49 protein-coding genes (1 of these 49 running past the window's edge) are annotated in these 57,671 nt (G+C 65.8%); 36 read left to right on the top strand and 13 right to left on the bottom strand.

Annotated elements, in window-relative coordinates; translation table 11 throughout:
• The 5 genes from AC1D34_RS08065 to AC1D34_RS08085 all read right to left on the bottom strand — a co-directional run.
• Nucleotides 1–455, bottom strand: a 455-nt coding sequence (locus AC1D34_RS08065; RefSeq protein ID WP_476823959.1) for a DeoR/GlpR family DNA-binding transcription regulator, incomplete at its 3' end; no start/stop codon positions are given.
• A gap of 111 nt (nt 456–566) precedes the next feature.
• On the bottom strand, nt 567–2,060 hold the full coding sequence (locus AC1D34_RS08070; RefSeq protein WP_476823960.1) for a carboxypeptidase M32: 1,494 nt from the start codon (nt 2,058–2,060) through the stop codon (nt 567–569).
• A gap of 123 nt (nt 2,061–2,183) precedes the next feature.
• A complete protein-coding gene (gene glpD, locus AC1D34_RS08075; protein ID WP_476823961.1) occupies nt 2,184–3,611 on the bottom strand; it encodes a glycerol-3-phosphate dehydrogenase in 1,428 nt (475 codons plus the stop codon).
• Between the two features lie 145 nt (nt 3,612–3,756).
• Complete coding sequence (locus tag AC1D34_RS08080; RefSeq protein WP_441507082.1) at nt 3,757–4,533, bottom strand: DeoR/GlpR family DNA-binding transcription regulator; 777 nt, start codon at nt 4,531–4,533, stop codon at nt 3,757–3,759.
• A gap of 247 nt (nt 4,534–4,780) precedes the next feature.
• The gene (locus tag AC1D34_RS08085; RefSeq protein ID WP_476823962.1) at nt 4,781–6,046 is read right to left on the bottom strand and encodes an NAD(P)/FAD-dependent oxidoreductase; all 1,266 of its coding nucleotides are present in this window, start codon (nt 6,044–6,046) and stop codon (nt 4,781–4,783) included.
• 153 nt (nt 6,047–6,199) lie between these two features.
• On the opposite strand from AC1D34_RS08085, the gene AC1D34_RS08090 reads away from it, so the two are divergent.
• From AC1D34_RS08090 to eutC, 17 genes are all read left to right on the top strand, one after another.
• Entirely contained in the window at nt 6,200–7,078 is an 879-nt protein-coding gene (locus AC1D34_RS08090) for a MurR/RpiR family transcriptional regulator (RefSeq protein WP_113519031.1), read from the top strand.
• A gap of 41 nt (nt 7,079–7,119) precedes the next feature.
• Nucleotides 7,120–8,703, top strand: coding sequence for an ABC transporter substrate-binding protein (locus AC1D34_RS08095; RefSeq protein WP_476823963.1), 1,584 nt, complete (start codon nt 7,120–7,122; stop codon nt 8,701–8,703).
• Nucleotides 8,704–8,739: 36 nt separating this feature from the next.
• The gene (locus AC1D34_RS08100; RefSeq protein WP_441490864.1) at nt 8,740–9,672 is read left to right on the top strand and encodes an ABC transporter permease; all 933 of its coding nucleotides are present in this window, start codon (nt 8,740–8,742) and stop codon (nt 9,670–9,672) included.
• Nucleotides 9,669–10,514 carry an ABC transporter permease gene (locus AC1D34_RS08105; RefSeq protein WP_476823964.1) on the top strand — a complete coding sequence of 282 codons (846 nt, stop codon included), beginning with the start codon at nt 9,669–9,671 and terminating at the stop codon, nt 10,512–10,514. The genes AC1D34_RS08100 and AC1D34_RS08105 overlap by 4 nt, the downstream gene beginning before the upstream one ends.
• A 64-nt stretch (nt 10,515–10,578) precedes the next feature.
• On the top strand, nt 10,579–12,078 hold the full coding sequence (locus AC1D34_RS08110; protein ID WP_476823965.1) for a M81 family metallopeptidase: 1,500 nt from the start codon (nt 10,579–10,581) through the stop codon (nt 12,076–12,078).
• Nucleotides 12,079–12,293: 215 nt separating this feature from the next.
• Entirely contained in the window at nt 12,294–12,905 is a 612-nt protein-coding gene (locus AC1D34_RS08115) for a LysR family transcriptional regulator (RefSeq protein ID WP_476823966.1), read from the top strand.
• 144 nt (nt 12,906–13,049) lie between these two features.
• Nucleotides 13,050–13,856 carry a carbon-nitrogen hydrolase family protein gene (locus tag AC1D34_RS08120; protein ID WP_441490860.1) on the top strand — a complete coding sequence of 269 codons (807 nt, stop codon included), beginning with the start codon at nt 13,050–13,052 and terminating at the stop codon, nt 13,854–13,856.
• Nucleotides 13,857–13,868: 12 nt separating this feature from the next.
• Nucleotides 13,869–14,537, top strand: coding sequence for an RraA family protein (locus AC1D34_RS08125; protein ID WP_441490859.1), 669 nt, complete (start codon nt 13,869–13,871; stop codon nt 14,535–14,537).
• 132 nt (nt 14,538–14,669) lie between these two features.
• Complete coding sequence (locus AC1D34_RS08130) at nt 14,670–15,650, top strand: ABC transporter substrate-binding protein (RefSeq protein WP_069882768.1); 981 nt, start codon at nt 14,670–14,672, stop codon at nt 15,648–15,650.
• A gap of 20 nt (nt 15,651–15,670) precedes the next feature.
• Nucleotides 15,671–16,753, top strand: coding sequence for an ABC transporter ATP-binding protein (locus AC1D34_RS08135; protein WP_476823967.1), 1,083 nt, complete (start codon nt 15,671–15,673; stop codon nt 16,751–16,753).
• Nucleotides 16,750–17,640, top strand: coding sequence for an ABC transporter permease (locus AC1D34_RS08140; protein ID WP_476823968.1), 891 nt, complete (start codon nt 16,750–16,752; stop codon nt 17,638–17,640). Before AC1D34_RS08135 ends, AC1D34_RS08140 begins: the two co-directional genes overlap by 4 nt.
• Before the next feature lie 12 nt (nt 17,641–17,652).
• A complete protein-coding gene (locus tag AC1D34_RS08145; protein ID WP_441490856.1) occupies nt 17,653–18,447 on the top strand; it encodes an ABC transporter permease in 795 nt (264 codons plus the stop codon).
• Nucleotides 18,448–18,631: 184 nt separating this feature from the next.
• Nucleotides 18,632–20,680 (top strand): hydantoinase/oxoprolinase family protein, encoded by a 2,049-nt coding sequence (locus AC1D34_RS08150; RefSeq protein WP_476823969.1) that lies wholly within the window; start codon nt 18,632–18,634, stop codon nt 20,678–20,680.
• A gap of 11 nt (nt 20,681–20,691) precedes the next feature.
• A complete protein-coding gene (locus AC1D34_RS08155) occupies nt 20,692–22,392 on the top strand; it encodes a hydantoinase B/oxoprolinase family protein (protein ID WP_476823970.1) in 1,701 nt (566 codons plus the stop codon).
• Complete coding sequence (locus tag AC1D34_RS08160) at nt 22,389–23,420, top strand: Ldh family oxidoreductase (RefSeq protein ID WP_441490853.1); 1,032 nt, start codon at nt 22,389–22,391, stop codon at nt 23,418–23,420. Before AC1D34_RS08155 ends, AC1D34_RS08160 begins: the two co-directional genes overlap by 4 nt.
• Before the next feature lie 81 nt (nt 23,421–23,501).
• On the top strand, nt 23,502–24,890 hold the full coding sequence (locus AC1D34_RS08165; RefSeq protein WP_476823971.1) for an ethanolamine ammonia-lyase subunit EutB: 1,389 nt from the start codon (nt 23,502–23,504) through the stop codon (nt 24,888–24,890).
• Between the two features lie 11 nt (nt 24,891–24,901).
• Nucleotides 24,902–25,684, top strand: coding sequence for an ethanolamine ammonia-lyase subunit EutC (eutC, locus tag AC1D34_RS08170; protein WP_441491067.1), 783 nt, complete (start codon nt 24,902–24,904; stop codon nt 25,682–25,684).
• 102 nt (nt 25,685–25,786) lie between these two features.
• On the opposite strand, the gene AC1D34_RS08175 is transcribed toward eutC, so the two are convergent.
• Together AC1D34_RS08175 and AC1D34_RS08180 are read right to left on the bottom strand one after the other, a co-directional pair.
• Nucleotides 25,787–27,415 (bottom strand): GMC family oxidoreductase, encoded by a 1,629-nt coding sequence (locus AC1D34_RS08175; protein WP_476823972.1) that lies wholly within the window; start codon nt 27,413–27,415, stop codon nt 25,787–25,789.
• A gap of 116 nt (nt 27,416–27,531) precedes the next feature.
• The gene (locus AC1D34_RS08180) at nt 27,532–28,599 is read right to left on the bottom strand and encodes a GntR family transcriptional regulator (protein WP_476823973.1); all 1,068 of its coding nucleotides are present in this window, start codon (nt 28,597–28,599) and stop codon (nt 27,532–27,534) included.
• Between AC1D34_RS08180 and AC1D34_RS08185 the strand changes: the two genes are divergently transcribed.
• Nucleotides 28,582–29,661: a C45 family autoproteolytic acyltransferase/hydolase gene (locus tag AC1D34_RS08185; RefSeq protein ID WP_476823974.1), complete on the top strand. Its 1,080-nt coding sequence runs from the start codon at nt 28,582–28,584 to the stop codon at nt 29,659–29,661. The genes AC1D34_RS08180 and AC1D34_RS08185 overlap by 18 nt on opposite strands.
• Before the next feature lie 25 nt (nt 29,662–29,686).
• Nucleotides 29,687–31,240 carry an ABC transporter substrate-binding protein gene (locus AC1D34_RS08190; RefSeq protein ID WP_441490848.1) on the top strand — a complete coding sequence of 518 codons (1,554 nt, stop codon included), beginning with the start codon at nt 29,687–29,689 and terminating at the stop codon, nt 31,238–31,240.
• 12 nt (nt 31,241–31,252) lie between these two features.
• Here the strand turns inward: AC1D34_RS08190 and aptA are convergent, their stop codons facing one another.
• Together aptA and AC1D34_RS08200 are read right to left on the bottom strand one after the other, a co-directional pair.
• Nucleotides 31,253–32,590, bottom strand: coding sequence for an omega-aminotransferase AptA (aptA, locus tag AC1D34_RS08195; protein ID WP_476823975.1), 1,338 nt, complete (start codon nt 32,588–32,590; stop codon nt 31,253–31,255).
• A gap of 104 nt (nt 32,591–32,694) precedes the next feature.
• The gene (locus AC1D34_RS08200; RefSeq protein WP_476823976.1) at nt 32,695–33,591 is read right to left on the bottom strand and encodes a GntR family transcriptional regulator; all 897 of its coding nucleotides are present in this window, start codon (nt 33,589–33,591) and stop codon (nt 32,695–32,697) included.
• An 83-nt stretch (nt 33,592–33,674) separates the two neighbouring features.
• On the opposite strand from AC1D34_RS08200, the gene AC1D34_RS08205 reads away from it, so the two are divergent.
• Both AC1D34_RS08205 and AC1D34_RS08210 read left to right on the top strand, forming a co-directional pair.
• Entirely contained in the window at nt 33,675–34,817 is a 1,143-nt protein-coding gene (locus tag AC1D34_RS08205; RefSeq protein WP_441490845.1) for a C45 family autoproteolytic acyltransferase/hydolase, read from the top strand.
• A 74-nt stretch (nt 34,818–34,891) separates the two neighbouring features.
• Entirely contained in the window at nt 34,892–36,463 is a 1,572-nt protein-coding gene (locus AC1D34_RS08210; protein WP_476823977.1) for an ABC transporter substrate-binding protein, read from the top strand.
• On the opposite strand, the gene AC1D34_RS08215 is transcribed toward AC1D34_RS08210, so the two are convergent.
• Nucleotides 36,460–37,116 carry a GntR family transcriptional regulator gene (locus AC1D34_RS08215; protein WP_069880967.1) on the bottom strand — a complete coding sequence of 219 codons (657 nt, stop codon included), beginning with the start codon at nt 37,114–37,116 and terminating at the stop codon, nt 36,460–36,462. The two genes, AC1D34_RS08210 and AC1D34_RS08215, sit on opposite strands and share 4 nt — an antisense overlap.
• 128 nt (nt 37,117–37,244) lie before the next feature.
• On the opposite strand from AC1D34_RS08215, the gene AC1D34_RS08220 reads away from it, so the two are divergent.
• The 15 genes from AC1D34_RS08220 to cysN all read left to right on the top strand — a co-directional run bounded on the left by AC1D34_RS08220 (nt 37,245) and on the right by cysN (nt 54,431).
• Nucleotides 37,245–38,138 (top strand): alpha/beta hydrolase family protein, encoded by an 894-nt coding sequence (locus AC1D34_RS08220; RefSeq protein ID WP_441491066.1) that lies wholly within the window; start codon nt 37,245–37,247, stop codon nt 38,136–38,138.
• A gap of 1 nt (nt 38,139) precedes the next feature.
• On the top strand, nt 38,140–39,690 hold the full coding sequence (locus tag AC1D34_RS08225; protein ID WP_476823978.1) for an ABC transporter substrate-binding protein: 1,551 nt from the start codon (nt 38,140–38,142) through the stop codon (nt 39,688–39,690).
• A gap of 79 nt (nt 39,691–39,769) precedes the next feature.
• The gene (locus AC1D34_RS08230; protein ID WP_476823979.1) at nt 39,770–41,320 is read left to right on the top strand and encodes an ABC transporter substrate-binding protein; all 1,551 of its coding nucleotides are present in this window, start codon (nt 39,770–39,772) and stop codon (nt 41,318–41,320) included.
• Nucleotides 41,321–41,351: 31 nt separating this feature from the next.
• The gene (locus tag AC1D34_RS08235; protein ID WP_069880964.1) at nt 41,352–42,296 is read left to right on the top strand and encodes an ABC transporter permease; all 945 of its coding nucleotides are present in this window, start codon (nt 41,352–41,354) and stop codon (nt 42,294–42,296) included.
• Nucleotides 42,293–43,108: an ABC transporter permease gene (locus AC1D34_RS08240; protein WP_069880963.1), complete on the top strand. Its 816-nt coding sequence runs from the start codon at nt 42,293–42,295 to the stop codon at nt 43,106–43,108. Before AC1D34_RS08235 ends, AC1D34_RS08240 begins: the two co-directional genes overlap by 4 nt.
• Nucleotides 43,108–44,769 carry an ABC transporter ATP-binding protein gene (locus AC1D34_RS08245; RefSeq protein WP_476823980.1) on the top strand — a complete coding sequence of 554 codons (1,662 nt, stop codon included), beginning with the start codon at nt 43,108–43,110 and terminating at the stop codon, nt 44,767–44,769. Before AC1D34_RS08240 ends, AC1D34_RS08245 begins: the two co-directional genes overlap by 1 nt.
• A gap of 148 nt (nt 44,770–44,917) precedes the next feature.
• Complete coding sequence (locus AC1D34_RS08250; RefSeq protein ID WP_441507127.1) at nt 44,918–46,405, top strand: xylulokinase; 1,488 nt, start codon at nt 44,918–44,920, stop codon at nt 46,403–46,405.
• A gap of 262 nt (nt 46,406–46,667) precedes the next feature.
• Nucleotides 46,668–47,609, top strand: coding sequence for an ABC transporter permease (locus tag AC1D34_RS08255; protein WP_441478038.1), 942 nt, complete (start codon nt 46,668–46,670; stop codon nt 47,607–47,609).
• A gap of 47 nt (nt 47,610–47,656) precedes the next feature.
• Nucleotides 47,657–48,598 (top strand): sugar ABC transporter substrate-binding protein, encoded by a 942-nt coding sequence (locus AC1D34_RS08260; RefSeq protein ID WP_476823981.1) that lies wholly within the window; start codon nt 47,657–47,659, stop codon nt 48,596–48,598.
• Nucleotides 48,599–48,663: 65 nt separating this feature from the next.
• Complete coding sequence (locus AC1D34_RS08265) at nt 48,664–49,437, top strand: ATP-binding cassette domain-containing protein (RefSeq protein WP_441507104.1); 774 nt, start codon at nt 48,664–48,666, stop codon at nt 49,435–49,437.
• 1 nt (nt 49,438) lies between these two features.
• Nucleotides 49,439–50,365: a nucleoside hydrolase gene (locus AC1D34_RS08270; protein WP_476823982.1), complete on the top strand. Its 927-nt coding sequence runs from the start codon at nt 49,439–49,441 to the stop codon at nt 50,363–50,365.
• Between the two features lie 13 nt (nt 50,366–50,378).
• Complete coding sequence (locus AC1D34_RS08275) at nt 50,379–50,897, top strand: hypothetical protein (RefSeq protein ID WP_441490838.1); 519 nt, start codon at nt 50,379–50,381, stop codon at nt 50,895–50,897.
• 179 nt (nt 50,898–51,076) lie between these two features.
• Entirely contained in the window at nt 51,077–51,898 is an 822-nt protein-coding gene (locus tag AC1D34_RS08280) for a phosphoadenylyl-sulfate reductase (RefSeq protein WP_476823983.1), read from the top strand.
• Nucleotides 51,895–52,797, top strand: coding sequence for a sulfate adenylyltransferase subunit CysD (gene cysD / locus AC1D34_RS08285; RefSeq protein WP_476823984.1), 903 nt, complete (start codon nt 51,895–51,897; stop codon nt 52,795–52,797). Before AC1D34_RS08280 ends, cysD begins: the two co-directional genes overlap by 4 nt.
• Nucleotides 52,797–54,431, top strand: a complete 1,635-nt coding sequence (gene cysN, locus AC1D34_RS08290) for a sulfate adenylyltransferase subunit CysN (RefSeq protein WP_476823985.1) — start codon at nt 52,797–52,799, stop codon at nt 54,429–54,431. Before cysD ends, cysN begins: the two co-directional genes overlap by 1 nt.
• A 50-nt stretch (nt 54,432–54,481) precedes the next feature.
• Here the strand turns inward: cysN and AC1D34_RS08295 are convergent, their stop codons facing one another.
• The 3 genes in view from AC1D34_RS08295 to AC1D34_RS08305 are tightly spaced (at most 45 nt apart) and all read right to left on the bottom strand, a layout consistent with a single transcriptional unit that may run on beyond the window.
• Nucleotides 54,482–54,889, bottom strand: a complete 408-nt coding sequence (locus tag AC1D34_RS08295; RefSeq protein ID WP_441490834.1) for a RidA family protein — start codon at nt 54,887–54,889, stop codon at nt 54,482–54,484.
• Between the two features lie 45 nt (nt 54,890–54,934).
• On the bottom strand, nt 54,935–56,578 hold the full coding sequence (locus tag AC1D34_RS08300) for a benzoate-CoA ligase family protein (protein ID WP_441507110.1): 1,644 nt from the start codon (nt 56,576–56,578) through the stop codon (nt 54,935–54,937).
• A gap of 1 nt (nt 56,579) precedes the next feature.
• Nucleotides 56,580–57,671, bottom strand: partial view of an acyl-CoA dehydrogenase family protein gene (locus AC1D34_RS08305; protein ID WP_441507111.1) — the 3' portion only. Its footprint extends 99 nt past the window's final position; the window shows 1,092 of its 1,191 coding nt (coding positions 100–1,191); its start codon lies beyond the right edge, outside the window — the gene reads right to left on this strand; its stop codon occupies nt 56,580–56,582.

The following is a 57,671-nucleotide window of genomic DNA, read 5'->3' on the forward strand; positions in this document are numbered from 1 at the left end:
CCCGTCACGAACACGTCGAACTTGCCGTGGGAGCAGAAGATCATCGCGACGGAGACGCTGCAGGTGATGATCCGCAGAGTCATCTTGCTCAAAAGCGCCCGCGCGACGGCTTCGACCGTCGTTCCGACATCGAGATAGACCGATGCGCCGTCGGGAATCATCTCCGCCACCGCTCTGCCGATCCGCTCCTTGCCGGCGGGGGCCGTCGTCAGCTTCTGCGCGTAGCCGGGGCGGAACGTGCCGTCCGTCAGGCCGGCGCCGCCGTGGAAGCGGTGCAGGTAGTTGGCCTGCTGCAGCTTGATGATGTCGCGCCGGATCGTCTGACTCGACACTTCGAATTCCCTTGCCAGCCCGTCGATCGTGACGAACCCGAGCTCCTGGACCGCCGCGAGCACGCTGCGCTGGCGGCGCGTCAGGGCAGCGGGTTTCGGGGAGGCTGCGCCGCGCGCTGACATGTCGACCTCTTGCACCTGGACGAAGAGAGCCGGGCGCGGGAGCGCCGCGCGCGGCCTGTTCGCGATTGTGGAAGATATCTTACATTTCTGCCAGCTCTATTGCGGGCGATGTCACCCTTCTCCGACATAGCGTCGGCGCAGATGCGCCTTGAACACTCCGGCGTCGAGCGGGCGGCCGGTAGCGCGGGTCAGCAACTCGTCCGTCTCGTAGAGCGAGCCCTGGCTGTGGATGTTGGTCCGCAACCAGTCGAGGAGCGGGGAGAAGTCGCCGCGCCCGATGGCGGGCAGGATCTCCGGCTGGGTCCGGCAGGCTGCGTCGAAGATCTGCGCGGCCGTCATCGCACCGAGCGTATAGGTCGGGAAATAGCCCCAGCCGCCGCTCGGCCAGTGCACGTCCTGCAAGCAGCCGAGACGGTCGTCCGGCGGCGTGATACCGAGCAGCTGCCGCATCTGCTCGTTCCAGGCCGAGGGCAGCTCCGAGAGCGGCATGGCGTCCGCGATCAGGGCCTGCTCCAGTCGATAGCGCAGGATGACATGGGCGGGGTAGGTGACCTCGTCGGCATCGACGCGAATGAAGCCGGGCTGGACCCGCGTCGCATTGCGCCACAGAGCCTCGGCGTCCCAGGCCGCACCGCTCGCGCCAAAGGCCTCGCGCATCAGCGGTGCCGCGAAGCTCATGAATTCATGGCTCCGGCAGGCCTGCATCTCGATCAGCAGCGACTGGCTCTCGTGCAGACTCATGCCGCGCGCATGGCTGACCGGCTGGCTCAACCAGGCTTGCGGGCGGCCCTGCTCGTAGAGGGCATGACCGGTCTCGTGCAACACGCCCATCAGGGCCTTGGTGAAGTCGGCCTCGTCATAGCGGGTGGTGATACGCACATCATTGTCGGCGCCCCCGCAGAAGGGATGTGTCGAGATGTCGAGCCGGCCACGCTCGAAATCATAGCCGAGCGCCGCCATCATCTTCAGGCCGAGCCGGCGCTGCGCCTCGATCGGAAAGGGCCCTTCCAGCCTTGGGGCGGCAGGCCGCCTGGCCTGCGCTGCCAGCGCCTCCTGCGTGAACCCCGGCAGGAAGGCTGCGAGATCGTCGAACAGCCCGTCGATCCGCTGCGCGCGGCCGCCGGGCTCGTAATCATTCAGCAGCGCATCATAGGGCGAGAGCCCGAGCCGCTCGCCCTTGGCCCGCCCGATCTCGCGCTGAAGCTTGAGCACCTCGGCCAGAAAGGGCAGCAGGCCGGCAAAATCCGAATCGGCCCGGGCCTGGCGCCAGCGCATCTCACAGGCCGAAACTGCCTTGCTCGAGGCTTCGACCAGATCGCTGGGCAACGCGGTCTCGACCGTCCAGCTGCGCCGGATCTCGCGCAGATTCGCCCGCTCCCAGGCGCCAAGCGTCGTATCGGCCTCGGCTTCTGACAGCCAGCCGCCGATACGCAGTTCGGTCACCATGCCGTGGCGCAGCACATGCAGCAACGCCATGCTCTCGGCCCGGGTATCGGCCGCTCCCTTCGGCATCATCGCGTCATTGTCCCATTGCAGGATGCCAATGGCATTGGACAGGGCGGCGACGCGGCCGAAATGGGCGGAAAGCTCGGCATAGGCAGTCATGGCGGAAACTCGCAATCCGGTAGCCGTAGGGCAGGGCGCAAAGTGGTGCGTCATTCCCAGGGCTTGATCAAGCGCACGGGAGCAGGCGAGCGCCTCACATGCCCATGGATGAGCTGCAGGAGATCAGCCTCGCGTCGCAGGGGCGAGGCGGGCTTCCGCGGTCGCGGTCATGAAGGCGTCGAGTGTCCGGGCGCCGGCCTCCGACAGCCTCAACCCGAGCTTGCTCCGGCGCCAGAGTACATCCTCGGCCCTCTCGGCCCATTCCACGCGCATGAGGTAGCGGACTTCGCGCTCGTAGAGATCGGCGCCGAAATGCTGACCAAGATCGGCGAGCGAGTCTGCGCCATCGAGAATATCGCGGGCCCGGGTGCCGTAGGCACGCGCGAGCCGGGTGACCGTCTCGCGCTGCAGCCACGGATATGCGGCACTTGCAGCCTCCGCCAGCCGGCGATAGGTGGTGATCTTCCCGCCAAAGACCGACAATAGCGGCGCCTCCCTCTCGGGTGCGTCGAGTGTCAGGACATAATCGCGCGTTGCTTCCTGAGCCATGGAGGCGCCGTCGTCATAGAGCGGCCGGACGCCGGAATAGGTCCAGACGACGCCCTCACGCGTCACCGGCTGCTTGAAATACTCGCTTGCCGCCGCGCAGAGATAGTCGATTTCCTCGGCCGTGGCCGAAGCGGTCGCGGGATCGCCGTGGTAGTCGCGATCAGTCGTGCCGATCAGCGTGAAGTCGCGCTCATAGGGAATGGCGAAGACGATCCGGCCGTCGGAATTCTGGAAGATATAGCAGCGGTCATGCTCGTAGAGCTTGCGCACCACGATATGGCTGCCCTGGACCATGCGCACGGTGGCCTGCGTGTTCGAGCGGACGATCCCGTTCAGCACCTGCCCGACCCAGGGCCCGGCCGCATTCACCAGGGCCTTGGCGCGGACGCTGTTGCGCACGCCATCGCGCACGGTCGTGATTCGCCAGGCGTTACCCTCGCGCTCGGCATGGAGCACCTTCGTGCGGGTGTGGATGTCCGCGCCGCGCGCTGCCGCGTCGGCTGCGTTCAGCACGACGAGCCGCGAATCCTCGACCCAGCAATCCGAGTATTCGAAGGCCTTCACCAGCTCCGGCTTCAGCGGCTCGCCCTGCGGGGCGTGCCGGAGGTCGATAGTGCTGGTCGGCGGCAGGAGCTTTCTGCCGCCGATATGATCATAGAGGAAGAGACCAAGCCGCAGCAGCCAGGCCGGGCGCAGGCCCTTGTGATGCGGCAGCACGAACCGCAGCGGCCGGATGATGTGCGGCGCAAGCWGCCAGAGCACCTCCCGCTCCATCAGCGCCTCGCGCACCAGCCGGAACTCGTAATGCTCGAGATAGCGCAGACCACCATGGATCAGCTTGGTCGAGGCCGAGGAGGTCGCGCTGGCGAGGTCGCTCTGTTCGAACAGGATGACGGAGGCGCCGCGGCCGGATGCGTCGCGCGCGATGCCGCAGCCATTCACACCACCGCCGATGATCGCGAGATCATATGGCTGGGCGGCAATCTCGGGAACGGCGGTCACGGCGTCTCTCCGGCTGGCGGGTGATAGTTTCGGGTTTGATTTCGTTTTGATGATGATTTTTGAATAGGTGAACCTAAAAGCGAAAGCAATGTCTCCGCCTGCACAGAGCGTTCGCCCAAATGGGGGGCGAGTGCGCCCATGCGGATCAATCCCGGCGGCCGACTTCGACGAGCTGGACGGCTTCACCTTTGCATAGGGTTCGCAACGCGGGCGAGGGCAGTTCGTCGGTGACAAAGACATCGACCTCGGACAGATGCCCGATGCGGATCGGTGCCGCCCGCTCCAGTTTCAGCCGGTCGGCAACCAGCATCACCCGCCGTGCATTGTCGATGATCGCGCGCGAGATCTTGACCTCACGGAAGTCGAAATCGAGCAGCGCACCGTCCTCGTCGATGGCAGAGGCCCCGATCACGGCATAATCGACCTTGAACTGGCTGATGAACTCGGCCGTGCTCGAGCCGATCAACCCGCCATCCGTGCGCCGGACCGGCCCGCCGGCCAACACCACGTCGATCCTAGGCTGCCGGTACAGCAGCGTCGCGACATTCAGGTTGTTGGTGATGACCATCAGGTCCTCATGCTGCATCAAGGCGCGCGCGACCTCCTCGGTCGTGGTGCCGATATTGATGAAGAGCGAGGCGTTGTTGGGAATCAGCCGGGCGGCTGCTTCGCCGATGGCGCGCTTTTCGGCCTGCGCAATGAAGCGGCGGGCCTCGTAGGCGACGTTCTCCACCCCCGAAGCGATGACGGCGCCGCCATGGATGCGGGTCATCAGCCTGCGGTCACACAGCTCGTTGAGGTCCTTGCGAATCGTCTGGGGGCTCACATCGAAGCGAGCGGCCAGCTCGTCGACGCCGACCTTTCCCTGCAATCGCGCCGTGGCCAGAATCTCGGCCTGCCGAGGGGTGCTGAGCTGATCCATGAGCCTGTCACTGCAAGTGTGATTGCGATTAACTTTCAGTTTGCAACAGAATCACTCAAAATGTGAATGCCTGATTACGCTGCGCCAGACTCGCCCTGCCGGATCAGCGACATCTTGAGGGAGCCCCGGAGCTGTCATGCATCAGGACGCCGATGCTGGCGCCGGAATAGGTGCCATTTCGCGGCCGCTCTAGGCGCTGCTGGCCGCCTCATGATCGCAGCGCAACCGAGCAGCCTCGGATCTCTGTTCAGCCACGTTGGGTGAAGCGCTCGGCGGCGTAGGGGCGCGGATCGGTGAACGGCTCTTCGCCGGTCATCATTTCTCCGAGCAGGCGACCGGTGACGGGCCCGAGCGTAAAGCCGTGATGCGCGTGGCCGAAGGTGAACCAGAGCCCCTCATGCCGTGGCGCCTTGCCGACGATCGGCTTCATGTCGGGCAGGCACGGACGTGCCCCGCGCCAGGGTGCGGGATCCACCGCCTTGCCGAGCGGGAAGATGCGCCGTGCGATCTGCTCCGCCTGCTTCATCTGCCGCGTGTCGGATGGGGCGTCACGGGCCGCGAGTTCGATGCCTGTGGTCAGGCGGATGCCGCGCATCATCGGCGACAGCACGAAACCGGCCTCGGCATCGCAGATCGGGTGGTTCAGCACAGCATTGCCCTGCGCCTCGTAATGCATGTGGTACCCGCGCTTGTAGGCGAGCGGGAAACGGTAGCCGAAACGCCGACAGAGATCGTCCGACCAGGGGCCGAGCGCGATGACGGCCGCTCCGGCGCGATACTGCGCACGCGGTGTCGTGATCGCCCAGGTCGCGCCGTTCTGTTCCAGGCCCTTCGCATCGCCGGTGACGAGCTCGCCGCCACGCGCCGTAAAGAGCTTTGCATAGGCGCGGGTCACGGCGCCGGGATCGCTGACGGTGACCGGATCGCGCCAGTGCAGTGCGCCGGCGATATCGCCCTGCAGGGCAGGCTCCCGGCGATTGAGCGCCTGCCTGTCGAGGACGTCATAGGACAGTTGGAACGGACCAAGCTCGGCCGCGCCCTCGGCTGCACGTTCGAAGCTGCGCGCTGACCGGTAATACTCGATCCAGCCTTCGCGACGCATCAGCGGCTCGACCTCGGCCGGCCCCGCGAAATACTCATGCTCGCCGATACAGCGCTCGATCAGCGGCAGCATCTCCCGGGCGGCGCGGTTCAATCGCTCGCTTGCCGAGTGCCACCAGTAGCGGGCGAGCCAGGGCAGGATCTGCGCCAGGAAATCCGGCTGATAGCGGACCGCGACCGAGCGGTTCGAGGCATAGGCCAGGATCGTGGAGAGGTCCCGCGGGAAGGCATAAGGAATGACCGAGGAACGCTCGATCAGGCCGGCATTGCCATGGCTGGTTTCGGCGCCGGGCAAGCCCTTGTCGATCAGCGTCACCGCACGACCACGCGCCTGCAGATGCAGCGCCACGCTGACTCCGACGATGCCCGCGCCCAGCACGATGACGTCGGATTGCTTGATCGTTTGGCCCATCGCTCCTCGGCGGCATCACTCGCGTCGCGCTCGCCCCAAAGGCCGGGCGACCCGTTCGAGAAGCCTCATTTTTCAGCGATATGCAAGAAAAGAAAAATCGTTTGACACTATGAAAGAAAAATTTCTTGATTGCGCCATCAACCGGGCAAACCCATGACCCAGACGCTGCGCCAGAGACTGCAGGCTTGCCTTGAGGACGGCTCCAAGGCCGACAAGGCGCTGGCGAGCTACATGCTGGCGCGCCTGAACAGCGTGCCGTTCGAAACAGCCGGGAGCCTGGCCGAAAAGGTCGAGGTCAGCGAGCCGACGGTTGGGCGCTTCTGTCGTTCGCTCGGCTACAAGAGCTTCAAGGATCTCAAGGAACAGCTCAGGCAGGATATCGGCGACCGGCCCTGGCTGATCAGCGACCGGCTGCGCGATTTCCAGCAGCGCAGCCTGGCCGGCGAGGATCAGCTCGCCCGCGGCCTGCAGCTCGAGATCTCCGGCCTGGTGGCCATCTACGAGCTGGCCCAGACGGATGAATGGAAGCGGGTCGCCAGGCGGCTTGCCGCGGCTTCGGCCGTCTATGTCACGGGCTTCCAGACGGAGCGGGGCCTCGCCCAGTATCTCGCCAACCAGCTCCAGTACCTACGCGAGGGCGTCCATCTCATCGATCTTGCAGGTGGCAATTTCGCCGAGTTGCTGCTTTCAGGCGGGCCGTCGCCCTGTCTCGTGATCTTCGAGGCCCGCCGCTACTCGCGCATGGCCAAGCTGCTGGCCCGCGAAGCCAAGCAGGCCGGCATCCGGACCACGCTCGTGACCGACGCGTTCTGCGACTGGGGCCGGGACCTCGTCGACGAGGTTCTCGTGGTTTCGACCGAGTTCAACCAGTTCTGGGACTCGACCGCGCAGATGGCGAGCCTCGGCAGTCTCCTGGTCAACAGCGTCTTCATCGAGCTCGGCCCGTCCGTCGAGGAGCGCCTGAACAGGATGGCGACGCTCTACAGCCGATTCACGGGGCATGTGGGGGATGGTTCAGGCCCCGTCGAGTGAACGAAGACCCAACATCAATCAAAAAAGAGGGGAATGGCGTCATGACGAAGATGAAGGTGAGGGGAGCCGCGTTGGCTCTCGCGCTGGCCGGGACGGCGATCTCGGGAGCGTTGTCGGCTGTCGTCGCGCAGGAAGCGACCTTCGTGCTGACGGCACGCTGGGTCGGCGCGCCGACCTACAATCCGATCAAGGCGACGAAGCTGAACACGGCGACAACGCTGATCTATGACCGGCTGGTCCTTCAGGATGCCGACCAGAGCTTCCACGGCCAGCTTGCGACGTCGTGGGAGACTTCGGCCGACGGCAAGCAATGGACCTTCAAGCTCAAGCCCGGCGTGAAATTCCACAATGGCGAGCCCTTCAACGCCAAGACGATCGAATGGTGGGTGCCGCAGTTCAAGGGCACGGAGAACGCCTTCACCGTCGAGGCGATCGAGCGCGTCGAGGTCATCGACGATCTCACCGTGCGCTTCCACATGAAGAACCCTGACCCGAACCTGCTCTCGAACCTCGCGAGCTCGTTCATGTGCATTCCCGAGCCGAAATCCTATCAGGCGCTCGGCGACAAATTCGGCGTCAGCGAGGCCGTCGGCACCGGCCCCTACAAGCTGCAGCAGTTCACGGTCGGGCAGCAGACCGTGCTGGTCCGCAATGACGACTATGCCTGGGCCTCCGACCTTTCGAAGAACCAGGGGCCGGCCAAGTTCAAGAAGCTTACCTTTCGTGAGATCGCAGAGGAATCGACTGCCTATCTCGAGCTGAAGACCGGTGGCGCCRACCTGATCGTCGCCGTCCCCACGGACTTTCTGCCGCGCATGCAGGCGGACAAGTCGATCAAGGTGGTGACCATCCCGGGCACCGAGCTGGTCTACATGCCGATCAACACCAGCGTGGAGCCCTTCACCGACATCAAGGTTCGCGAGGCGACCGCCTTCGCCGTGAACCAGGCGGAGATCATGAAGAGCCTCTATGGCGGGCTCGGCGAAGTGGCCGACACCTTCCTGATCTCCTCGCTGCAGGAGTCCAAGGWCGATCCGAAATACAAGATCAGCTACGACCCCGAGCGCTCGAAGCGGCTCTTCGACGAGGCCGGCTGGAAGCTCGGCCCCAACGGTATCCGCGTCAAGGACGGCAAGCCACTCCAGGTCAAGTTCTGGGCCCAGAATGGCACGGAATTCAAGCGACTGGCCGAGGTTCTTCAAGCCCAGCTCAAGGCGGTCGGCATGCAGGCCGACATCACGATCCTCGATTCCAGCACGATCAATTCGCAATACCGCAAGAAGACCGACCACCAGCTCGCGGTCCGCGCCTATCTCTGGACCAATGCCGATATCGTCGACTGGTTCTTCAGCGCCAAGCGCCTCGGCTATCCCAATGTCTCGATGTTCAACGATCCCGAGGCCGAGAAGCTGAACGACATCGCAATGAACAAGTCGCGCAACTGGGATGAGCGCGTAGTCAACTTCACCAAATACCACGAATACGTGTTGTCCCAGTATCCGTTCGCGCCGATCTACCAGCCGGTCCAGCTCTTTGCTCACGGCAAGCGCGTCACCATGCCGGAGAAGATCCGCGGTTCGGGTCTGTCGAGCCAGTCGATCGTCGATATCGAACCCGTCAACTGACGGGTTCGCGGACCGGTTCGAGCGGGAGAGGGCGCCTTGCTTCAATTCGCGATCAAGCGACTGCTTCTGCTCGTGCCGGTTTTCCTGGCCGTGTCGCTGGTGATCTTCCTGATCATCCATCTCGTGCCGGGCGACCCGCTCGACCACATCATCCAGGTCGGGTCGTCGCCCGAGCAGCAGGCGCAGATGATTGCGCGATACGGGCTGGATCAGCCCCTCATTGCCCAATATCTGCGCTGGCTCGGCAAGGTCGTCACCGGCGACCTTGGTGATGCGATCGTGCTGCGCCAGCCGGTGGCGAAGCTGATCGCCGAGAACCTGCCGCACAGCCTTGCTCTCGGCGGGCTCGCCTTCATGTTCTCCACGATCATCGGCATCACGGTCGGCGTGCTCGCCGCCTCCTTTCGCGACAGCCTGTTCGACCGGGCCGTGATGGGGCTGATTCTGCTCGGCTCGACCCTTCCGAGCTTCTGGCTCGGGCTGCTGATGATCCTGATGTTCGCGGTCCAGTTCGAGTGGTTCCCGGTCTCCGGTGCGCGCAGCTGGGAGGCGCTCGTCCTGCCCGTGCTGACCATCGGCATCGGCGGCACTGCGCTGATCGCCCGCGTCACCCGTGCGGCGATGATCGAGACGGCCAATCGCGACTTCGTTCGCGTGCTCTACGCCAAGGGATTGCCGTTCTGGCGCATCCAGCTCCGCCATGTCCTGCAGCATGCGTTGATGCCGGTCGCCACCATCCTTGGCCTGCGCATCGGCTGGATCCTCGGCGGCGCGGTCACGGTCGAGTTCGTCTTCGCTCGGCCGGGGCTGGGATCGCTGCTGATCACCGCGCTCGGCCAGCGCGATTATCCGCTCGTCCAGGGCTGCCTGCTGATGCTCGCCATCGCGGTGATGCTCGGCACGCTGCTCGGCGACCTTGTCCAGGCAGCCATGGATCCGCGGCTGCGCGAAGTGATGGGTGCCCGATGAGCCAGTCTTCGCTGCCCGCGCGGATCGCGCGTTCGCCACGGGGAGCGCTCAGCGCGCTCTTCCTCCTCGGGCTCGTGCTCTGCGCGCTGCTCGCCTACTGGATCGCACCCTATGACTATGCGAGCCAGAATCTGAGCCTGGCGAATTCGCCACCCTCGGCCGCCCACTGGCTCGGCACCGACGAGTTCGGACGCGACCTGCTCTCCCGCATCATCCAGGGCGCCCGCACCTCGCTCAGCGTCAGCGTGCTGTCGATCTCGCTCTCGGTCGCCGTCGGCGCATCGCTCGGCGCAGCCGCCGGTTATTTCGGCGGCGTCTTCGACCGGATCGTCACCGTCATCGTCGATCTGACCTGGTCGTTCCCGGAAATCCTGCTGGCGCTGATCCTGATCGCCATTCTCGGTCCGGGTCTGCACAGCACGGCCATCGCGATCGGCATCGCCTATCTCGCCCAGTTCACGCGCCTGACGCGGGCGCAGGTGATGACCCTGAAGAACGAAGTCTTCATCGAGGCATCGATCAATATCGGCGCCAGCCCGGCCCGCATCCTGTTCTGTCATCTGCTGCCGAATGCGATCACGCCGGTGATCGTGGCGGGAATGCTGGCGACGGGCGATGCCATCGTTCTCGAGGCTACGCTCGGCTTCTTCGGCCTGGGCGCTCAGCCGCCCCTGCCGAGCTGGGGGGCGATGATGAGCTCCGGTACGGCGCAGATCTTCATCGCACCCTGGATCATCATATTTCCCGGCCTCGTCATCGCGGCGACGGTCATCGCCATCAACCTGTTCGGCGATGCGCTGATCGAGGCGCTCGATATCCGCCGGCCGCTGCGGGACGGCTGAGACCATGCCGCTCGCCGCTCTCTGTCCGTTCCGATCCGCCAGAAGAAACGTATGAGGAAGCGCCATGTCCTTCACTGTCCTGACCGCCGAATTCTCGCATGAGAGCAATACGTTCAGCCGCAAGCCGGCCGATTACGCCGCCTTCGCGTCCCGCAATATCCAGCTTGGCGACGAGGCCGTTGCGGCCCGCAGCGAGGCGAACACGCCGATCGCCGGCTTCCTCGATATCGGCCGCCCCAATGGCTGGACGGTGATCCACACGATCAGCGCCTCGGCGCAGCCCTGCGGGCCCGTGACGCGCGATGCCTATGAGCGGATCGCCAGCGTTATCATCGAGGCCGCAAGGCAGAACAAGGACCGGCTGGACGGCATCCTGCTCGGCCTGCACGGCGCCATGGTCACCGAGTTCGACCAGGATGGCGAGGGCGAACTGCTGGAGCGTCTGCGCGCCGTGGTCGGGCCGGACCTGCCGATCGGCATCACGCTCGATCCGCATGCGAATGTCACCCCCAAGATGGCCGCGCTCGCCAACATCATCGTCGCCTACAAGACCTATCCGCATGTCGATGTGCGCGACTGCGCCAGGCAGGCCGCCGGCATTCTGCAGCGCGCCATGACCGGCGAAATCAGGCCGGTCACCATTCGCGCCCATCGCCCGATGCTCGAAGAGATCAATGGCGGGCGCACCGATATCGGGCCGATGGTCGAGCGCATCGCGCGGGCACGTGCCTACGAGCAGAAGCCCGATGTCTTCGCCGTCAGCGTCAACGGCGCCTTCGGCAATGCCGATATCGAGGAGGTCGGCCCGACCGTCCTGGTGACGGGGCAGGGGGATCTGTCCGCCCACCACGCCTTCGCCGAGGAGCTTGTCCATGACATGTGGACGCGGCGCTTCGAGAGCGTGAACACCTATCTCACGGTCGAGGAGGCGGCCCGGCAGGCCAATGCCTTCGACTCCAAGGACGGCCCGCTGGTCATTGCCGATTACGCGGATAATCCGGGCGGCGGCGGCTATGGCGACTCCACCGAATTGCTGCGCGCCATGATCGCGGCCGACGTCCAGGATGCCTGCTTCGGCCCGATCATCGATCCGGAAGCCGCCGAGGAGCTGCATCGCCACGCGGTCGGTGACCGCGTCTCGATCCGGCTCGGCGGCAAGACCGATCCGCGCGTCGGGGGCGCACCGCTTGCGCTCAAAGGCACGCTTCTCTTGTTGAGCGATGGCGACTTCGTCGGTGACGGGCCGATGCTCGGCGGGCTGAAGGGAAGCTGGGGCACGACTGCCGTGCTGCGTGTGGGCGGCATCGACATCCTCGTTGCTACCTTCCCGGCCCAGATGCTCGACCTGCAGCAGTTCCGCGCCTTCGGGATCGACCCGGTTGCGAAACGGGTGGTCGGGCTGAAATCCATGCAGCATTTCCGTGCCGCCTTCGAGCCGATCGCCGGCAAGGTCGTGGTCTGCGACAGCGGTGCACTCTGCACGCCCGACCTGACCAAGCTGCCCTACAAGCATGTCCGCCGGCCGATCTTCCCGCTCGACCGCGACATGCATCTCGCCGGCTGACCTGAGATAAGGGCGCGGCGCCTCACTGTCCCCCGGAGCGGCGACACGCAACTCCGGGGCCAGCTGGCGGCCCGCCAGCTGCATCCCTGCGTGCCATCCCGCCACCGGGTCGCTATGGTCCGGCTGTATCGGTCTTCATGTCACGCGCATCGGTTGCTTGCCGGTTGCGCTCGCATGGTCGATGGGTGACCAAGGCGGATGAGGGCTGGCCCAACGTGAATCTGAAATTCCTGGAAACCTTCGTCTGGGTTGCAAGGCTGCGCAGCTTTTCCGTCGCTGCGGACAAGCTCTGCACCACGCAGGCGTCGGTCTCCAACCGCATCGCCACCCTGGAGCGTGATCTCGGCGTCCGCCTGTTCGAGCGCGACCTGCGCAATGTCAGCCTGACACCGCACGGCCAGCGCGCCCTGGCGCAGGCGGAAGCGATCGTGCGCATGGTCAATGACCCGAAGCTGCCCCTCAAGCCCGGCAGGCTCGCGATCGCCGATCTCGTCGACTATCCGATCTTTGCCTATTCAAAGGGCTCCCAACCGCATCAGGCCGTGCTGCGGGTGATCGAAACGGCGGGAGTTGACCCCAGCGCGATCCGCATCTTCAACTCCAACTCGCTCGCCACCATCACGCGGCTGATCCGCGACGGCGTCGGCATCGCCGTGCTGCCGCGCGTCGTCGTGCAGGAGTTCCTGGAGACGGGTGATCTACGCGTTCTCGATGTCGATGCGCGCTTGCCGCCGCTGAATTTCCACGCGGTTTTCGCCGATGATCCGGGCAACACATTACCGGCGCTGATCGCGGACATGGCCGTCGAGATCGCGGCCTCCAACTGACCATACGGCGGCTGCCCAAGGAAACGGCAGGGCATGGCGCTGGCGTTCTCATAAGCAATTCTTGTCGAGGCGAACAAGAATTTCGCGTTTGCCGGGCCGGCTCGCGTTTGTTCTGCTGCGGCAACACCTGCAGGGAGAACGCCGTTGAAAGTCTCGCTCATCCAGATGAACTCGCAGGACGACAAGTCCGCGAACCTCAAGACCGCCCGGGCCATGATCGAGAAGGTCGTCGCCGAGGACCATCCCGATCTCATCGTACTGCCGGAATACTACGCCTTCCTGGACGGCAGTCCGGCGGCGATGCGCGAGAGCGCCGAGACCTTTCCGAACGGCGAGAGCTATCGCCTGATGTCGGGCCTGGCCGAGAAGCACGGCGTCACCATCCATGCCGGCAGCGTCTGCGAGCGCGACGGTGACGACTATTTCAATGCGACCCTCGTCTTCGGTCCCGATGGCAAGCAGATCGCGCATTACCGCAAGATCCACCTGTTCGATGTCGATGCTCCCGGCGGCTCGAGCTACCGTGAGTCCAACATGGTCTCGCGTGGCAAGGAGGTCGTGACCTATAAGGTCGGGGACGCCACGGTCGGCTGCGCCATCTGCTACGACATCCGGTTCCCGGAGCTCTTCCGCAAGCTGCGCGACGCCGGTTCCGATCTGATCGTGCTGCCCGCCGCCTTCACCCTGATGACCGGCAAGGACCATTGGGAACTGCTGGCCCGGGCCCGCGCGGCCGAGACGCAGACCTGGTTCCTGGCGACCGGACAGACCGGCACCCATGCGCAGGGCAAGAACGCCTGCTACGGCCATTCCATGGTCATCAACCCCTGGGGCCATATCGCCGCCCAGGCTTCCGACGGTATCGGCACGACGAGCGCCAGGCTCGATTTCGACTACACCGCCAAGGTCCGCGCTGCGGTCCCCGTCGCCAATCATCACGTCATCGGCTGACCGGAGCGCAGCATGTTCATCGTCAATCCCATGCCGGCGCAGATTCCGGCCAGCCTCGTTGCGCTGCTCGAGAAATGCGAAGTCGCGACCATCGGTCATGTCCTGCATTCAGGCTTCGTCGACCGCGAGATCCGCGCGGTGCTGCCGACCAAGCGCATCGCCGGCACGGCGGTCACCATCCGCATCCCACACGCGGATTCGACCGCGTTGCACTACCTGACCAAGCTCGTCCGTCCGGGCGATGTGGTCGTGATCGACCGCTGCGGCGACACCAAACATGCCTGCTGGGGCGGCGTCGTCACCCACGCCATGAAGAATGCCGGAGTGGCTGCCGGTGTCATCGACGGCCCGGCCACGGATTTCTCCGAGATCGTCAAGACCGACATGCCGATGTGGTGCCGCGGTCCGTCGCCGATCACGACCAAGATCCTCGGCACCGAGGGCGCGATCAACGTTCCGGTCAGCGTCGGCGGCCAGACGATCGAGCCGGGGGATGCCGTGCTCTGCGACGAGAGCGGCATTGTCGTCCTCAAGGCCGCGACGGCCGAAGCCTATGCCCGCCGCGCCATCGAAATGCAGGAGCAGGAACTCGTCCTGCTCGAGCGCCTGCGCAAGGGCGAGAAGCTGCCCGATATCTCCGGCGCTACCGCCATGGTCGAGGGCAAGCTCGCCAGGGTCTGAATGTCCGACATATCGAAGCGGGCGGCACAAAGCCGCTCGCGCAACCATAAACAGAGGGGAAGTCGCATGAAGACATATGCCAAGATCGCGATCGGAGCCGGGCTCGCGACCGCACTCCTGTCAAGCACCGCCATGGCCCAGCAGACCGTGACGGTGATGGCCTATTCCGGTCTCTTCCAGGAGCGCTACACCAAGGCGGTGGTCGAGCCCTTCATGAAGGCCAATCCCGGCATCAAGGTCGAATATTTCCCGATGCCGAACTCGGCCCAGATGCTGGGCAACCTGCGCGCCCAGAAGGCCGCGCCGCAGGCCGATGTCGTGATCATGGACGTCTCGGTCTCGAAGGCTGCGACCGACGAGAAGCTGCTCACCAAGATCGACGAGAAGAACACCCCGAACGTCGCCGATCTCTACCCCAGCGCGCGCATTGCCGATGTCGACGGCGTCGCCGTGACCTTCGACAACCTCGTGCTGCTCTACAACACCGATACGGTGAAGGAGACGCCGAAGTCCTGGATGGACCTCGCCGACAAGAAGTTCGCCGGGAAGGTTGCGATCCCCGGCATGCCTGACATCCAGGGCCTCTCGCTCGTGCTGATCACCGACAAGGCGCGCGGTGGCACCGACTATCTCAAGAATGTAGACAAGGGCATCGCAGCGCTCGGCGAGATCGCGCCCAACGTGCAGACCTGGGAGCCGAAGCCCGAGGTCTATGTCACGATCATCTCCGGCCAGGCGACGGTCGGCGCCGGTTGGAACGCCCGTGCGCAGGTGAACATCGACACCTCGAACGGCAAGCTCGGTGCGACCCTGCCGAAGGAAGGCAGCGTCTTCCAGATCAACACCATCAACCAGGTCGCCGGCGGCCCCGGCAAGGATGCCGGCGCGAAGTTCATCAACTACGCGCTCAGCCCCGAGGCGCAGAAGGCTTTCACGGAAGCGATGTTCTACGCACCGACCAATGCCAAGGCGCAGATCTCGGACGCCGCGATCGCGCGCACGGCGGTGAAGTCGATGGACAAGGTCATCCCGGTGGACTGGATCGCACTCGCCAAGGTCCGCGAGCCGATCATGGACCAGTGGCGCCGCAAGGTGATCCCGCTGAGCCGCTGAGCCAAAGGAGGATGTCGACCATGACCAGCCGAACCGATGCACCAGAGGGCTTCCTTTCGATCCGGAGCCTGACCAAGCGCTATGGCGACTTCGTCGCGGTCGACAATCTCGATCTCGAGGTGCCGAAGGGCGAGCTCGTCGCCTTCCTCGGCCCCTCGGGCTGCGGCAAGACGACTTCGCTGAGAATGATCGCGGGCCTCGTGCCCGCGACCTCCGGACGGATCGTCGTCGGCGGCAGCGACCTGACCGAGGTCGCGACGCATCGGCGCGACATGGGTCTGGTCTTCCAGAGCTATGCGCTGTTCCCGCACATGAGCGTGGCGCGCAACGTCGCCTTCGGCCTCGAGATGCGCAACGTCGACAAGGGCGAGATCGCCAAGCGGGTGAAGGAGGCGATCGCGCTCGTCCACCTCACCGGCAAGGAGGAGCACCGGCCGGCCCAGCTCTCCGGCGGCCAGCAGCAGCGCGTGGCGCTGGCGCGTGCGCTCGTCATCCGTCCCTCGATCCTGCTCCTCGACGAGCCGCTCTCCAATCTCGATGCCAAGCTGCGCGACGAGATGCGCAACGAGATCCGCGACATCCAGAAGCGCCTCGGCATCACTGCGATCTTCGTGACGCATGATCAGGTCGAGGCGCTGACCATGTGCGACAAGGTCGTGGTGATGAATCAGGGCCGGCTCGAACAACTCGGAACCCCGGTCGAACTCTATGAGACGCCGAAGACGGCCTTCGTCGCGAGCTTCGTCGGCCGCAGCAATCGCCTGACGGCGGTCGCCCGCAATGGCGCGGCCGAGTTCGCAGGCCAGCGCATAGCCGCTCCCGCCGGCCTCGAGGGGCCGGTGCAGGTGATGATCCGCCCGCATCGCCTCGGGCTTTCGCCGGACTCTCCTGCAGCCGCGGATTCCGCGCGCCAGCACGTTTCGGGCACCGTCGCCCGCGCGATCTTCGCCGGCGACATCCTGCAATATGACGTCGATGTCGGTGGCCAGATCGTCTCGGTCGAGCTCGCGACCCGCGGCGGCGAGAGCGTGATCGAGCCGGGCCGCCCGGTGACCCTGTCCTGGCGGCCGCAGGACATCTTCGTCTACGGAGCGGCAGCATGAGCGCCGTCGCGCCAGCCGCAGCGATGGCGGCCCCGATGCCGGCCGCGGAGCGGAGCAGCGGCCTGCCGCTCGTCGTGCTGCTGCTCCTGCCGATCGCGCTCGTGAACGCCTTCGGCTTCCTCGCACCCGTCTTCAACCTCCTGCGCATGTCGTTCTACGAGTCGCAGGCGACGGGCGCGATGGTCGAGGTCTATACGCTCGCGACCTGGGCCTMGGTGCTGCGTGACAGCTTCTACGCCGAGCTCATTCTCAACAGCATCCTGGTCAGCCTCGGCATCACGCTGATGACGCTGGTCTGCTCCTATCCGATCGCGCTCTATCTTCATCGCTCCAGCGGCACATGGCGCACGATCCTGCTCGTGCTGGTGATCTCGCCGCTGCTGACTTCGGCGGTGGTGCGGACCTATGGCTGGGTCGCGATCCTCTCGGAGAACGGACTCGTCAACAATGCGCTCGGTGCCATCCGCATCGCGCCGCTCAAGCTGATGTTCAACAAGACCGGCGTGGTGATCGGGCTGACCGAGATCCTGATGCCCTACATGATCCTCGCGCTGCTTGCCGGCTTCGGCCGGCTCGATCCGCGTGTCGAGGAGGCCGCCTCAACGCTCGGTGCGCCGCCCTGGAAGGTGTTTCGCCATATCGTCGTGCCGCTGACCCTGCCGGGCATCGCGTTGGGCTCGCTCCTTTGCTTCGTGCTGGCCGTCTCATCCTTCATCACGCCGAAGCTCCTCGGTGGCGGCCGTGTCTTCCTGCTTGCGACCGAAATCTACGACCAGGCCATCGTGACGCTGAACTGGCCGCTCGCCGCGACGCTCTCGATCCTCGTGCTCGTCATCTTCGGCGGTGCTCTCGTGCTCTACACCCGCGCCCTGCGCGCCATCATGTGAGGGGAGGACATCATGGACGAACGCCCGATTTCTCCCGCCCTGAAGATCCTCGCCGGTGCGATGTTCATCTTTCTGCTGGCCCCGCTGATCGTCGTCGTACCGATCTCGTTCTCCGGCGACAGCTACATGATGTTCCCGCCTTCGAGCTGGAGCACCAAATGGTACCCGGCGATCTTCGCGGACGGAAAGATGGTCTCCGCTTTCTGGACGAGCCTGTTGCTCGCCTTCGTGGTGACCGTGCTCAGCCTGCTGATCGGCCTGCCCGCGGCCTATGCCCTGGTCAGGCTCAAGCCGCGCGGCGCGGAATTCCTGTCGAGCCTGTTCACCGCGCCGCTGCTGCTGCCGACGATCGTGCTCGGCCTGGCGATCCTGATCGTGTTTTCCGGATATGGCCTACTCGCGACCTTCCAGGGTCTCGTTGCAGCGCATCTGGTCGTGACCTTGCCCTACGCCATTCGCGTGCTCTCGACCGCTCTCGCCACCCTGCCGATCCCGGTCGAGGAAGCGGCCGCGACGCTCGGCGCCTCGCCGCTGACGGTGTTTCGGCGCGTCACCCTGCCGATGATGCGCTCGGGCATCGTCGGCACCACGGCGCTCTGCTTCCTCGTCTCCTTCGACGAGGTCGTGCTCTCGCTCTTCATGACCGGCCCCCGCATCTCGACGCTACCGGTTGCGATGTATCACCGCGTCGAACAGCAGGCCGATCCGCTGGTCGCGGCCTTGTCCGTGCTGCTCGTCGTGCTCACGCTCGTCGTCGTTCTCGTTGTCGACCGGACCTCCGGCCTCGCCAAGACCTTTGTCAAATGAACACCTTGGTCGCATCAGGACTGCCGGACAAAGGAAGCCGCATGGTCTCGAGCTGTCGTGAAGCAGGCCGCTAGCCCGGCCGAACACTGAAGGCGGTCGGGCAGGGCCCGCCGCCGCGCCGAAACGCCCACTCTTCGAACCTGGCCTGCTCGCGGCGCGAGCGGGAACCCTGGAGCTTTGCCTGATGGAACAGGATATCCGCATCGCCGTCGACATCGGCGGCACCTTCACCGATATCGAGATCCTCGATGCCGGTACCGGCGCGATCCACCAGATCAAGACCCCGAGTACACCGAAGGATCCGTCCGTCGGCCTCCTCACCGGCATCCGCCAAGCGTCGGAGCGCTTCGGTTTCCCGCTGGAGGCAGTGCAATACCTGCTGCACGGTACCACGATCGCGACGAACGCCGTGCTGGAACGCAAGCTGCCACTCGGGGCAGTGGTCACCACGGCGGGCTTCGAAGACGTGATGCAGATCGGCCGGCACGGCCGCAAGGACGTCTACGCGATCACCCTGGAGCAGCCGGAGCCGCTGGTCGCCCGCCGCTTCTGCTTCGGTGTCGAAGAGCGCGTCGGTGCAGACGGGCGGATCATTACTCCGCTGCATGAGGACGGCGTTCGCAGGATCGCGTCCGAAATCGCCAGTGCCGGCGTCAGGTCGGTCGCGGTCTGCCTGCTGCACGCCTATGCCAATCCGGCCCATGAGCGGCGCGTTGGAGAGATCCTGTCTGACTTGCTGCCGGGCGTCGCCATCTCACTCGCCAGCGACATCTCGCCCGAGATCCGCGAATATGAACGCATGTCGACCACGGCGCTGAACGCGCTGCTGGTGCCGATCGTCCAGAGCTATACCGACCGTCTCGCCGGGCGCCTCGCCGAGGAGGTGCCGCAGACGCAGGTCTACCTCGTCCAGTCCAATGGTGGTGTGTCCGGCCTGGCCAAGGCCGGGCGTGAGCCCGCCCGCCTGCTGCTCTCCGGCCCCAGCGGCGGTGCCGCGGCCGCCAGGCGCCTGTCGGCCGAGCTCGGCGAGCCCAATCTCGTCGCGGTCGACATGGGTGGGACCTCGTTCGACGTCTCCGTGGTCCATGACGGCGTGGTCTCGATGGTCAATGAGGGGGAGGTCGATGGCCTGCCTGTGCGGCTGCCGATGATCGAGATGCGCACCATCGGCGCCGGCGGCGGCTCGATCGCCTGGGTCGATGACGGCAATCGCCTGCGCATCGGCCCGCACAGCGCCGGAGCCGACCCTGGCCCGGCCTGTTACGGCAAGGGTGGTACCGCGCTCACCGTGACCGACGCCAATCTCCTGCTCGGTCGGCTCGACGGCAAGAGCTTCATGGGCGGGGCGATGCCGCTCGACCGTGAGGCCGCGCGGCGCGCTGCCGAAACCGTGGCGGCGCCGCTCGGGCTCTCCGTCGACAGGACCGCGGCCGGCGTCATCGACGTCGCGAATTCGGCGCTGGCCATGGCGATCCGGCTCTCGCTCTTCGAGAAGGGGCTCGACCCCGAGGATTTCGCCATGCTGTCCTTCGGCGGTGCCGGTGGTGTCCATGCCTGCGAGGTGGCGGAGGAACTCGGCATCCGCCGTGTCATCTTCCCCGCCCATGCCTCGACGCTCTCGGCCTGGGGCATCCTCTGGTCCGATATCGCCCATGATCTCGGCGCCACGCAGATCGGCCTCTTCGATGAACTCGCGCCGGGCCTGGAAGCGACCGCGTCCCGCCTTGTCACGGAGGCGGAAGMGCTGCTCGCCGAGGACGGTGTCGCGCCCGCGGCACGCCGTTTCGAATGGGCCGTCGACCTGCGCTATGCCGGTCAGGCCTTCGACCTGCGTGTGCCGCTGGACGAGGCTGATTTCTCGGCCGCAGGTGTCGCCAAGGCGAGTGCCGCCTTCCACGCCCTGCACAAGCAGCGCTTTTCCTATGACGAGCCCGAGGTCCGGGTCGAAATCGTCGCCCTGCGCCTAAAGGCAGTAGGAGCGCTGGCCAAGCCCGTGCCGGCGCGCCAGGCCGCCGGCTCCGCGAAACCGGCCGCACAGTCGCGCCCGGTCCATGGCCGGGGAGCGGCAGTCGACACCCCGGTCTGGGAGCGCGATGCGATCGGTACTACCGATCCCGTCAGCGGCCCGGCCGTCGTCGAAGAGCCCTACACCTCGATCTACCTGCCGGCCGGCTGGAACATCGTCACCCATTCCGCCGGCGCCCTGATCGCCGACCGCATCACCGCGCAGTGAGGCCCGACACCATGAGCGACATTTTGAAGGGCATCGACCCCGTCCGCCTCGAAGTCATCCGCAATGCGCTGGTCGCTGCGGCCGAGGAAATGAGCATCACGATCTGGCGCACCAGCCGCTCGACCGTGGTTCGCGAAATCCTGGATTTCTCGACCGCCGTCTTCGATGCGCAAGGCCGCAACATCGCCCAGTCCGCGCGCATCCCGGTTCACCTGAACTCGATGTCGGACTGCCTGCGCACGATCCTCGATCGCTTCATTCCACTCGACCAGTGGAACGACGGCGATGTCATCGTCACCAATGATCCCTATTCCGGCGGCCAGCATCTGCCTGACATCCAGACCTTCCGGCCGGTTTTCGTTGATGGCGAGCGGGTCGGCATCGTCGGTACGCTCTGCCACCATGTCGATGTCGGCGGCGGTGCGGCCGGCAGCTACTATGCCAATGCGACGGAGGTCTTCCAGGAAGGCATCCGCATCCCGCCGCTGCGCCTCGTCGACAGAGGCGTGCTCAACACCGGCGTCTTCGAGATGCTGCTGCACAATGTGCGCCAGCCCGACGAGACGCGCGGCGACCTCAACGCGCAGATTGCCGCACTCGGCATCGGCGAGCGGGCCGTGGCGCGCATGGCCCGCAAATACGGCTCCGCCTCGCTCGCAGCCGCAATGTCGGCCATCCTCGACGGCTCCGAGCGCATGGTGCGCGCCGCGCTGAAGGCGCTTCCCGACAGCGAATCCTCCTTCGTCGAACTGGTCGATGATGATGGCCAGTCGGAAGAGCCGATCCGCCTTGCGGTGAAGATCATCAAGCGCGGCGAGACCATCACGCTCGATTTTGAGAGGTCGAGCCCGCAGGTGAAGGGGCCGGTCAACAACACCCCCGCCATGACCTGCTCGGCCGTCTACTACGCGCTGCTGGCGGCACTCGGCGGCGAGATCCCGGCCAATTCCGGCTGCTATCGCGCCGTCACCGTGAAGCTGCCGGAAGGCAGCGTGGTCAACGCGGTCTTCCCGGCGCCCGTCGCCGGCCGCATGGTCGTCAACCATCGCATCGCGACCGCCGTCTTCGGCGCGCTGGCGCAGATCATGCCGGAGCGCATCCCGGCTGCCTATTACGCGATCTCCTATGTCTACGCGCTGCAGACGACGAACCCGAAGGGCAAGCGCCAGGTCTATTTCGACATTGAGGTTGGCGGTTGGGGCGGACATGCCAGAGGCGACGGCGCGAGCGCGCTCTCCTGTGGCCTGCACAACAATACCAATGCCCCGATCGAGATGGTCGAGGCCAAGTACCCGGTGACCTTCACCAGATACGGGCTCATTCCCGACTCCGGCGGCGCCGGTGAATTCCGTGGCGGGCTGGGCCTCGTGCGGGAATGGCGATTGGACGCGGCCGAGGGCTCGCTCTCGACCAATTTCGAGCGTTTCCGGCATGCGCCCTATGGCATTGGCGGCGGAGAGCCCGGTTCGCTCAGCCGCACCACCGTGACGCGCGCGGACGGCTCGAAACTTTCTCTCCAATCCAAGGTCTCGGGCATCCCGTTGAAGGCCGGCGACACCGTCACCATCGAGACATCCGGGGGCGGCGGGTTCGGCGATCCGGCGCGGCGCGATCCGAAGCGCCTCGCCAAGGACCTCTCCGACGGGCTGGTGACGCCGAAGGCCGCGTCCCGGTTCTACGGCGCCGAACAGGACAAGGAGGAGGCGGCATGAACACGCAGAGTTCCGCCGACGGCGTTCAGATGACGCTCGCCCAGGTCGAGGCGCTGACGCGGCGCGTGCTGCTCGCCTGCGGGGTCGATCCGCGCAACGAAGCACCGATCACGGCTTCCGTCGTCGCGGCGGAGGCCGAAGGCGTGCATAGCCACGGCCTCGCGCGCCTGCCGACCTATTGCGAACACGCCCGCGTCGGCAAGATCGACGGGAAGGCGCGCCCCGTGCTCGATAGCCCGAAGCCGGGCCTGGTCCGCATCGATGCCAAGGGCGGCTTTGCCCATCCGGCGATCGATTTCGGCCTGCCGGCTTTGTGCGAGGCGGCAAAGGCCCAGGGCATCGCCGCGCTCGCCGTCACCAACTCCTATAATTGCGGCGTGGTCGGCTATCATGTCGAACGCATCGCGCAGAATGGCTTGCTGGCCCTGGCCTTCGTCAACGCTCCGGCCTCGATCGCGCCGGCGGGCGGTGCCAGGCCGGTCTTCGGCACCAATCCGATCGCCTTTGCGGTGCCACGTGCGGGGCGCGAGCCGTTGGTGCTCGACCAATCCTCCAGCGTCGTCGCCAAGAGCGAAATCGTCGTCCACCAGCAGCGCGGCGAGGCGATCCCGCTCGGCTGGGCGTTGGACAGGGAAGGCAATCCGACGACCGATCCCAAGGCGGCGCTTGCCGGCGGTTCGATGGTCCCGTCCGGCGGCTACAAGGGCGCGGGCCTCGCCTTGATCGTCGAGATCTTCGCAGCCTGGCTGACCGGCGCCAGTCTCTCGATCGATGCGTCCTCCTTCGCGGATAATCTCGGTGGCTCCCCACGCACCGGCCAGTTTTTCATCGCGATCGACCCTGGCGAACTGGTGGGCGAGGGCGCTTCGTCCCGCCTCGAGCGCCTGTTCGATGCGGTGGCCGGTCAGCCCGGCGCCCGCCTGCCGGGCGAGCGTCGCGCCGGCGCCCGCACACGCACGGCGACCGACGGCATCATCATTTCGCGCAAGCTCTTCGACACGATCGAGGCCTACGCCAGACCGGCATAGGCTCTGCATGGGGGTGGCGCGGCTTGCGCTCCGGCACGGCCGCTCCCACACTCGTACGGGCAGGATCCGGGGGACAGCTTGATGACATACCGCGTCACGGTCGGAGGGCATGTCCACGTCTTTGCCGATCTGAAGCAGTTGATGGCGAAGGCGACGCCACTGCGTTCCGGCGACATGCTGGCCGGCATCGCCGCCGCCAGCATGGAAGAGAACATGGCGGCGAAGATCGCGCTCGCCGACCTGCCCCTGCGAACCTTTCTCAATGAGGCGCTGGTGCCTTACGAGGAGGACGAGGTCACCCGCCTGATTCTCGATACCCATGATGCGGCCGCCTTCGCGCCGATCGCGTCGCAGACGGTCGGCGAGTTCCGAGACTGGCTCTGCGCGGAGAAGGCGACGCCGGAGGTCCTGGCCGCTATCGCACCCGGCGTGACGCCCGAAATGGCAGCCGCCGTTTCCAAGCTGATGCGGAACCAGGATCTCATCCTGGTTGCCCGCAAATGCCGGGTCGTCACGCGCTTTCGCGACACGATCGGCCTGCCCGGCACGATGGCCGTGCGCCTCCAGCCGAACCACCCGACTGACGATGCCGCCGGCATCCTCGCCTCGACGATCGACGGGCTGCTCTATGGCTGTGGCGATGCCGTGATCGGCATCAACCCGGCGTCCGATTCCCTGCCGGTGCTCGGTGATCTCGTCCGCCTGCTCGACGAGTTGATCCACCGCTTCGACATTCCCACGCAAAGCTGCGTGCTGACCCATGTCACCAGTGCGATCGCGCTGATCGGGCAGGGCGCGCCGGTCGATCTCGTCTTCCAATCCGTCGCCGGCACGCAGAAGGCCAATGAATCCTTCGGTATTTCGCTGTCTGTGCTCCAGGAAGGCCTGGAGGCCGGGCGTTCGCTGAAGCGTGGCACAATCGGCGACAACGTGATGTATTTCGAGACCGGACAGGGCTCCGCGCTCTCGGCCGACGCCCATCACGGCGTCGACCAGCAGACGCTGGAAGCGCGGGCCTATGCCGTCTGCCGGCCCTTCGAGCCGCTGCTGGTGAACACCGTCGTCGGCTTCATCGGTCCGGAATACCTCTATGACGGCAAGCAGATCATCCGCGCCGGACTGGAGGATCATTTCTGCGGCAAGCTGATGGGCGTGCCGCTCGGATGCGACGTCTGCTACACCAACCATGCCGAGGCCGATCAGGACGACATGGACACGCTTCTGACCCTGCTCGGCACGGCCGGGGTCAATTTCGTCATGGGCGTGCCCGGCGCCGATGACGTCATGCTGAATTACCAGTCCACCTCCTTCCACGACCAACTCTATGTCCGCGAAGTGCTCGGGCTGCGACGCGCACCCGAGTTCGAGGCCTGGCTGCGACGCATGGACATCACGGATGAGGCCGGGCGGTTGAGCAGCGGGCGGGGTGGGCAAGCCTTGCTGGCGGCCATGCAGGGGCAGGCGGCGTGAGCGGCGACGACATGCTCCCGGCCGACGAGCGCTGGGCCGCGCTGACGCGGCTGACGCCGGCCCGCATTGCGCTCGGCCGCGCGGGTGCTTCCTTGCCGACGCGCGAGGTCCTGCGCTTCGGCCTCGCCCATGCGCAGGCACGCGACGCGGTTCATATTCCGTTCCGCTCCGACGAGGTCGCGGCCGAACTCGCAGCGCTCTCGCTGGAGACGGTGCAGGTTGAGAGCGCCGCACCCTCGCGCGATCTCTATCTGCGGCGGCCCGATCTCGGGCGGCGTCTCTCTCCCGAGGCGCAGGCGATGCTGCAGGCCCGACGCGGTGCGTTCGATTTCGCCTTCGTCGTCGCCGATGGCCTGTCCTCGACGGCAGTCCAGCAGAATGCGGCGCCGCTCATCGCAGCCATGCTGCCGTTGCTGCAGCGCCAGGGGCTGACACTCGCGCCGGTCGTGATTGCGAGCCAGGCACGCGTCGCGCTGGGCGACGAGGCGGCTGAGGCACTGGGCGCACGCCTCGTCGCGGTGCTGATCGGCGAGCGACCCGGTCTGTCTTCGCCGGACTCGCTTGGCGCCTATCTCACCTTCGCGCCGCGACGCGGCCTCAGCGATGCCACGCGCAACTGCGTCTCGAACATCCGCCCGGGTGGGCTCTCCTTCGAACACGCGGCCTTCAAGCTCGCCTGGCTCATGCGGGAAGCGCTCCGGCGTTCGCTGACAGGCGTCGAGCTCAAGGACGAGAGCGAGCCTGCATTGGAGGCGGGTGAGACGGCGACCAGGCCTTCGATCACGACGGGATGAATCCGTCTTGATGCCGACCTCATCGCGACTCTGCCGCAACCTCGAGCCGCCCCCCTGCATGCCCCAGCCAGGCTGACCGCAGATTCCTGCGCGGCGAGGACGTCAACGTCGTCGGGCATCGTCCCGGATCATCTGGGCACCCTTTTCAGCGATCATCATCGTCGGGGCGGCCGTATTGCCCGAGGTGATGCGCGGCATGGCGGAAGCGTCGATGACGCGCAAGCCCTCGACACCGCGCAGGCGCAGGCGTTCGTCGAGCACGGCGCCGGCATCGTCGTCTCGTCCCATCCTGGCGGTTCCGGCCGGGTGGAAGATCGTCGTGCCGAGCCGGCCTGCCGCCTCCAGAAGCTCCGCATCCGACGTCACCGAGGGACCAGGCACATGTTCCTGGGGCTTGAATCGTGCGAGCGGCTGCTGCGCGACGATCCGGCGCGCGAGCTTCAGCGCATCGACCGCGACCTGCTTGTCCTCATCCGTTGCGAGATAGTTCGGCGAGATCGCGGGAGCGTCGCTCGCGTCGGGGCTCTTCAGATGCACGCTGCCACGGCTCGAAGGTCTCAGGTTGCAGACACTGGCGGTGAAGGCGCCGAACGGGTGCAGCCCGTCGCCCCATTTGTCGAGCGAAAGCGGCTGGAAATGGAATTCGAGATTGGCCGTGGCGTAATCCGGCGAGGATTTGGCGAAGGCTCCGACCTGCGAGGGCGCCATGGTCAGCGGCCCGGTGCGCAGCGCCGCATATTCCAGCGCCATCAGCGGCCTGCGCCAGAGTTTGGCATAGTCGCTGTTGAGCGTGCGCACGCCTTCCACCTTGTAGACGGGCCTGATCTGCAAATGGTCCTGAAGGTTCTCGCCGACGCCCGGCAGATGGCGCCGCGTCTCGATGCCCAGAGCCTGGAGCCTTTCGCCGTCGCCAATGCCTGATCGCTCGAGAATGGCAGGTGAGCCGACTGCGCCGGCGCTCAGCACAACCTCGCCACTCACGTCCACCCGCAGCTTCTCGCCCTGATGGATGAATTCGACCGCGCGGGCGCGGCCCTTCTCGATGATGATGCGCTCGACCAGCACATGGGTTTCCAGCCGGATATTGGAGCGGCCAAGCGCCGGAACCAGGAAGGCGCGATAGGAACTCACCCGCCGGCCGCGCTTCTGGTTGACCTGAAAATAGGCCGAGCCCTCATTGTCGCCGGTGTTGAAGTCGTCGATCTTGGCGATGCCCGCCGCTTGTGCCGCATCCCGGACGGCATCGAGAATGGCCCAGCGCACGCGCGGGTTCTCGACGCGCCATTCACCGCCGGAGCGATGCAATCCGCCGGCCGGCGGCGCGATATGGTCCTCGTGCTTCAGGAAATAGGGCAGTACGTCGTCCCAGCTCCAGCCCTGCAGGCCGAGTTGCCGCCAGCCGTCGTAATCGGCCGCCTGGCCGCGCATGTAGATCATCGCATTGATCGCCGAACAGCCGCCGACGACCTTGCCGCGCGGATAGGCGAGCGCCCGCCCGCCCAGCCCCGCCTGCGGCTCGGTCTGGAACAGCCAATCGGCACGCGGATTGCCGATCGCGTAGAGATAGCCGACCGGGACGTGGAACCAGATCCAGTCGTCCATGCCACCGGCTTCCAGCACGAGCACGCGCTTGGATGGATCGGCCGAGAGCCGGTTCGCGAGCAGGCAGCCCGCCGAGCCCGCACCGATCACGACATAGTCGAAGGTGCCGATATTCCTGCGATCAGACATGGCATCCTGCTGGCAAAGGGGAGGCGTGGGCTTTGCCACCTTTCGGGAGCGGCGCCCGAACCATCGGGAAGACCGAAGGAAAAGCCAAGCCCCGGGGCAAGGGCGCGCATGCGTCTTTAGTTCTGATTGTGCCAGTCCTGTGCTGCCTGGCTCAGATGGGCCGAGAGCAGGGCGACGGCACGCGGGCGATCCCCCGCTGCCAAAGCGTCGAGGATGGCGAGATGATCCTCGCAGGACTGTTTGATCTGGTCAGGCGTCAATTGCGGGAAGTCGACGAACTGATGCATGCGCCGCAGGGCATTCTGGCGCTTGACCGCCTGCAGGAAGAAGCGGTTGCGTGACCATGAGGCGAGCGTCTCATGGAATTCCGCATTCACCTGGAACCACATGTCCGGCGCGATCTCGGAGGCGGGCTTGCGCATCAGCGCCTCATGCGCATTGCGCATCCGTTCGAGCGCGGCGCCATCGATGCGGTAGTCGGGTTGGCTGAGCGCCGCGGTCTCGACCGCCTCGCGGAAGGCATAGCTCTCGAGGATAGCCTGCGGGTTATCGAGGCTTTCCGAGAACTGCCAGCCATGGCCGCGCTGGCGCTGGACGATTCCTTCCGCGGAGAGGCGCAGCAAGGCGCGCCGCAGATCGCCGCGCGACGCGCCGAAATGCACAAGCAACGCGTTCTCCGTCACCGATAGCGGGATCAGGCCCGAGGCGCGGTCGTTCAGGATCTTCCGGTAGAGCTCCGCGCCGCCGGCAGCGTCATTGCTGCATTCCGCGACGACCGCGGCATCGATCGGGCGGTTGAGCTTGAAGCCCGAGCCGAGTTCCCGCCGCAGAATGCCGCGTTCGCTGAGATCAATCAGGGCGCGGCGCACAGGCGTTCGTGAAACACCGAGGCGAGCGGCCAGTGGCTTTTCCCCGACCGGGGCATCGACCGCCCATCCTTCGTCCCGACCGAGCCGCAGGATGTCACCAATGATTTCGCGATGCAGTCCGCTCGACACGTGGGCGTCTCCGAAGCTTCCCTTTCTTGCCATTGACAATAAGGTTTGGCGATGGTCCAGTGTATATAACTGCAATAAAAAACACAGAGCCTGTGGATGATTGCACCATTTCCCTTCGTCTCGGTATCTGGGTCGCCTTACGAGCGAGGGCGGCAACATGGTGCGGCGGTGACAGATCGCGTGCATCGCAGCGCACGGTTCTACGCAGGCCAGCTCGACAGGCTCGGATCGAAGCCAGGTGAACGTGAAGCGTTGATCGCCGAGTTCAGCCGGGGAATTGCTGCCTTCGACGAGGCCTATCTCGAGGAAATGCGCGGCATCGCCGACGGGGCCGGGCTCGACCTCTCGGCGATCATCATGATCAATGCACGGACGGAGATCGTCGCCAAGGCGCGCCTCCTTGCCTCCCGCCCCATCGATGAGGACGATGAGGAGGAGGAGGAGAAGATGGCCGATGGCTGCACCGGCGCCATCATCCTGCCGGAGCGAAGCTGGAGCGGGGGCATCATCCAGGGCCAGAACTGGGACTGGCAGCCGGAATGCGCGGAAACCGCGATCGTGTTGCGCGTGCACCGGCAGGATGGGCCCGATCTGCTCACTTTCGTCGAGGCGGGCGGCCTCGGTCGTCACGGCATGAACGAAGCCGGCATCTGCGTGACCGGCAATTATCTGCGCAGTGATCGCGACTACCGCCAGGAAGGCGTTCCGCTCGCCTTGGTGCGCCGCAAGGCACTGGAGCAGGAGCACCTGGCACTGGCGATGAAGGTAGTGGCGACCACGCCGAAGGCCTGTTCGACCAATATGATGCTGAGCCAGGACCGGGGCTTTGCCATCGACCTCGAATGCGCCCCGGACGAGGCCTTTCCGGTCTACCCGGAAGATGGGCTCATCGTGCACGCGAACCACTGGATCAGTCCGGTCGCGCTTGCCAAGCTACGCGATACCGGCTTCGGCTCACCCGACAGTCACTACCGCGACTGGCGTGTCAGGCGATTGCTGACCGAGCCGCAGCGTTTCCTGACACGGGAGGATCTGAAGGCCGCGCTCTTCGACGATTTCCTGTCGCCCTATGCCGTCTGTCGCCCGCCACGAGCCGGAGCGACCGGCGATTTGACGGCGAGCGTCGCGATGATCGTGATGGAGCCCGGGCTCGGCATCATGGAGGTGGCGCCGCTGCCCGCGCTCAACCGGCACTTCACCCGCTACAGCCTTTCCGGCGATCCGGTCGCCGTCGCGGCTGCGGCCTGACACGGGGATTGGGAGGTCCTTGCTCATGAGACGTGCTTCACGAACGCGCATTGCGACGATGGCGCTGCTCGCGGCACTGTCGAGTGCTCCGGTGGCGGCGCAAACCCTGACCATCGCCCTCAGGGCCGATATTCGCGGCACGAATCCGGGCGTCAATCGCGACGACGACAGCGACGCGGTGACCCTCCACATGGTCGAAGGGCTGGTCGCCTATCGCGAAGGCGGCACCGTCGGGCCCATGCTGGCGGAGAAGGTCGAGACTTCACCGGATGGGTTGAGCTACACCTTCGAACTGCGCAAGGGACTGACCTTCCACAACGGTGCGCCGCTGACCGCCGCGGACGTCGTCTGGAGCTGGCAGCGCTATATGGACCCGAAAACGGAATGGCGTTGCCTTGCCGATTTCGACGGCCGCAGCGGGCTCAAGGTCGAAGCGGTCGAAGCCGTGTCGCCAACCACCGTGCGAATGCGCATCAACGAGCCCAACGCGCTCTTCCTGTTCTCGCTGGCGCGCACCGATTGCGGCAGCGCCGCGGTAATCCATAAGGATTCATTGAATCCTGACGGTTCGTGGAAAGCACCGGTCGGAACCGGCCCGTTCAAGTTCGGCGAGTGGCGTCGCGGCCAGCAGATCAGCCTGACGCGCTTCGATGGCTACCAGTCGCTGCCTGGCGGCCTCGACGGCTTTGCCGGCAGCAAGCGGCCGCTCGTTCCGGAGGTCAGGTTCCTGGTCGTCCCGGATGCAGCCTCGGTGAAGGCCGGCCTGATCGCAGGCCAGATCGACATTGCCGAAGTGCTGGGCTCTGATGTCTCCGAGCTGAAGAAGGCTCCCGGCATAACGGTCCAGACCGCGACCACGGCAGCGCGCCATGCACTGCTCTTCCAGACCAACGACCCGGTCTTCAGGATGCCGGCGATGCGCCAGGCGCTTGCGGCGGCCATCGATTTCAGCCAGCTCGTCGCGATCGTCTCCGATCTCGGCGTGCAGCCGAACAACTCCACGATCCACGCCAAGTCGGCCTATCACAGCGACGTGCAGAACCTCTCGCACGGCTACGATCCGGCGCGTGCGAAGAAGCTTCTCACCGAGGCCGGCTACAAGGGCGAGCGGCTGAAGATCACCACCAATAACCGTAAATCGGCGCCAAGCTTCAACATCGCAGTCGTGCTGCAGTCGATGTTCCAGGCCGTCGGCGTCAACTCGGACATCGATGTCGTGGAGTGGGCGACCCATATGGATCGCTTCCTCAAGGGCAATTACCAGCTGATGGTGCATTCCTACTCGGCGCGGCTCGACCCGGCGCTGAGCTTCGAGCATTTCACCGGGCCGAAGGCGGACCAGCCCCGCAAGGTCTGGGATGACCCCGCTGTGATTGCGCTGCTCGACAAGGCCTCGAAGATCGAGAGCCCGGCCGAGCGTCAGAAGATCTTCGACGAACTGCACAAGCGGATGATCGACGACGTGCCGCTGGTGATGCTGTTCAACTCGATCGAAGCCTGGGCCTCGACGGCGCGCGTCTCCGGCTTCGTGCCGTGGGAGTCGCGCGCGCGGGCCTGGGAGGTTGCGATCAAGTCCTGAAGAGCCGATGCATCAATCGATGCTGAGCAGGGCTGTCGCGATGGTCGCGAAGACCAGGTCGATCTCGCCTTCCGAGACGATGAGCGGCGGCGACAGCACGATCGTGTCGCCCGACCCGCGCACCAGCACGCCGGCCTCATAGCAGGCCTTGGCGCAGGCCGCTCCGCGCGCGCYGGGCTGCCCTGGCCGCGGTGTCAGCTCCACGGCGCCGAGCAGGCCGATGCTGCGGATGTCGGCAACATGCGGGGAGCCCTTGAGCGCCAGCGCACGCTCCTGCCAATGCGTGCTTGCCGCCTTTGCGCGCGCCACGATGCCCTGTTCGGCAAAGACATCGAGCGTGGCGAGCCCAGCGGCACAAGCGAGCGGGTGAGCCGAATAGGTATAGCCGTGGAACAGCTCGATCACCTCGGGCGGGCCGGCCATGAAGGCATCATAGACCGTATTCGAGACGATGACGCCGCCCATCGGCACCGCGCCATTGGTCATGCCCTTGGCGCAGGTGATGAGATCGGGCGTCACGCCGAACGCCTGCGCCGCGAATGGGGTGCCGAGGCGTCCAAAGCCCGTGATGACCTCGTCGAAGATCAGGAGCACGCCATGCTTGTCGCAGATCGCGCGCAGGCGCTCGAGATAACCCTTCGGCGGCGGATAGACGCCGCCCGAGCCGGTCACCGGCTCGACGATGACGGCAGCGACGCTGGCCGGATCGTTCATCTCGAGCACGCGCTCGAGTTCCTCGGCATAGGCCGCGCCGGTGTCCGGCTGGCCGCGCGAGAACGCCATGCCGGCATCATAGGGCAGGGCGAGATGGGCGACTTCCGGCAGCAGCGGGCCAAAGCCGCGCTTGTGCCGGCCGAGGCCTGCCACGGACAGCCCGCCAAAACCCATGCCGTGATAGCCCTTGGCCCGGCCGATCAGCTTGGTGCGGCGCGCATCGCCGCGCGCATGGTGATAGGCGCGTGCGATCTTGAGCGCGGTATCGACCGCCTCGGAGCCGGAATTGACGAAGAAGACGTGATCGAGCCCCTCGGGCGCGAAATCGCACAGCCGTGCCGCATAGGTCTGCGCGGCAGGATGGCTCATCTTGAACGAAGAGACGAAATCGAGGCGCCCAGCCGCCTCACGGATCGCCTCGACGATGCGCTGCTGGCCGTGGCCGGCATTGACGCACCAGAGGCCTGCCATCGCGTCGAGGACCTGGCGCCCCTCGGGAGTGAAGTAGTGCATGCCCTCGGCGCGCTCGAACAGCATCGGCTCCTGCTTGAAGCCGCGCATCGGCGTGAACGGCATCCAGAAGGCGTCCGGAGCGTTGCTGCGGTCGGTTTCGCTACGAAGGGCGGTGGCTGGCATGAAGCGATCCTCGGGCGGGGGCGATCCCATCACGGGCGCGCCATTGGCGAGAGGCGATACTGTCTTTATTCCGTACGAAAGACAATATMACTTCACATGCCTTGCTAGCCGGCCGTGGGCGGCGGTTGCCGGACTCTCCGCTTGAGTTCGCTGGCGCGCTGCAAATGCCGGCGCATCAGGACCGAGGCGATTTCCCGGTCTCCGGCTTGCAGGCGTTCGAGGATCTCGATGTGCTCGGTGCAGCTGACCTGGACCCGTTCGGTGCCGGAGCCCCAATCATAGTTGGAGAGCCGTCGCATCTGGTTTTCTCGGCGGATGGCGGAGTGGATGAAGCGGTTGCCCGATGCGGCCGCGAGGCCTTCGTGAAAGGCCGCGTTCATCTCGTAGAAGGCGACACTGGAGGACTCGCGCCAGGGCTGGGTGAGGGTGTGGCGGTGCCGCCTCAGCATCTCCACCGCCCAGTGCTCGTCGAGGCGAAAGCCAGGTTCGAGAAAACCCATGGGCTCGAGCAGCATCCGGAAGCGATAGCGCTCCATTCGCAGTGACGAATCCGAGGATTCATGCAGGAAGCGCCAGCCATAGCCTGGCTTGCGCTCCACCATCTCCAGCTCGGCCAGGCGCTTCAGGGTGCGCTGGATTTCCGGTCGCGCCATCTCGTATCGGCGCATCAGCTCCAGCTCGGAAACGTCATCGCCAAGCGCGCCGCTCTCGCGGTCGCGTGCGATCCTGACCAGAGCGAGGTCGGTCTCGTCGGGCGAGCCGGCACTGTCTGCCGGAAGCGGAAGCGCGCTGACCAGTTCGACGCCCTTGTTGGGGTGACGAAGCACGATTCCCTGGCCTTCGAGATGGCTGAGCGCCGCCCGAACCGGGGTCCGCGAGACATTCAGGCGCTTGGCCAGATTATTTTCGTTGAGCCATRCGCCCGCYGCGAGACCATCCTCGCGCGCCAGTTGGATGATGCGCTCGGCCAGATCCTGCTGGAGCCGGGTCGGTTCGGCCATGAATTTCCTCTTGATTGTCTTACTGCGTGATGAAATACATTAACTGTTAGCCGGGCGCCAGAGCCGGCGCGGAGATTTGGTCCATGGTTGAGCCCTTTCCATTCATCGATGTTTCGGGATCGCCCTATGAGCGCGGCCGGCAGCATGGCGCCGCGGTCCCCGCGCGCGTCAAGCGCAGCATCGAGCTCTATGGCGGCCAGCTCACCGAGCTCGGCTACGATGCCGTTGCCAAGTCGCGATTGATCGCCGAATTCGCCCGCGAGATCGAGGCTTTCGGCGCCCATTATGTCGAGGAGATGCGCGGCATAGCCGACGGTGCCGGCGTCACGCTCGAAGATATCGTGATGGTCAATGCCCGCACCGAAGTGATGGCCAAGGCACGGCTCGAGAAGGCCAAGCCGGTCGAGGCCGGCGAGGAGCTCGACGATGGTTGCACGGGCGCGGTCATTCTGCCCGAGCGCAGCGCGACGGGGGAACTCATCCACGGCCAGAACTGGGACTGGAAGGCGGAATGCGCCGAGACCGCCATCGTGCTGCGCGTGCGCCGCGATGACGGCCCGGATTTCCTGACCTTTGTCGAGGCGGGCGGTCTTGCTCGCTGCGGCATGAACGCCGCCGGCGTTTCGATCACCGCCAACTATCTGGAGTCCGAGCGCGACTTCACCCAGGCCGGCGTGCCGCTGGCGCTGATCCGGCGCAAGGTGCTGGAGCAGGAGCATTTCGCCATGGCGATGAAGGCCGTGGCGACGACGCCGAAGGCCTGCTCGAACAACATGATGCTCTCGACGGTCGCCGGCTTCGCCATCGACTTCGAATGCGCTCCGGACGAGGCCTTCCCGATCTACCCGAGTGATGGCCTGATCGTTCATGCCAACCATTGGGTCGGCTCGATCGCGCTCACCAAGATCAAGGACACTGGCATTCCGCGTGTGCCGGAGAGTTTCTACCGCGACTGGCGCGTCCGCAAGCTGCTCGACGATGCCGGCCGCAAGCTCAGCGTCGCCGATCTCAAGAATGCGTTCTTCGACGACTTCCTGTCGCCCTATGCCGTCTGCCGCCCGCCGCGCCCCAACGAGACCGGCAACCTCTCGGCCACTGTGTCGATGGTGATCATGCAGCCGGCGAAGGGCATCATGGAAGTGGCCCCGCTGCCGGCCCTGAACCGGCGGTTCACGCGCTACAGCCTGACTGACGATCCGGTGACGCTGGCCGAAGCCGCCGAGTGAGTTCTTTGCATGCGTCGGAGCCGTAGAGGGCGGCCCGACGCCATTCGCTAACAAAAATCAGGAGGGGATCGAACATGGCTTTCAAACCGATTGCAGCAGCAGCGCTTGCCAGTGCGGCAATGACCGCGCTGCTGGCAGGTCTCGGCCCGTCGCTCGCGGCGCCGACGAGCATTCGCGCGCATCTCAATGCCGATATCCGCAGCATCAATCCGGGTGTGAACCGGGACGACAATACCGACGCCGTCGTGCTGCATATGGTCGAGGGCCTCGTCGCCTATGGCGATGATGCCGAGGTCAAGCCGCTCCTTGCCGAGAAGGTCGCGCTGTCCGAGGACGGGCTGAGCTACACCTTCACACTGCGCAAGGGGGTGAAGTTCCACAATGGCGCGCCGCTGACGGCCGCCGACGTCGTCTGGAGCTGGAACCGCTACATGGACCCGAAGWCCGAATGGCGCTGCCTTTCGGAATTCGACGGGCGAGGGCGGGTCAAGGTCGAATCCGTAACGGCGCCGGATGCTTCGACGGTGGTGTTCGAGCTCGACAAGCCGAGCTCTCTCTTCCTTGCCAGCATCGCCCGCACCGATTGCGCCATGACCGGGATCATGCACAAGGATTCGGTGAAGGCGGATGGCAGTTTCGACAAGCCGATCGGCACCGGGCCATTCAGCTTCGGCGAATGGCGCCGCGGCGAATATATCCGGCTCGTGCGCAATGCCGACTACGCCAGCCTTCCCGGCAAGATCGATGGCTATACCGGCAGCAAGCGTCCGCTGGTGGATGAAGTCCGCTTCCTGATCGTACCTGACAGCTCCACCGCCAAGGCCGCATTGCTGCGCGGCGACATCGACGTCATCCCCGACGTCGCCAATGCTGAAGTCGGCGAGCTGCGCAAGAACCCCAAGGTCGAGGTCTCGCTCGTCTCGAACATGGGCTTGGTCGGCCTCTTGCTGCAGACCCGCGATCCGTTGCTGCAGAACCAGAAGCTGCGCCAGGCGATTGCCGCAGCGCTCGACGTCAACGAGATCGTCTCCGCCGTCACGGACGGCCTGGGCAAGCCGAACAATTCGATCGTCCCTGCGATGTCGTCCTATTACGGGCCGGTGCAGAAGCAGGGCTACAAGCACGATGTCGCGGCTGCCAAGAAGCTGCTTCAGGAAGCCGGCTACAAGGGCGAGCCGATCGTGATGCTGGCCAACAAGCGCTACCCGCAGAGCTTCGATTCCGCGGTGATCGCGCAGCAGATGCTGCAGGGTGCCGGCATCAATGTCTCGATCGAAGTGCTGGAATGGGCGACGCAGCTCGACCGCTACAGCAAGGGCAACTACCAGATGCAGGCCTTCCCCTATTCGGCCCGCCTCGACCCCGCACTGAGCTTCGAGTCGATCGCCGGTCCGAAGGCGACCCAGCCGCGCAAGGTCTGGGACGATCCGGACTCCCTCGCGCTGCTCGACAAGTCGATGGTGGTTTCGGACAAGGCCGAGCGCCAGAAGCTGTTCGACGAACTGCACACGCGCTTCATCGCCCAGGTGCCAATGGTCATGCTCTATAATGGGCTCGATGCCGGCGTCTATGCGAAGCGCGTGAAGGGCTACCAGTCCTCGATCCTGTCCAAGCCCAGACTCTGGGAAGTCAGCGTCACCGACTAAAGGTCCCCCGGCTCTCTCTCGGGTGCATCCTTGAGAATATGAGCTGCAATCAACTGCGAGAGGCGCGCAATGTCGCGCTTCTCGATGGCTTCGAGCATGGCGTGATGGTCACGGTCGCTGCGCAGCAGCGACTCGTGGGAGGCCCATACCGTGACGTTCGACCCGCGCCCGCGATCACGCAGGTTCCAGATCAGCTCCTCCAGCACGGGGTTGCCGCTGAGATGATACATCACTTCGTGAAATTCGGCGTTGACCCGGCTCTGGTCGGCGCGCGTGCCCTCGCGCACCGCCACGCCGAACTCCTCGGCGAGGCCACGAAGCGTCGAGAGGGTTGCCGGCGTCATCCGGCCAACGATTGCGGTCGCGACGGAGGTCTCGATCACGATCCTGACAGACCGGATATGGCGCAGGGTCTCTCGATCGATCTCGGCCACGCGGTAGCCCCGGTTGGGGACATGTTCGATCGCCTTGCGCACGACGAGTTCGTCGAGCGCGGTGCGAACATCAAAGCGCGTCGCGGCGAATTTCTGCTCGATGTCGATCTGGCGGAGCCATTCGCCGGAGCGGAACTGGCCGAGCTTGATCGCCTCGGCGATCTCGCCAGCCAGGGCGTGTTTCGATTTCGGCTTACGCTTCACGGTCGTCATCGTCATTCCCTAGCTCATCTCGCCGCGATTTCGCTACCGGGCGAAGCGACCGATCCAAGCTTGCCAGCCCGAATGCAACGTGCAACATAATTGGCGCCAATTTAAAAGCCAATAAAGGATATCCGATGGCTGCGATGACTGCGACGCGTGAAGCGCCCGAAGCCAAGAAGGCCGACAAGGCCGCCGCGCTCTACGACATGGACCGGACCACGGTCTTCGCCAGCCGGCACGATCCCCGCTTTGCCTATTGCCTCTACGTGCCGCCGTCAGTGGGGCAGGGCGGCGAGCCGCCGGCGCTGGTCGTCGCCATGCATGGCACCGGCCGCAGTTTCATCACCTATCGCGATGCCTTCACCGAGTTCGCGCGCTGGAACAACTGCATCGTGCTCGCGCCGCTCTTCCCGGTCGGGGTGCGGGGCGACGGCTATCGTGACGGCTTCAAGTACATGCGCGAAGCCGACATCCGCTACGATCACGAACTGCTTGCCATCGTCGATGAGGTCGGCGAGCGCTACAATCTCGACTTCAAGCGCTTTGCCCTGTTCGGATATTCCGGCGGCGGGCACTTCGCACATCGCTTCATGCTTCTGCATCCCGACCGCCTCTGGGCTGCCTGCATCGGAGCACCGGGTTCGGTCACGCTGCTCGATCCGACGCGCGACTGGTGGGTCGGCACGCGCAATTTCGCGGCGCTCTTCGGACAGGAGATCGACTTGGCGGCCCTCGCCAAGGTGCCGGTCCAGATGATCGTCGGCGCGGCCGATCTGGAGACCTGGGAGATCACCCACAAGGAAGGCGGCCGCAACTGGATGCCGGACGCCAACCATGCCGGCAAGACGCGCCCTGAGCGGCTCGCCAGCCTGCAGCGCTCCTTCGAAGCCGCAGGCGTGAAGGTGCGCTTCAATCTGGTGCCGAACATGCCGCATGACGGCGTCAAGGCTGTGCCGCGCGTCGAGGAATTCCTGGCGGAAACGCTGACCCGCCTGCGTGCAGATGCTGCGCCTCTCACCGTGCTGAAGGGGAAATGAAGTGAACCTGACGTCGTCCCTGGCTATTGCTTTGATCCTTGTTGCTGCGCCGGTTCTGGCCCAGCAATCGACGATCAATGTCGCGCTCAATGCGGACATCCGTTCGACCAACCCGGGCGTCAACCGGGACGACAATACCGATGCCGTCGTGCTGCACATGGTCGAGGGCCTGGTCGGCTACCGCGAGAACGGCGCGGTCGCGCCGTTGCTGGCGGAGTCGATCGCGGTCTCGCCCGACGGGCTCACTTACACCTTCACGCTGCGCAAGGGCGTGAAGTTCCACAATGGCGCGGTCATGACCTCGGCCGACGTGCTGTGGAACTGGAACCGCTACATGGACGCGAAGACCGACTGGCGCTGCCGGGCGGAATTCGACGGCCGGACCGGCATGAAGGTCACCAGTGTCGACGCACCTGATCCGTCGACCTTCGTCATGAAGCTGGAAAAGCCCAGTGCGATGTTCCTCGACACCATGGCGCGCACCGATTGCGCCATGGTCGCGATCATCCACAAGGACTCGGTGAAGGCCGACGGCAGCTGGGACCGGCCGATCGGCACCGGCCCCTTCACGCTCGGCGAATGGCGCCGCGGCGAATTCGTCTCGCTGAAGCGCTTCGACGGTTACGTCTCGCCCCCGGGCGAGCAGCGCGACGGCTATGTTGGCCGCAAGCGTGCCCTGGTGCCGGAGGTGAAATTCCTCTCCATCGCCGATGGCGCCACGATCAAGGCCGGCTTGATGTCGGGCGCATTGCATGTGGCAGACGTCCCTGATTCCGACGTGCCGGAAATGAAGAAGATCCCCAATCTCGAGGTGATGAGCGCCCCGAGCGCGACGAAGCACGCCTTCCTGTTCCAGACGCGCGACGCCCTGCTCGGCGATGTCCGGATGCGCCAGGCGATCGCGGCCGCGCTCGATCTCGACCAGATCGTCGCGCACACCTCGAACGAGCTCGGCAAGACCAACAACTCGGCGATCTATGTCACGTCGCCCTATTACAGCGAGGTGCAGCGCCAGCGTTACACCCAGGACCTCGCCAAGGTGAAGAAGCTGCTCGCCGAGGCCGGCTACAAGGGCCAGCCGATCAAGCTGATCGCCAATAAGCGCTCGACGGTGCCGAGCTTCCCGGCCGCGGTCGTGGCCCAGGCCATGCTGCAGGCCGCCGGCATCAACAGCGAGATCGAGGTGCTGGAATGGGCGACCCAGCTCGACCGCTATTCCAAGGGCAACTTCCAGATGATGTCCTTCAGCTATTCCGCCCGCATCGATCCTGCCCAGAGCTACAACCAGTTCAGCGGACCCAAGGACGCATTCCCGTCCAAGGCCTGGGACAGCCGGCGTGCCGACGAGCTGATCGAGAAGGCGACTCTCGTCGGCGATCCGGCCGAGCGCCAGAAGCTGTTCGACGAGCTCCACAAGCTGATGCTCGCCGAAGCTCCGCTGATCTTCCTCTACAATCAGGTCGACACGGCCGGTGTCTCCAGGAAGCTGCGCGGCTTTGCCCCCTGGGTCGCTGGGAAGCCGCGGCTCTGGGAGGTCAGCTTCGCCAATTGAGGCGTTGCTCCTGGCCCGCGCCGGACCCGGGCCAGCTCATCTCAAAACCAAGAAGAACGACGACAACAGGAACATCGACATGAACCGCATCTATGCCTCGGCCTTCGCACTGGCGACCTCAGCGCTCGTCGCTGGTCCGGCCGCCGCCCAGTCCGTCACGGTCGCGGTCGCTGCCGATATCCGCAGCTCCAATCCCGGCGTGAACCGCGACGACAACACGGATGATTTCGTCCTGCAGCTCGTCGAGGGCCTGGTCGGTTATGCCGAGGATGGCACGGTCGGGCCGCTTCTCGCCGAGAAGGTCGAGATGTCGGCCGACGGCAAGGCCTACACTTTCACGCTGCGCAAGGGCGTGAAGTTCCACAATGGCGCGAAGCTGACCTCGGCCGACGTCGTCTGGAGCTGGAACCGCTACATGGATCCGAAGACGGAGTGGCGTTGCCTGTCCGAATTCGACGGTCGCAATGGCCTGAAGGTCGAGGCGATCGAGGCTCCCGACGCCAACACCGTCGTGATGCGCATCAACTCGCCCAGCGCGCTCTTCCTCGACGCGCTGGCACGCACCGACTGCGCCATGGCCGCCGTCATCCACAAGGACTCGCTGAAGGCGGACGGTTCCTGGGACAAGCCGGTCGGCACCGGGCCGTTCAAGATCGGCGATTGGAAGCGCGGCGAGTATTTCACCATGACCGCCTTCGACGGCTATGTGTCGCCGAAGAGCGACAAGCGCGACGGCTATATCGGCCTGAAGAAGCCGCTCATCAAGGACGTGAAGTTCCTTGTCGTGCGCGATCCCGCGACGGTGAAGGCCGGCCTGATCTCAGGCGCCATCGACATGGCCGAAATCCTGCCGAGCRATGTCGAGGAACTGCGCAAGAATCCCAAGCTCGACGTGAAGGTCGCCCCGAACGCCGTGCGCCACACCTTCCTGTTCCAGACGAACGACGCGCTGATCAAGAACGTCAAGCTGCGCCAGGCCATCGCCGCCTCGCTCGACATGACCGAGCTGGTCGCAGCCGCCTCCAGCAATCTCGGCACGCCGAACAATTCGGCGATCTATCCGAGCTCGGCCTATTTCGGACCGGTCGAGAAGCAGGGCTTCAGCTATGACCCGGCCAAGGTGAAGAAGCTGCTCCAGGAGGCCGGCTACAAGGGCGAGAAGATCTCGATCATCGCCAACAAGCGCCCGACCGTGCCGAGTTTCCCGGCCGCCGTCGTGGCTCAGGCGATGATGCAGGCCGCCGGCATCAATGCCGAGATCGAGGTCCTGGACTGGGCAACCCAGCTCGATCGCTACAACAAGGGCAATTACCAGATGCAGTCCTTCTCCTATTCGGCACGCTTCGACCCCGCACTCGGGTTCGAGCAGTTCGCCGGGCCGAAGGACAAGCAGCCGCGCAAGGTCTGGGACAATGCCGAGGCGCAGGCACTGATCGACAAGTCGATGGTCGTTTCGGACAAGGCCGAGCGCCAGAAGCTCTTCGACGACCTGCACAAGCGCATGATCGAAGAGGTGCCGCTGATCATCTACTTCAACGGCCTCGACGTGATCGCGCATTCCAAGCGCGTGCGCGATTTCCAGCCGTGGCAGTCGAAGATGCGGATGTGGGGCGTCAACCTCGCCAATTGAGGCGCAGGTCTGACGGGGAGGGGAAGCACCAATGCTGCGTTTCGCGCTCACGCGCATCCTGATGGCGTTGCCGACACTGTTCATCGTGGCAGTCTCGGTTTTCGTCCTGATCCGGTTGATCCCGGGTGATCCGGCCCAGCTCATGTTGGGCGACCTCGCCGATCCGGCGAGCCTGGCCGATCTCCGGGCACGCCTGGGCCTCGATCGCAGCCTGCCGATGCAGTTCGCGATCTGGTTCGGCAATCTGCTGCAAGGCGATCTCGGCCAGTCGATCAATTCGCAACAGGCGGTCCTGCCGCTCATCGCCCAGCGCTTCTTCATCAGCGCGCAGGTGGTGCTGGTTGCGGTGCTGTTCGCCTGCCTGGTCGCCGTACCGGCCGGCGTGATTGCCGCCTGGCGCCAGAACAGCTCGCTCGATCTCACCCTGGTGGGGCTGGCGACGCTGCTGCTCTCGATCCCGACCTTCTGGCTCGGCCTGCTCCTGCTGCTGTTCTTCGGGCTGAAGCTCGAATGGCTTCCGGTCGTCGGCTATGTCTCGATCGGCGAGGACACGACACGCGGCATCCTCTACCTCGTCATGCCGATCCTGACGCTGTTCCTGCACGAGATCGGCGTGATCCTGCGCATGGCGCGCGCCTCGACGCTGGAGGTGCTGCGGCTCGACTACATCACCCATGCCCGCGCCAAGGGCCTCTCGGAAGGCGCCGTGCTCTGGCGCCACGCCTTCAAGAACGCCTTCGGGCCGACCTGGACGCTGATCGGGCTCGTGCTCGGCAACCTGCTCGGCGGCATCGCCGTGGTCGAGACCGTCTTCACCATTCCCGGCCTCGGCCGTCTGCTGGTCGATTCGATCTTCGCGCGCGATTACCCGGTGATCCAGGGCTGCCTGCTCTTCGTCGCCTTCACCTATGTCCTCGTCAATCTGGTGATCGACCTGTGCTATCCCATCTTCGACCCGCGGGTGACAGCCGAATGAAGCTCCCCGCACCCAACGCCCTGCTGGGCGGTCTGCTCATCGGTGTCCTGCTCGTCGTCGCCCTGACCGGCGCGGTCTGGACCCCCTACGATCCCCTGCAGCTCTCGTTCCGCGCCAAGCTCGCGGCGCCGAGCGCCATGCACTGGCTCGGCACCGATGAGTTCGGCCGCGACGTGCTCTCCCGCCTGATGGCGGGCGCTGCGACCAGCGTCTGGATCAGCCTGCTGACCGTCACGCTCGCCGTGACGCTGGGCACCGTGATCGGCGTCTTCAGTGGCTATCTCCGCGGCTGGTTCGACCGCATCGTCATGGCCTTCAACGATGCGCTGCTCGCCTTTCCCGGAATCCTGCTGGCGCTCGGCCTGCTCGCGGTGGTGGGTGCCAACAAATACGGCATCATCGTCGCGCTCGGCATCGCCTATGCGCCCTCGGTCGCCCGCATCGTGCGCGGCACGGTGCTTTCGCTGCGCGAGCGCGAATACATCGCCGCCTCCCGCGTGATGGGCAATTCCGAGGGCTTCACCATGGCCCGCCACATCCTGCCGAACTGCATCGCGCCGCTGACCGTGCTGGCGACCTCGATGTTCGGCTATGTGCTGCTGGCGGAGAGCGCGCTCTCCTTCCTCGGCCTCGGCGTGCCGCCACCGGCCCCGACCTGGGGCAACATGCTCGCCGGTTCGCGGCCCTATATCGGCCAGGCCGTCTGGCTCGGCATCTTCCCCGGCCTGTGCATTTCGCTGACGCTGCTCGGGATCAATCTTCTCGGCGATGCGGTGCGCGACAAGCTCGACCCGCGCATGAGGGGAATGTGATGGCCTCGTCCGAAACACTTCTGCGCGTCGACGACCTCACGCTCGAGATCGGCAGCACCGGCAAGCGCGTCGTCAACGGCRTCAGCTTTTCCGTCTCGCCAGGCGAGATCGTCGGCATCGTCGGCGAGTCCGGCTCCGGCAAGACCCTGGCTGCGCGCGCCCTGATGGGCTTCATCCCGCCCGCAGTCAGGCGCGTCGCCGGGTCGATCAAGTTCGAGGGCCAGGAGGTCACGACCATGGAACCGAAGCAGCTGCGCGCCATGCGCGGTTCGCGTGTCGGCATGGTCTTCCAGGAGCCGATGACCTCGCTGAACCCGTCGATGCTGATCGGCCGGCAGCTCGACGAGGGCCTGGCGCTGCATCGCAAGCTCAGCACCAGCGAGCGCAAGGAGCTGATCCTCGACATGCTCCGGCGTGTCGGCATCCGCGATCCCGAGGGCGCGTTGACCTCCTATCCGCATCAGTTCTCCGGCGGCATGCGCCAGCGCATCATGCTGGCCTCGGTGATGTTGCTGAAGCCGGCGCTGCTGATCGCCGACGAGCCGACGACGGCACTCGACGCTGTCGTGCAGCGCGACGTGCTGGAGCTGATGGTCGACCTGACCAAGGCCAACAACACCGCCGTGCTGATGATCAGCCACGACCTCGGCATGATCGCGCGCTATTCCGACCGCGCCATCGTGATGTGCCAGGGCGATGTCGTCGAGCAGGGCCGGACCGAGGAGCTGCTGGCGCGGCCGAAGCACCCCTATACGCGCAAGCTGCTGGCCGCGATGCCGCATCGCGGTCCGGCGCGCGCGCTGCCGGAAGCCGGAACGCCGATCGTCTCGGTGCGTGATCTCGTGATCGACTATGGCGGACGCCAGGGCTTCTTCCGCAAGGAGGCGCCGAAGCGCGCACTGCATGGCATCAGCCTGGATGTCGCGCCGGGCCAAGTCGTCGCCGTCGTCGGCGGCTCGGGCTCGGGCAAGACCACGCTCGGCCATGCGATCGCCGGCCTGATCAAGCCGACCAGCGGCGAGATCCGCTTCGAGGGCAAGCCGATCGACAAGAGCGAGACGGCCTATTGGGATTACCGGCTGAACTGCCAGATGGTCTTCCAGGATCCCTATTCCTCGCTCGATCCGCGCATGACCATCGGCGATCTCGTGGCCGAGCCGCTCCGGCTGGTGCCCGGCATGACGGCGGCCCTGAAGGCGGCGCGGCTGCAGGAGGTGCTGGCGGAGGTCGGCCTCGCCGACGGCTTCGCGTCACGCTATCCGCACGAGCTCTCGGGCGGCCAGCGCCAGCGCATCGCGATCGCACGCGCCGTGGTGCGCCGTCCGAAATTCGTGATCGCCGACGAGCCGGTCTCGGCCCTCGACGTGACGGTGCGGGCGCAGGTGCTGGAGCTCTTCGCCGAGCTGCAGCGCAAGCACGGCTTCTCCTGCCTGTTCATCAGCCATGATCTCGGCGTGGTCGAGCAGGTCGCCGACCGTGTCGTGGTGATGAACGAGGGCCGGATCGTCGAGGACGGGACCCGCGACGAGATCTTCGACCGGCCGCAGCATGCCTATACCCGCAAGCTGCTCTCTGCCGTGCCCGGCCTCGAAACCGCGCCGGACGGAGGCGTGCGCCTGTTCTGGCGGCTGGTCGACGAAACCGAAGCCGCGCTCGCCTGATCCCCAGCTTCCGGCGGGGGGGGGGGGGGGGGCCCGCTCGCTCTCCTGCTATGAGGCAGGCCCCTGGCAGGGAGCGACGGATCAAGGCGATGCAGGTGAGGGTGATGTCCGGCAGGCGTAGCGGCGACGGGAGTATTCGCCGGTGAGCATGGTTCTCGCCTGCGATCTCGGCGGCACCAGTTTTCGCGCAGCTCTCGTCGACGAGGCGGGGCAGCTTCGGGCCCGCCATAGCATCGTCATGCGGGTGCCGATCGAGCAGGGCGGCGCCGCCGAGATCGATCCCGACCACTGGTGGAGCGCGCTCCGCGAGAGCGCAGCCGTGCTCCAGGCTTCCCATCCCACGCTCTTCGGGCAGATCGAGGCATTGGCGATCTCGGCGCTGACGCGCACGCAGGTCTTCGTCGATCGCGACGGCCAGGTGCTCCGTCCCGCCATGCTATGGCGCGATACGCGCGCCGACACGACGCTGCCCTCGCTTCTGGCCACGTGCCCGAAGGAGCATCCGGAGACAGCGGGCCTCAATGCCTTCCACCCGCTCGCGCGGCTTTGGTGGCTGAAACAGTCCGAGCCGGGCATCCTCGCGGCCACGGCGCATGTTCTCGATCCCAAGGACTATCTGAATCTGCGCCTGACCGGGGTCGTGGCGAGCGATACCGTTTCGCTCGCGCGGCTGGAGGCGGCCGCAGCGGCCGCGCCCGCCGGCGGTTCGCTGTTCGACGCTGCCGCCCTGCCGGTGACGCTTCTTCCGCCGCTGCGCCAGCCGGTTTCGATCATGGGCCATGTCCAGCCGGGGCTGGAAGGCGCACTTGGCCATCTTGCCGGCCGGCCCGTGATCGCCATGGCGAACGACACCTGGGCGAGCGTGGTCGGATTGGGCGCCATGCGTCCGGGTTTTGGCTACAACCTGTCCGGGACGACGGAGGTGCTGGGTCTCGTCAATGCACGGGCTGCCTGGGCCGAAGGGCTGATGACGGTAGACTGGGGCGCCGGCCTCACCCAGCTCGGCGGCCCCAGCCAGACAGGGGCCGACACGCTGATCTGGCTGCTCGAGCTGCTCGGTCGCTTCCAGGGCGAACCGGCGCAAGCCGGTCGCGAGCTTGGCCGCGTCCTTGCGGAACCGCGCGATGCCGCCCCGGTGATCTTCCTGCCCTATCTCCAGGGCGAACGCGTGCCGTACTGGGACCCGTCACTGCGCGGGGCTCTCGTCGGGCTCAATCGCCGCCACCGCGCGGTTGACCTCGCCTGGGCGGTGATGGAGGGCGTCGGTTTCCTCAATCGTGTCGTGCTGGAGCGTGCCGAGGCAGCGTCAGGCCGGCCGATCGCGGAACTTCGCTTCGGCGGAGGCGGCGCTGCCAATCGCCATTGGTGTCAGATCAAGGCGGATATCCTCGGCCGTCCGGTCGGCGTCGTCGAAGGCGAGGAGCATGGTCTGCTCGGTGCTGCCATCGTCGCCTGGACCGCTCTCGGACGCTTTCCGGATCTCGCCGCAGCGCAGGAAGCGCTTGTCAGACTGGCGCGGGTCTACCAGCCGAACCCGGCCTCACGCGAACCCTATGATCGGCTGTTTGGCCTCTTCCGACAGGCAGAGCAGGCTCTGGCTCCAATCGGGCGTCAGCTCGCCGGTTGGCGCGAGTGAGGGGCCGCACGTGCAGCATGGGCCTKACGTTGCGAAATTGGAAGTGGAGAATTCGCTCTCAACCCGTTGCGCCGGCTCGCATTCGCGTTGGCCCCGCACTAGGGTTGAGTTGTTCCATTCGGTACGGCTTCGGCCGGTTCGGATGGAATGCCCGCTCGCCCGCTGTCATGACATGATGCCCCGACACTCGATCCCGTCTCCCCATCAGCCCTTTGCGACGCCCGGAGGCCGCATGGCGCTTCCGTTGCGGGGAACGCACTGAATGCGCACGCTTGTCGAACGGCATGGCACTGCATTGGCGGGGCTCGCCCTGATCGGGTTCTTCGTCGCGTTTGCGCCGAATTTCGCAAGCCCGGGCAATCTCCTGAACATCGCCAAGGACACGAGCTTCCTCGCCATCCTTGCACTCGGCTTTGCGCTCGCCCTGACCATCGCCGAGCTCGATCTGTCGATCGCCGAGGTCGCGAGCCTGGCTGCAGTCGCCGCTGGCTGGTTCATCCAGGCGGGCTATGACCCCGCGATCGCGGTCCTGGCCGCTCTTGCGGTGGGCGCCGGGCTGGGGGCCTTCAACGGTTTCGGCGTCACGGTGCTGAAGGTTCCTTCGCTGATCGTGACGCTCGGCACGGCCGCCATCGCCAAGGGGCTCGCCTTCATGATCACGCAGGGCGTCGCCTTCGTCGGGCGCTGGCCGGCCGGATTCACCGGCCTGGCACGCGGCACGACGCTCGGCCTGCCCAATCTGATCTGGTTCCTGCTTGCGGCGACCGGCATCTCCTATGTGCTGCTGAAATGGACCCGGACCGGCGCCCATATGGCGGCAACCGGCGAGGCTGATGAGGCGGCGCGGCTCGCAGGCATCGCGACCATGCGGATGAAGCGGCTTGGCCTGCTGCTGGCCGGCGTTTTCGCCTCGATCACCGCCGTGCTGCTCGCCGCGAGCCTCTCCTCCGCCGCTCCGAACATGGCCGGCGACTATTTTCTCTACGCCATTGCCGCCGTGCTGCTCGGCATGACGATGTTCGAGCCCGGCAAGCCCAATGTGGCCGGGACGGTCTTTGCCGCGCTTGTGCTCAAGGTTCTTGGCAACGGGCTCGTGCTGATGGGCGCAGCCTATTACGTGCAGGATATCGTGCTTGGCATCATCATCATCGGCTCGGTCGCATTCTCGGCCAGCGTGGTGCGGAAGGCAGCCTTCAAGGTTTGAACGCAACAACGCCGCGCAGCCATCCGCGCGGTCCGGAGGGGGTAGTCATGAAGTTCGTGAAGATGGTTGCAGCCAGCTGTCTGGCGCTGGCCTGGGGCGTCGGCAGCGCCTCCGCATTCGAGCTCGGCGTCATCGGCTTCCAGTTCACCTCGGAGACGCATGCGCGCGTTGCAAATGCGGCTGCGGCTGCGGCCAAGGCCAAGGGCTGGAACATCACCCTGCTGAATTCCGAAGGCGCGCTGCCGAAGCACGCCGAGCAGTTCGAGGCGCTGATCGCCAAGAAGGTCGACGCCATCATCGTCGCCATGGGCAAGCCGGTCGAGGCGGAAGCCCAGTTCAAGGCCGCGAAGGACAAGGGCATCCCGGTCATCACAGTCCAGTCCGGCGCCGGGCCGTACTCGCTGTTCGACATCCAGACCAATGAATACAAGGTCGGTGCGGACGCAGCCCTCTATCTGCTCGGGCAGATGGGCTACACCGGCAACCTGATGTCGGTGCGTTTCGACGGCAATATCGCCTCACGCATTCGCGGCAAGGTGCTCGACGTCGTCCTGTCCGAGAACACCGCGGTCAAGGAAGTCGGAAAGCACGGCATGGCGCGCACCCAAAGCTGGCGCGACGATGTTCGCAGCGGCGTGCAGGCGCTGCTCCTGCGCAATCAGGGCAAGATCAACGGTATCTGGGCCTCCTTTGACGGTCAGGCCTACATCATCGACGATCTGCTCAAGGCCCAGGGCGTCAAGAAGGGCGAAATTCCGCTCGTTTCCGTCGATGGCGGCGCCGAAACCTATCGTCGCATTGCCGACCCGGACAGCACCTTCCTCGCGACCGTCACCGTTCCCTTCGAGGAAATGGGCGTGAAGGCTGTCGAGGCTGTCGAGGCCATCGCCGTGAAGAAGCAGCCGGTGAGCGCCATCACGACCGGCCCCTATCTCTTCATGGACGCGGTCGTCGTCGACAAGAACAACGTCAAGGACTTCCTGAAATAGGGCGCCCCTCGTCCGGGCCGGCCTTTGCAGCCGGCCCGTTTGCGCGCCCTCCGGAGAGCATGCGGATGACAGAAAAGGCGGCCTCGGAGCCCATCTTCGCGATGCGCTCGGTCGGCAAGAATTACGGCGCCGTCCAGGCACTGAGCGGCATCGATCTCGACGTCCATGCCGGCGAGGTCCTGGCGATCTGCGGCGACAACGGCGCCGGCAAATCGACGCTGATCAAGATCATGTCGGGCGCCGAGGCGCCGACCGCCGGCACCATTCGCCTGCGTGGCCGCGAGGTGCATTTCCGCTCGCCGCATGACGCGCTCGAGCAGGGCGTGGCGACGATCTACCAGGAGCTTGCCCTCGCGCCGCGCCTGTCGATCGCCGCAAATGTCTTCATGGGGGCCGAGCTGACGCGCCCGCTCGTGCTGCCTTTCCTGCGCGTGCTCGACAAGGCGCGGATGGCGGACGAGGCGAGAGGCTACCTGCGCCGGCTGTCGGTGCAGATCGAGGACATGACGCGCCCGGTCGAGCGGCTCTCCGGCGGACAGCGTCAGGCCGTGGCGATCTCGCGGGCGCTTCGCTGGAACGCCGAGGTCATCATCATGGATGAGCCGACGGCTGCGCTCGGCGTCAAAGAAACCGCGCAAGTGCTTGATCTTGTACGCCATCTCAAGGCGGAGGGGCGCACTGTCCTGCTGATCAGCCACAACATGCGCGACGTGGTCGCGCTGGCGAGCCGGGTCGTGATCCTGCGCAGCGGCCGCAAGCTGCATGACCTGCCGATCGGCGATCTCACCCCCGACGATCTCAGCCATCTGATCATGTCCGCCCCGGCGCTGGCGGCCTGAGATGGCACGGCCGATCATCATCGACACCGATCCCGGGCAGGATGACGCTGTTGCCCTGCTGCTCGCCTTTGCGCAGCCTGACGAACTCGACATTCGGCTGGTCAGCACGGTCGCGGGCAATGTCGGGATCGACCTGACCACCGCCAACGCGCTGCGCGTCCGCGATCTGGCGGCGCGCCCCGATGTGCCCGTACAAGCGGGCATGGCGCGGCCGATGCTGGAGCCGCTCGAGACGGCGGAATTCGTCTCCGGACCCGACGGCCTGAGCGGCGCCGGGCTGCCGGCCGCCGCCTCGTCGGCGGCTCCCGGCCATGCCGTCCAGGGGATCGTCGAGGTCCTGCGCGCAGCCACAGACGGCAGCATCACGATCTGCGCGCTCGGGCCGCTGACCAATGTCGCGATGGCCTTGCGGCTTGCCCCGGAACTTGCGCCCAAACTGCGCGAGATCGTGGTGATGGGCGGGGCCATGGGCCTCGGCAACATGACGCCGGCAGCCGAGTTCAATTTCTATGTCGATCCGCATGCCGCGGCGGTCGTCCTCGGGGCGGGCGTTCCTGTCACGCTGTTTGGCCTGCATGCGACGCATCAGGCCATCGCCTCGTCGGCGGCCATGGCGCGGTTGGACGGGCTCGGCACCCGCACCGGGCGATCGGTCCACGGCATGCTGACGCGTCCGCGCCCAGGGGGCCTGGGCACGGCGGCCCACCCCATGCACGACCCCTGCGTCATCGCCTGGCTGCTCTGGCCCGAGCTGTTCAAGGGCCGTGATTGCCATGTCGAGATCGAGCTCACCGGCAATGTCCGGGGCCGCTCGACCATCGACTGGAACGGCCGGACGAAGCGCCCGGCAAACGCCTTCGTCGTCAACGAGGTCGATGCCGACCGCCTGTTCGAGCGCATGATCGATGCGCTCGCCCGCCTGCCTTGAGGATTGCTGGATCATGACCCATCCGGTCGACGAGTGTCTCGCCGAGGCCGAGGCCGCGATTGCGCGCATGAAGGAGGCCGCGATCGCCGCGCGTCACCAGCACGCGCGTGCCGAGCTGATGCGCCATATGCGGACCACGGCCCGCAAGGTCGTCTCGCGCCCGCTCGATGAGGCGGTCGCACTCGTCTCGCATGAATGGATGAAAGCCTGGAGCCTCGATGCAAGCGCCTATCCCGAACTGGCCCATGACATCACTGCCTTCACCGCTGCCTTCTGCGCCGATGCGCGCGAGAGCACGGAGCAGACGCAGGCTGCGATCCGGGATGCCGTTGCCGCGCTGGAAACAGGCTTCCGGGCCATCGGCACGAGCCTGAGCGACCAGATGGCGTTCCGCTCCGAATGCGCCCATGGCTGGTGGCAAAGCGTCGTGGCGCTGCCGGCCGAATTGCGGGCCACTGAGCGCCGCAGCATTCCGCGCGCCGGCGAGGATGCGCCCTTCTGGAGCGCCGGCGCCCAGCCGCATTGCGGCTGAGGCCTCACTCTCCCCGCGTCGGGGACCGCAGTCGCGCCCGGCTGCCTGCCTCGGCGAAAGGTTCTTCTCTTCATTTTGTGAAATAAGAAAAACCACACTACCTCAAGTGAATTGCCCCGGTGGGCGTTCGGGTATAGCTGAATTGTTCGATTTACAGAACAATACAGGCGGCCAAGACCATGGCCAGAGACCCCATCGATACGGGCCTTTCCGCCCAACAAGGCGCACCGGCTGAGGCAATTGACTTGCCCGAGCGCGCTGCTGACCTCGTTCGCGCGTTCGGCAAGTCGGATGCGCGCGACCGTCTCATCGGACTGCGTCAGGCGGTTTCGGGACGGATCGTCTTTACCACCAGCTTCGGCCTTGAGGATCAGGTCCTCATCCATCTGATCGCTCGTGCCGGGCTTCCCATCGAGATCGTCACCCTCGACACCGGCAGGCTCTTTCCGGAGGTCTACAGCCTCTGGCAGGAGACTGAGCGTAACTATGGCGTGGTGATCCGCCCCTTCTACCCGCGCCATGACGCGATCGAACTTTTTGTCCGCCAAAACGGCATCAACGGCTTTTATGCTTCCCGCGACGCCCGCAAATCCTGCTGCGACATCCGCAAGGTCGAGCCACTGGGCCGGGCCCTGGACGGGGCGGAGATCTGGATCACCGGCTTGCGCTCCGACCAGTCGGCCGCGCGCGGCGGCGTCGCGCTCGCGGAGGCCGAAACGGAGCGCGGCCTGATCAAGTTCAACCCCTTGCTCGACTGGTCGCGCGAGGTCGCGCTGAGTTTCTCCAAGGCTGAAGGAATCCCGCTCAATCCTTTGCATGACAAAGGCTTTATCTCGATCGGCTGCCAGCCCTGCACCCGTGCGATCGCACCGGGCGAGCCGGAGCGGGCCGGGCGCTGGTGGTGGGAAGACGACGCGGCCAAGGAATGCGGCCTGCATGTCGGGCCGGACGGGAATCTGGTCCGGGCCAAGGCTGCCACTGCGGCGGAGGCGCGACCATGATCCAGCTCAGCCATCTGCAGAAGCTCGAAGCCGAGGCGATCTTCATCATTCGCGAGGTTGTGGCGACCTGCGACAAGCCGGTGCTGCTCTATTCGATCGGCAAGGATTCCGCCGTTCTGCTGCATCTCGCCCTGAAGGCGTTCTATCCGGCGAAGCCGCCATTCCCGTTGCTCCATGTCGATACGACCTGGAAGTTCCGTGAGATGATCTCCTTCCGGAACGAGACGGTGAAGCGGCTCGGGCTCGATCTGATCGTCCATGTCAACCAGGACGGGGTCAGGGCCGGCATCGGGCCCTTCGCCTCAGGCTCGCGCGTCCATACCGACGTGATGAAGACGCAAGGGCTGAAGCAGGCACTCGACCTGCACAAGTTCGATGTCGCCTTCGGCGGCGCGCGGCGCGACGAGGAGAAGAGCCGCGCCAAGGAGAGGATCTTCTCGCTGCGCAGCGCCGAGCATCGCTGGGATCCGAAGAACCAGCGCCCGGAGCCCTGGCAGCTCTTCAACACCCGCAAGCACAAGGGCGAGAGCTTTCGCGTCTTCCCGCTCTCCAATTGGACCGAGCGCGATGTCTGGGACTACATCGCACTCGAGAACATACCGGTCGTACCGCTCTACTTCGCTGCCCCGCGTCCGGTCGTGCACCGCGACGGAGCCTGGATCATGCGCGACGACGACCGCATGGAGCTCGCGCTCGGAGAGGTCGTCGAGACCCGCATGGTCCGCTTCCGGACGCTCGGCTGCTACCCGCTGACCGGCGCAGTCGAGAGCGAAGCCGCAAGCCTCACCGACATCATCGCCGAGATGCGCTCATCGCGCGCCTCCGAGCGCCAGGGCCGTGTCATCGACCATGACGGCGCCGGCTCGATGGAACAGAAGAAGCAGGAAGGGTACTTCTGATGGCTGTCGCCGCCGAGAAGAAGCGCCCGGGCGCCACGGCTCCACTCCCTGCGAACGATTCCTCCGGACTGAGCGAAACCGCCCAGCATTCGCTGCTGCGCTTCATCACCTGCGGCTCGGTCGATGACGGCAAGTCGACGCTGATCGGACGCGTGCTCTATGAGGCCGGCGCGGTCTTCGACGACCAGCTCAGCGCCCTCGACGCCGATTCCCGCAAATTCGGCACGCAAGGTGCGGAGCCCGACTTCGCGCTGCTGGTCGACGGGCTCTCGGCCGAGCGCGAGCAGGGCATCACCATCGATGTCGCATATCGCTATTTCGCGACGGAGAAGCGCAGCTTCATCGTCGCCGATACGCCGGGCCACGAGCAATATACCCGCAACATGGCGACCGGCGCCTCGACCGCCGATCTCGCCATCATCCTGATCGACGCCCGCAAAGGCCTGCTGCCGCAGACGCGGCGCCACTCCTTCATCGTCTCGCTGGTCGGCGTCCGCCACGTCGTGGTTGCGATCAACAAGATGGACCTCGTCGGTTACGACGAGGCAATCTTCGACCGGATCGCTGCGGATTATCGCGCGGCCGTGAAGAACCTCGGCTTCAGGTCGATCGACATCATCCCGGTTTCGGCGCGGGACGGCGAGAATGTGATGCGCCCCTCAACCACGATGCCCTGGCATAAGGGACCGGCGCTGCTGCCTCTGCTGGAGGCCATCGTCGTCGAACAGGAGACGCGCGACGAGGCCGGCTTCGTCCTGCCCGTGCAATGGGTGAACCGGCCCGATCTGGATTTCCGTGGCTATGCCGGCACAGCGGCCCGCGGCCGTGCCCGCGTCGGCGATGCCGTCACGGTGCTGCCGTCCGGGCGCAGCAGCACGATCGCGCGGCTGATTACCCCGTCAGGCGAAGCCAGCAACGCGGCGGCGGGGCAGGCCGTCACCCTGACCCTGGCTGACGAGGTCGACATTTCGCGCGGCGACGTCATCGCTTCCGCGGCGAGCCCGGTTCCCGTCCGGCGCGAGCTCCGGGCGCGGCTGCTCTGGACTGGCGAGCGCGCCATGCTGGAGGGCGGTCAGTTCGTGCTGAAGCTCGCGACCCAGGCCGTGAACGCCACGATCGGCGCGCTGGATCACAGCATCGACATCGAGGGCTTCAAGCCGGTGCCGGCGCAGGTCCTGCGCATGAACGGGATCGGCCTGGTGACGCTGCGGCTCGACCGGCCGCTGGCCACCTTGCCCTATCAGGAGAGCCGGGATCTCGGCGGCTTTATCCTGATCGATCGGATCAGCAACGAAACGGTCGCCTTTGGTTTCGTGGTCGCCGAGCCGGGCGCGGGACGAAGCCTGAACCCGGCGGAGGCGCTCTGTACGGCCGACCGCCTGCGACAGGCGCGCAACCGCCTGATCGGCGCTCCCGGCACGCCGGATCGGCGGCTCTGGTGGAGCGCCGTGAGTTGGCGCCTGCTCAGCACGGCAGGACTGTTCGGAGCAGCCCTTGCACTGACCGGCCGGCCCGGCGTCTCGGGTGTCCTCGCGCTCGGCGACTTCGCCCTGCGCCCGACCTTGCGCGGCCTTCACGCCCGGCTGTGGCAGAGGCACCCATCAGCCGCGCTTCAGGACGGCGCCGGCATCTGATCGATCGAGATCGTTTCGCCGGATGCACGATGGCGTGGGTCGCGGCGTCCTCAGCCCGCGACCACCGCCGTCGCCTCGATCTCGATCAGCGCCTGCGGCTCGACCAGCGCGACGACCTGAACGACCGCCATCGCCGGAAAATGCCGGCCCAGGGTCTCGCGATAGATCGGCCCCATATCCTTCAGGCTGGCGCGATAGGCCTCGATGTCCGTGACATACCAGGTCAGCCGCACGATATCCTCGATGCGACCGCCGCCGGCCTCGACCACAGCCTTGATATTGGCGAGGGTCTGACGGAGCTGCGGCAGAAACCCCTCGGCGAAGACGCCGTGCTCGTTCCAGCCGACGAGGCCACCGGTCACGATCACACGGCCTTCGGCGACCATGCCGTTGGCATAGCCGCGCGGCACCGGCCAGCCCTCGGGCAGGATTGCGCGTGATGCTGGAAGGTTCGACATGGCGGAGCCTCGGTCTTCGGCCGTTTCGGCCTGTTCTTGGGGGAATCAGGTCTCGGTGAGCGCCAACTGACGCAGTGCGAAACGCTGGAGCTTGCCGGTCGGCGTCTTCGGCAGAGCCGGAACGAACGCGATGGCGCGCGGGTATTTATAGGGCGCGATACCCGCCTTCACATGCTCCTGCAATGCCTTGGCCAGGGCCGTATCGCCGCGAATGCCCTCGCGCAGCACGACATAGGCCTTGACGATCTGGCCGCGGTCCGGACAGGGCGCGCCCACCACGCCGCACTCGGCGACATCGGGATGGGCGAGCAGGCAGGCTTCGACCTCCGGCCCGGCAATGTTGTAGCCGGCAGAGATGATCATGTCGTCCGAACGGGCCTGGTACCAGAAATAGCCGTCCGCATCGCGCAGATAGGTATCGCCGGTGATGTTCCAGCCGTCCTGCGCATATTTCGCCTGCCTGGGATCGGCGAGATAGCGGCAGCCGGTCGGTCCGCGCACGGCGAGGCGTCCGGGCGTGCCATCGGGCAGGGGATTGCCGGCCTCGTCGACGATCCGCGCCTCGTAGCCTGGCACGGGTAGGCCGGTGGCGCCCGGCCTTATCGCCTCGCGCGGCGCGGAAATGAAGATATGCAGCATCTCGGTGGCGCCGATGCCGTCCATCAGCGGCAGCCCCGTCCGCTTCAGCCAGGCTTCGAAGGTCGCCTTGGGCAGGGATTCCCCGGCCGAGACGCAGATGCGCAGGGAAGAGATATCGCGGCCGTCGAGCTTGTCGAGCATGGCGCGATAGGCCGTCGGCGCCGTGAAGCAGACGCTCGCCTTGTGGCGCTCGATTGCTGTGACGAGATCGGCGGGGGCGGCCTTGTCGGGCAGCACCATCGCGGCACCGATCCGCATCGGGAACAGCACGAGTCCGCCGAGCCCGAAGGTGAAGGCGAGCGGCGGCGAGCCGATGAAGCGGTCTTCCGGTGCCGCCTTCAGCACGCGCGCTCCATAGGTGTCGCAAATGGCGAGCAGATCCTGGTGGAAATGCATGGTGCCCTTCGGCTCGCCAGTGGTGCCCGACGTGAAGCCGATCAGGCAGACATCATCGCGGGCGGTATCGGCGGCGGTGGCGTTCTCATAGCCCGCGCGCGCCATTAGCGCTTCGAGATCGGTCGGCGTGCCTCCGCCCCAGGTCACGATGCGCGGGAGTTCGGGTGTCTGTGTCTGGGCGGTCCGGAGATCATCGATCAGGCGGTGATCGCACAGGGCCAATGTGATCTTCGCCTTGCGGATGGGGTAGGCGAGTTCGCCGGCGCGCAGCATCGGCATGGTCGCGACCGCGACGCCGCCCGCCTTCAGCACGGCGAGATAGGCCGCGACCATCATCGGCGTATTGGCGGCCCGCAGCAGCACACGGTTGCCCGGCCGCATCCCGAGATCGCGGGTCAGCACATTGGCGATGCGGTTCACGCGCTGGGCGAGTTCGGCGTAGGTCCAGACCTCGCGGTCCGAGATGATGGCGATGCGTTCGCCATGCCCCTCGCTGACATGACGATCGAGCAGTTCGGTCGCGACATTGAGCCGCTCGGGATAGGCGAGGCCGGCATCTGTGACCTTGAGGTCGGGCCAGCTGTCGCGCGGTGGCAGATTGTCCCGCGCGAAACTGTCCAGATGTCCTGACCGCACGAACTCCGCCTGCGCCATCTCAGCCTCCGCTCATGGCATGCGCCTTCAGGAGATCGCGCGCGATGACGACCTTCTGAACCTCGCTGGCGCCCTCATAGATTCTGAGCGCCCTGATCTCGCGATAGAGCTCCTCGACCTTGACGCCCCTGGTCACGCCGAGCCCGCCATGGATCTGGACGGCGCGGTCGATCACGCGCTGGGCGTTCTCGGTTGCGACGAGCTTGGCGAGCGCAGCTTCGCGCGTGACGCGCGGCGCACCCTTGTCCTTCGTCCAGGCCGCCCGATAGACCAGCAGGGCTGCGGCATCGACCTCGGCCGCGCTGTCCGCGATCGCGGCCTGCGAGAGCTGGAGATCGCCGAGCGTTCCGCCAAAGAGCTTCCTGCCATTGGCGTGCGACACGGTCTCGTGCAGCGCGCGCCGGGCGAAGCCGAGCGCCGCGGCACCAACCGTCGAGCGAAAGATGTCGAGCGTCGCCATCGCGACCTTGAATCCGTCGCCGGGCCCTCCGATCCGGTTGCCGACCGGGACACGGCAGGAATCGAAGCGGAGCGTGGCGAGCGGGTGCGGCGCAATCACATCGATGCGCTCTGCGATGCTCAGGCCGGGCGTATCGGCCTCGACCAGGAAGGCCGAGAGACCGCGCGCGCCGGGCGCCTCGCCCGTCCGTACGAAGACGACATAGTGGTCCGCGATGCCGCCATTCGAGATCCAGGTCTTCTCGCCGTCGATGCGGACATGGCCGTTGCCGTCGGGCGCGGCCGTCGTCGCCATGGCGGCGACATCCGAGCCTGCTTCCTTCTCGGAGAGGGCAAAGGCTGCAATGCGCCTGCCGTCGCGGATGCCTGGCAGGATGCGGGCTTTCATAACCTCCGAACCGGCAAGGGAGATCGAACCGGTGCCAAGCCCCTGCATGGCGAAGGCGAAATCCGCGAGTCCGTCACGTGCAGCAAGAATCTCGCGGGCGAGGCAAAGCGTGCGAACATCCAGCGCCTCGCCGAGCCCGCCATACGCTGCCGGCACGACCGCTCTCAGAAAGCCGGCCTCGCCAAGCGCCTTCACCCGCGCCCGGCAGGCGGCATCGACATCGTCATGGGGCAGGCCGGGCAGAGT

It is taken from the genome of Allobosea sp. P1_A7 (assembly GCF_056406775.1).

Excerpts from the sequence above, each read along its gene's own strand:
- AC1D34_RS08070 (WP_476823960.1), bottom strand. The coding sequence starts at position 2,060 with ATGACTGCCTATGCCGAGCTTTCCGCCCATTTCGGCCGCGTCGCCGCC.
- AC1D34_RS08240 (WP_069880963.1), top strand. The coding sequence starts at position 42,293 with ATGAAGCTCCCCGCACCCAACGCCCTGCTGGGCGGTCTGCTCATCGGT.
- AC1D34_RS08175 (WP_476823972.1), bottom strand. The coding sequence starts at position 27,415 with ATGTCTGATCGCAGGAATATCGGCACCTTCGACTATGTCGTGATCGGT.
- AC1D34_RS08235 (WP_069880964.1), top strand. The coding sequence starts at position 41,352 with ATGCTGCGTTTCGCGCTCACGCGCATCCTGATGGCGTTGCCGACACTG.
- AC1D34_RS08300 (WP_441507110.1), bottom strand. The coding sequence starts at position 56,578 with ATGGCGCAGGCGGAGTTCGTGCGGTCAGGACATCTGGACAGTTTCGCG.
- AC1D34_RS08275 (WP_441490838.1), top strand. The coding sequence starts at position 50,379 with ATGACCCATCCGGTCGACGAGTGTCTCGCCGAGGCCGAGGCCGCGATT.
- AC1D34_RS08295 (WP_441490834.1), bottom strand. The coding sequence starts at position 54,889 with ATGTCGAACCTTCCAGCATCACGCGCAATCCTGCCCGAGGGCTGGCCG.
- AC1D34_RS08080 (WP_441507082.1), bottom strand. The coding sequence starts at position 4,533 with ATGGATCAGCTCAGCACCCCTCGGCAGGCCGAGATTCTGGCCACGGCG.
- AC1D34_RS08155 (WP_476823970.1), top strand. The coding sequence starts at position 20,692 with ATGAGCGACATTTTGAAGGGCATCGACCCCGTCCGCCTCGAAGTCATC.
- AC1D34_RS08190 (WP_441490848.1), top strand. The coding sequence starts at position 29,687 with ATGAGACGTGCTTCACGAACGCGCATTGCGACGATGGCGCTGCTCGCG.
- AC1D34_RS08280 (WP_476823983.1), top strand. The coding sequence starts at position 51,077 with ATGGCCAGAGACCCCATCGATACGGGCCTTTCCGCCCAACAAGGCGCA.
- AC1D34_RS08090 (WP_113519031.1), top strand. The coding sequence starts at position 6,200 with ATGACCCAGACGCTGCGCCAGAGACTGCAGGCTTGCCTTGAGGACGGC.
- AC1D34_RS08110 (WP_476823965.1), top strand. The coding sequence starts at position 10,579 with ATGTCCTTCACTGTCCTGACCGCCGAATTCTCGCATGAGAGCAATACG.
- eutC (WP_441491067.1), top strand. The coding sequence starts at position 24,902 with ATGCTCCCGGCCGACGAGCGCTGGGCCGCGCTGACGCGGCTGACGCCG.
- AC1D34_RS08160 (WP_441490853.1), top strand. The coding sequence starts at position 22,389 with ATGAACACGCAGAGTTCCGCCGACGGCGTTCAGATGACGCTCGCCCAG.
- cysD (WP_476823984.1), top strand. The coding sequence starts at position 51,895 with ATGATCCAGCTCAGCCATCTGCAGAAGCTCGAAGCCGAGGCGATCTTC.
- AC1D34_RS08270 (WP_476823982.1), top strand. The coding sequence starts at position 49,439 with ATGGCACGGCCGATCATCATCGACACCGATCCCGGGCAGGATGACGCT.
- AC1D34_RS08215 (WP_069880967.1), bottom strand. The coding sequence starts at position 37,116 with ATGACGATGACGACCGTGAAGCGTAAGCCGAAATCGAAACACGCCCTG.
- AC1D34_RS08250 (WP_441507127.1), top strand. The coding sequence starts at position 44,918 with ATGGTTCTCGCCTGCGATCTCGGCGGCACCAGTTTTCGCGCAGCTCTC.
- AC1D34_RS08180 (WP_476823973.1), bottom strand. The coding sequence starts at position 28,599 with ATGCACGCGATCTGTCACCGCCGCACCATGTTGCCGCCCTCGCTCGTA.
- AC1D34_RS08135 (WP_476823967.1), top strand. The coding sequence starts at position 15,671 with ATGACCAGCCGAACCGATGCACCAGAGGGCTTCCTTTCGATCCGGAGC.
- AC1D34_RS08205 (WP_441490845.1), top strand. The coding sequence starts at position 33,675 with ATGGTTGAGCCCTTTCCATTCATCGATGTTTCGGGATCGCCCTATGAG.
- AC1D34_RS08125 (WP_441490859.1), top strand. The coding sequence starts at position 13,869 with ATGTTCATCGTCAATCCCATGCCGGCGCAGATTCCGGCCAGCCTCGTT.
- AC1D34_RS08255 (WP_441478038.1), top strand. The coding sequence starts at position 46,668 with ATGCGCACGCTTGTCGAACGGCATGGCACTGCATTGGCGGGGCTCGCC.
- AC1D34_RS08260 (WP_476823981.1), top strand. The coding sequence starts at position 47,657 with ATGAAGTTCGTGAAGATGGTTGCAGCCAGCTGTCTGGCGCTGGCCTGG.
- AC1D34_RS08105 (WP_476823964.1), top strand. The coding sequence starts at position 9,669 with ATGAGCCAGTCTTCGCTGCCCGCGCGGATCGCGCGTTCGCCACGGGGA.
- AC1D34_RS08130 (WP_069882768.1), top strand. The coding sequence starts at position 14,670 with ATGGCCCAGCAGACCGTGACGGTGATGGCCTATTCCGGTCTCTTCCAG.
- AC1D34_RS08220 (WP_441491066.1), top strand. The coding sequence starts at position 37,245 with ATGACTGCGACGCGTGAAGCGCCCGAAGCCAAGAAGGCCGACAAGGCC.
- cysN (WP_476823985.1), top strand. The coding sequence starts at position 52,797 with ATGGCTGTCGCCGCCGAGAAGAAGCGCCCGGGCGCCACGGCTCCACTC.
- AC1D34_RS08165 (WP_476823971.1), top strand. The coding sequence starts at position 23,502 with ATGACATACCGCGTCACGGTCGGAGGGCATGTCCACGTCTTTGCCGAT.
- AC1D34_RS08085 (WP_476823962.1), bottom strand. The coding sequence starts at position 6,046 with ATGGGCCAAACGATCAAGCAATCCGACGTCATCGTGCTGGGCGCGGGC.
- AC1D34_RS08265 (WP_441507104.1), top strand. The coding sequence starts at position 48,664 with ATGACAGAAAAGGCGGCCTCGGAGCCCATCTTCGCGATGCGCTCGGTC.
- AC1D34_RS08145 (WP_441490856.1), top strand. The coding sequence starts at position 17,653 with ATGGACGAACGCCCGATTTCTCCCGCCCTGAAGATCCTCGCCGGTGCG.